Source organism: Alkalispirochaeta alkalica DSM 8900, assembly GCF_000373545.1.
GTDB classification, from domain to species: Bacteria; Spirochaetota; Spirochaetia; order DSM-27196; family Alkalispirochaetaceae; genus Alkalispirochaeta; species Alkalispirochaeta alkalica.
This window is the reverse complement of sequence record NZ_KB891699.1, coordinates 1-57,671: the sequence shown is the minus strand read 5'-3', so window position 1 is coordinate 57,671 and position 57,671 is coordinate 1. Positions and strand designations below refer to the sequence as shown.

At 62.8% G+C, this 57,671-nt stretch carries 50 protein-coding genes (1 of these 50 running past the window's edge); 24 read left to right on the top strand and 26 right to left on the bottom strand.

From position 1 onward, the window contains the following. Positions 1-771, bottom strand: the 5' portion of a protein-coding gene (locus B071_RS16100) for an OmpA family protein (RefSeq protein ID WP_094354939.1). The gene continues 483 nt to the left of window position 1, outside the view; 771 of the gene's 1,254 nt are visible here — the first part of the coding sequence; it begins with the start codon at positions 769-771; its stop codon lies off the left edge, out of view. A gap of 153 nt (positions 772-924) precedes the next feature. Between B071_RS16100 and B071_RS18295 the strand changes: the two genes are divergently transcribed. Beyond that, positions 925-2,007 (top strand): DbpA RNA binding domain-containing protein, encoded by a 1,083-nt coding sequence (locus B071_RS18295; protein ID WP_157703040.1) that lies wholly within the window; start codon positions 925-927, stop codon positions 2,005-2,007. 105 nt (positions 2,008-2,112) lie between these two features. Here B071_RS18295 and B071_RS0105520 read toward each other — a convergent pair whose 3' ends face one another. After that, complete coding sequence (locus B071_RS0105520) at positions 2,113-3,006, bottom strand: hypothetical protein (protein ID WP_018526110.1); 894 nt, start codon at positions 3,004-3,006, stop codon at positions 2,113-2,115. 39 nt (positions 3,007-3,045) lie between these two features. Between B071_RS0105520 and B071_RS0105515 the strand changes: the two genes are divergently transcribed. Continuing rightward, positions 3,046-3,732 carry an MBL fold metallo-hydrolase gene (locus B071_RS0105515; protein ID WP_018526109.1) on the top strand — a complete coding sequence of 229 codons (687 nt, stop codon included), beginning with the start codon at positions 3,046-3,048 and terminating at the stop codon, positions 3,730-3,732. A gap of 18 nt (positions 3,733-3,750) precedes the next feature. On the opposite strand, the gene B071_RS0105510 is transcribed toward B071_RS0105515, so the two are convergent. Together B071_RS0105510 and B071_RS0105505 are read right to left on the bottom strand one after the other, a co-directional pair. After that, a complete protein-coding gene (locus tag B071_RS0105510) occupies positions 3,751-4,155 on the bottom strand; it encodes a hypothetical protein (RefSeq protein ID WP_018526108.1) in 405 nt (134 codons plus the stop codon). A gap of 96 nt (positions 4,156-4,251) precedes the next feature. Continuing rightward, on the bottom strand, positions 4,252-4,608 hold the full coding sequence (locus B071_RS0105505) for a TraR/DksA family transcriptional regulator (RefSeq protein WP_026245010.1): 357 nt from the start codon (positions 4,606-4,608) through the stop codon (positions 4,252-4,254). Between the two features lie 210 nt (positions 4,609-4,818). On the opposite strand from B071_RS0105505, the gene infA reads away from it, so the two are divergent. Further along, the gene (gene infA, locus B071_RS0105500; protein WP_018526106.1) at positions 4,819-5,037 is read left to right on the top strand and encodes a translation initiation factor IF-1; all 219 of its coding nucleotides are present in this window, start codon (positions 4,819-4,821) and stop codon (positions 5,035-5,037) included. On the opposite strand, the gene B071_RS16090 is transcribed toward infA, so the two are convergent. The 8 genes from B071_RS16090 to B071_RS16070 form a co-directional block, all read right to left on the bottom strand. Next, positions 5,022-5,399 carry a Smr/MutS family protein gene (locus B071_RS16090; protein ID WP_018526105.1) on the bottom strand — a complete coding sequence of 126 codons (378 nt, stop codon included), beginning with the start codon at positions 5,397-5,399 and terminating at the stop codon, positions 5,022-5,024. The genes infA and B071_RS16090 overlap by 16 nt on opposite strands. A 2,738-nt stretch (positions 5,400-8,137) precedes the next feature. Beyond that, positions 8,138-8,932 carry a vWA domain-containing protein gene (locus B071_RS0105480; RefSeq protein WP_438829594.1) on the bottom strand — a complete coding sequence of 265 codons (795 nt, stop codon included), beginning with the start codon at positions 8,930-8,932 and terminating at the stop codon, positions 8,138-8,140. Positions 8,933-9,123: 191 nt separating this feature from the next. Next, complete coding sequence (locus B071_RS0105475) at positions 9,124-9,846, bottom strand: VWA domain-containing protein (protein WP_438829593.1); 723 nt, start codon at positions 9,844-9,846, stop codon at positions 9,124-9,126. 265 nt (positions 9,847-10,111) lie between these two features. Next, on the bottom strand, positions 10,112-11,311 hold the full coding sequence (locus B071_RS0105470; RefSeq protein ID WP_018526100.1) for a sulfur globule family protein: 1,200 nt from the start codon (positions 11,309-11,311) through the stop codon (positions 10,112-10,114). Then, positions 11,308-12,207, bottom strand: coding sequence for a DUF58 domain-containing protein (locus B071_RS0105465; protein WP_018526099.1), 900 nt, complete (start codon positions 12,205-12,207; stop codon positions 11,308-11,310). The genes B071_RS0105470 and B071_RS0105465 overlap by 4 nt, the downstream gene beginning before the upstream one ends. An 8-nt stretch (positions 12,208-12,215) precedes the next feature. After that, positions 12,216-13,244, bottom strand: a complete 1,029-nt coding sequence (locus B071_RS0105460) for an AAA family ATPase (RefSeq protein ID WP_018526098.1) — start codon at positions 13,242-13,244, stop codon at positions 12,216-12,218. 63 nt (positions 13,245-13,307) lie between these two features. Next, positions 13,308-14,834, bottom strand: a complete 1,527-nt coding sequence (locus tag B071_RS18285) for a bifunctional ornithine acetyltransferase/N-acetylglutamate synthase (protein WP_157703038.1) — start codon at positions 14,832-14,834, stop codon at positions 13,308-13,310. Further along, positions 14,827-15,483: a bifunctional 4-hydroxy-2-oxoglutarate aldolase/2-dehydro-3-deoxy-phosphogluconate aldolase gene (locus B071_RS16070; protein WP_018526096.1), complete on the bottom strand. Its 657-nt coding sequence runs from the start codon at positions 15,481-15,483 to the stop codon at positions 14,827-14,829. Before B071_RS16070 ends, B071_RS18285 begins: the two co-directional genes overlap by 8 nt. 111 nt (positions 15,484-15,594) lie before the next feature. On the opposite strand from B071_RS16070, the gene B071_RS0105445 reads away from it, so the two are divergent. After that, positions 15,595-16,401: a uracil-DNA glycosylase family protein gene (locus B071_RS0105445; protein ID WP_157703037.1), complete on the top strand. Its 807-nt coding sequence runs from the start codon at positions 15,595-15,597 to the stop codon at positions 16,399-16,401. A gap of 56 nt (positions 16,402-16,457) precedes the next feature. Here B071_RS0105445 and B071_RS0105440 read toward each other — a convergent pair whose 3' ends face one another. Both B071_RS0105440 and B071_RS0105435 read right to left on the bottom strand, forming a co-directional pair. Further along, positions 16,458-17,609: an endonuclease/exonuclease/phosphatase family protein gene (locus B071_RS0105440; RefSeq protein ID WP_018526094.1), complete on the bottom strand. Its 1,152-nt coding sequence runs from the start codon at positions 17,607-17,609 to the stop codon at positions 16,458-16,460. Between the two features lie 187 nt (positions 17,610-17,796). Continuing rightward, positions 17,797-18,411, bottom strand: a complete 615-nt coding sequence (locus B071_RS0105435; RefSeq protein WP_018526093.1) for an ATP-dependent Clp protease proteolytic subunit — start codon at positions 18,409-18,411, stop codon at positions 17,797-17,799. A 72-nt stretch (positions 18,412-18,483) separates the two neighbouring features. Between B071_RS0105435 and era the strand changes: the two genes are divergently transcribed. Then, positions 18,484-19,473: a GTPase Era gene (gene era / locus B071_RS0105430; RefSeq protein WP_438829589.1), complete on the top strand. Its 990-nt coding sequence runs from the start codon at positions 18,484-18,486 to the stop codon at positions 19,471-19,473. A gap of 91 nt (positions 19,474-19,564) precedes the next feature. Here the strand turns inward: era and B071_RS0105425 are convergent, their stop codons facing one another. The 4 genes from B071_RS0105425 to B071_RS16065 all read right to left on the bottom strand — a co-directional run bounded on the left by B071_RS0105425 (position 19,565) and on the right by B071_RS16065 (position 25,141). Then, on the bottom strand, positions 19,565-21,433 hold the full coding sequence (locus B071_RS0105425) for a methyl-accepting chemotaxis protein (RefSeq protein ID WP_438829592.1): 1,869 nt from the start codon (positions 21,431-21,433) through the stop codon (positions 19,565-19,567). 325 nt (positions 21,434-21,758) lie between these two features. After that, positions 21,759-21,953, bottom strand: coding sequence for a YwbE family protein (locus B071_RS0105420; protein WP_018526090.1), 195 nt, complete (start codon positions 21,951-21,953; stop codon positions 21,759-21,761). A 123-nt stretch (positions 21,954-22,076) separates the two neighbouring features. Then, positions 22,077-24,533 carry a heavy metal translocating P-type ATPase gene (locus B071_RS0105415; RefSeq protein ID WP_018526089.1) on the bottom strand — a complete coding sequence of 819 codons (2,457 nt, stop codon included), beginning with the start codon at positions 24,531-24,533 and terminating at the stop codon, positions 22,077-22,079. Further along, positions 24,530-25,141 carry a Fur family transcriptional regulator gene (locus B071_RS16065; protein ID WP_018526088.1) on the bottom strand — a complete coding sequence of 204 codons (612 nt, stop codon included), beginning with the start codon at positions 25,139-25,141 and terminating at the stop codon, positions 24,530-24,532. Before B071_RS16065 ends, B071_RS0105415 begins: the two co-directional genes overlap by 4 nt. Positions 25,142-25,353: 212 nt before the next feature. Here B071_RS16065 and B071_RS0105405 point away from each other — a divergent pair, with 212 nt between their 5' ends. From B071_RS0105405 to putP, 4 genes are all read left to right on the top strand, one after another. Beyond that, a complete protein-coding gene (locus tag B071_RS0105405) occupies positions 25,354-26,385 on the top strand; it encodes an iron ABC transporter substrate-binding protein (RefSeq protein WP_018526087.1) in 1,032 nt (343 codons plus the stop codon). A gap of 26 nt (positions 26,386-26,411) precedes the next feature. Then, the gene (locus B071_RS0105400) at positions 26,412-28,085 is read left to right on the top strand and encodes an ABC transporter permease (RefSeq protein WP_018526086.1); all 1,674 of its coding nucleotides are present in this window, start codon (positions 26,412-26,414) and stop codon (positions 28,083-28,085) included. Beyond that, the gene (locus B071_RS0105395) at positions 28,082-29,152 is read left to right on the top strand and encodes an ABC transporter ATP-binding protein (RefSeq protein ID WP_018526085.1); all 1,071 of its coding nucleotides are present in this window, start codon (positions 28,082-28,084) and stop codon (positions 29,150-29,152) included. Before B071_RS0105400 ends, B071_RS0105395 begins: the two co-directional genes overlap by 4 nt. Positions 29,153-29,451: 299 nt before the next feature. Further along, the gene (putP, locus tag B071_RS0105390) at positions 29,452-30,930 is read left to right on the top strand and encodes a sodium/proline symporter PutP (RefSeq protein WP_018526084.1); all 1,479 of its coding nucleotides are present in this window, start codon (positions 29,452-29,454) and stop codon (positions 30,928-30,930) included. A 156-nt stretch (positions 30,931-31,086) separates the two neighbouring features. On the opposite strand, the gene ilvD is transcribed toward putP, so the two are convergent. Both ilvD and B071_RS0105380 read right to left on the bottom strand, forming a co-directional pair. Next, positions 31,087-32,925, bottom strand: a complete 1,839-nt coding sequence (gene ilvD / locus B071_RS0105385; protein ID WP_026245005.1) for a dihydroxy-acid dehydratase — start codon at positions 32,923-32,925, stop codon at positions 31,087-31,089. A gap of 97 nt (positions 32,926-33,022) precedes the next feature. Continuing rightward, positions 33,023-33,490: a DUF4168 domain-containing protein gene (locus B071_RS0105380; RefSeq protein WP_157703036.1), complete on the bottom strand. Its 468-nt coding sequence runs from the start codon at positions 33,488-33,490 to the stop codon at positions 33,023-33,025. Between the two features lie 344 nt (positions 33,491-33,834). Here B071_RS0105380 and B071_RS19550 point away from each other — a divergent pair, with 344 nt between their 5' ends. The 4 genes from B071_RS19550 (at position 33,835) to B071_RS0105360 (ending at position 39,254) form a co-directional block, all read left to right on the top strand. Next, the gene (locus tag B071_RS19550) at positions 33,835-34,779 is read left to right on the top strand and encodes a hypothetical protein (protein WP_018526081.1); all 945 of its coding nucleotides are present in this window, start codon (positions 33,835-33,837) and stop codon (positions 34,777-34,779) included. A gap of 4 nt (positions 34,780-34,783) precedes the next feature. Continuing rightward, the gene (locus B071_RS0105370) at positions 34,784-35,473 is read left to right on the top strand and encodes a response regulator transcription factor (protein WP_018526080.1); all 690 of its coding nucleotides are present in this window, start codon (positions 34,784-34,786) and stop codon (positions 35,471-35,473) included. Between the two features lie 44 nt (positions 35,474-35,517). Then, on the top strand, positions 35,518-36,939 hold the full coding sequence (locus B071_RS0105365) for a sensor histidine kinase (protein ID WP_438829591.1): 1,422 nt from the start codon (positions 35,518-35,520) through the stop codon (positions 36,937-36,939). Between the two features lie 65 nt (positions 36,940-37,004). Then, positions 37,005-39,254: a methyl-accepting chemotaxis protein gene (locus tag B071_RS0105360; RefSeq protein WP_083914526.1), complete on the top strand. Its 2,250-nt coding sequence runs from the start codon at positions 37,005-37,007 to the stop codon at positions 39,252-39,254. 145 nt (positions 39,255-39,399) lie between these two features. Here B071_RS0105360 and B071_RS0105355 read toward each other — a convergent pair whose 3' ends face one another. Further along, complete coding sequence (locus B071_RS0105355) at positions 39,400-40,707, bottom strand: hypothetical protein (protein ID WP_018526077.1); 1,308 nt, start codon at positions 40,705-40,707, stop codon at positions 39,400-39,402. A 148-nt stretch (positions 40,708-40,855) separates the two neighbouring features. Between B071_RS0105355 and B071_RS20175 the strand changes: the two genes are divergently transcribed. From B071_RS20175 to nfo, 7 genes are all read left to right on the top strand, one after another. Next, the gene (locus B071_RS20175) at positions 40,856-42,364 is read left to right on the top strand and encodes a sensor domain-containing diguanylate cyclase (RefSeq protein WP_157703035.1); all 1,509 of its coding nucleotides are present in this window, start codon (positions 40,856-40,858) and stop codon (positions 42,362-42,364) included. Positions 42,365-42,430: 66 nt separating this feature from the next. Then, positions 42,431-43,699 carry a sensor histidine kinase gene (locus B071_RS0105345; protein ID WP_018526075.1) on the top strand — a complete coding sequence of 423 codons (1,269 nt, stop codon included), beginning with the start codon at positions 42,431-42,433 and terminating at the stop codon, positions 43,697-43,699. After that, a complete protein-coding gene (locus B071_RS0105340; RefSeq protein WP_026245004.1) occupies positions 43,696-44,331 on the top strand; it encodes a response regulator transcription factor in 636 nt (211 codons plus the stop codon). The genes B071_RS0105345 and B071_RS0105340 overlap by 4 nt, the downstream gene beginning before the upstream one ends. A gap of 108 nt (positions 44,332-44,439) precedes the next feature. Next, a complete protein-coding gene (locus B071_RS0105335) occupies positions 44,440-45,702 on the top strand; it encodes an ABC transporter substrate-binding protein (protein ID WP_018526073.1) in 1,263 nt (420 codons plus the stop codon). Between the two features lie 75 nt (positions 45,703-45,777). Next, entirely contained in the window at positions 45,778-46,704 is a 927-nt protein-coding gene (locus B071_RS0105330) for a carbohydrate ABC transporter permease (RefSeq protein ID WP_018526072.1), read from the top strand. A gap of 2 nt (positions 46,705-46,706) precedes the next feature. Beyond that, complete coding sequence (locus tag B071_RS0105325; protein ID WP_018526071.1) at positions 46,707-47,540, top strand: carbohydrate ABC transporter permease; 834 nt, start codon at positions 46,707-46,709, stop codon at positions 47,538-47,540. 91 nt (positions 47,541-47,631) lie between these two features. Continuing rightward, positions 47,632-48,504 carry a deoxyribonuclease IV gene (gene nfo / locus B071_RS0105320; protein WP_018526070.1) on the top strand — a complete coding sequence of 291 codons (873 nt, stop codon included), beginning with the start codon at positions 47,632-47,634 and terminating at the stop codon, positions 48,502-48,504. 156 nt (positions 48,505-48,660) lie between these two features. Here the strand turns inward: nfo and B071_RS18280 are convergent, their stop codons facing one another. Then, a complete protein-coding gene (locus B071_RS18280; protein ID WP_018526069.1) occupies positions 48,661-49,935 on the bottom strand; it encodes a THUMP domain-containing class I SAM-dependent RNA methyltransferase in 1,275 nt (424 codons plus the stop codon). 260 nt (positions 49,936-50,195) lie between these two features. Here B071_RS18280 and B071_RS0105305 point away from each other — a divergent pair, with 260 nt between their 5' ends. After that, on the top strand, positions 50,196-51,179 hold the full coding sequence (locus tag B071_RS0105305) for a M15 family metallopeptidase (protein WP_438829588.1): 984 nt from the start codon (positions 50,196-50,198) through the stop codon (positions 51,177-51,179). A 55-nt stretch (positions 51,180-51,234) separates the two neighbouring features. On the opposite strand, the gene B071_RS0105300 is transcribed toward B071_RS0105305, so the two are convergent. From B071_RS0105300 to B071_RS0105285, 4 genes are all read right to left on the bottom strand, one after another. After that, positions 51,235-52,677 carry a tripartite tricarboxylate transporter permease gene (locus B071_RS0105300; protein WP_438829590.1) on the bottom strand — a complete coding sequence of 481 codons (1,443 nt, stop codon included), beginning with the start codon at positions 52,675-52,677 and terminating at the stop codon, positions 51,235-51,237. A gap of 69 nt (positions 52,678-52,746) precedes the next feature. Beyond that, positions 52,747-53,322 (bottom strand): tripartite tricarboxylate transporter TctB family protein, encoded by a 576-nt coding sequence (locus B071_RS0105295; RefSeq protein ID WP_018526065.1) that lies wholly within the window; start codon positions 53,320-53,322, stop codon positions 52,747-52,749. A gap of 121 nt (positions 53,323-53,443) precedes the next feature. Beyond that, positions 53,444-54,457: a tripartite tricarboxylate transporter substrate binding protein gene (locus tag B071_RS0105290; RefSeq protein ID WP_083914524.1), complete on the bottom strand. Its 1,014-nt coding sequence runs from the start codon at positions 54,455-54,457 to the stop codon at positions 53,444-53,446. Between the two features lie 298 nt (positions 54,458-54,755). Further along, complete coding sequence (locus B071_RS0105285) at positions 54,756-55,871, bottom strand: DHH family phosphoesterase (RefSeq protein ID WP_018526063.1); 1,116 nt, start codon at positions 55,869-55,871, stop codon at positions 54,756-54,758. A gap of 206 nt (positions 55,872-56,077) precedes the next feature. Between B071_RS0105285 and B071_RS0105280 the strand changes: the two genes are divergently transcribed. The 3 genes from B071_RS0105280 to B071_RS16055 all read left to right on the top strand — a co-directional run. After that, a complete protein-coding gene (locus B071_RS0105280; protein WP_018526062.1) occupies positions 56,078-56,716 on the top strand; it encodes a hypothetical protein in 639 nt (212 codons plus the stop codon). Continuing rightward, a complete protein-coding gene (locus tag B071_RS0105275) occupies positions 56,713-57,393 on the top strand; it encodes a DUF47 domain-containing protein (protein ID WP_018526061.1) in 681 nt (226 codons plus the stop codon). Before B071_RS0105280 ends, B071_RS0105275 begins: the two co-directional genes overlap by 4 nt. Positions 57,394-57,405: 12 nt before the next feature. Then, a partial coding sequence (locus B071_RS16055; protein ID WP_040587455.1) for an inorganic phosphate transporter occupies positions 57,406-57,671 on the top strand: 266 nt, incomplete at its 3' end.

Sequence of the window (57,671 nt, the reverse complement as noted above, 5' to 3'; positions counted from 1 at the left end):
CCTGGTGCCGTCGTGAAACTGAATAAAGTGGCTGTAGGTTTCCTCGTAGTAATGGGGCCGACCGGCCTCCTCGTCCCAGAGAAGGGTCTGGCTGAACTGCCCCGTCATGAGGCGCAGCTCCCCCGACTCGGGAGTCCCCCTGGAGGGACGGAAAAAGACACTGTACCGGATGAGGATCTCCGGAAATGACCGGCCCTCAAACTCCCTCCGGCCCCGGTAGGTATACGAAACCCGGACGGGCACGACCAGGGGATCGGAGCGACCGAAGCCCTCGCGGAAGTCGTAGACCTCCCGACCCGGCTTTTCCCAGCTCTCCCCGGGCGAGACAGCCCTCTCGGGAAAGGACGGGACGTCCCGGACCTGGGGCATGAAGGATGAGGCCGCTACCTCCTGGGGTCCCAGGGGATGCTGAACAAAGGAAACCTGCTCTTCCCGGTCCATGGCAAAGATCGACGCCCCCAGATCGACCTCCCCCGAGATCTGGTAGTGGCCGTGGACGCGCCGGTCCTCATCGAGGCGAACCCGCAGGCGAGTCAGGATTTCTGTCATACCCAGGGATTCATCGTCGAGAAAAATCTCCTGACGGTTCACCCCCACAATACGATACTGTTCGCCGGGGCGATGCCCGTAGCGAAAGACCAGCCCCTCTTCGACTGCCTCCCGAGGGGGCTCCCGGGAGGTCTCCCGGGCAGAGAGGGTCAGCCCCCCTGAAATTCCGAGAACCAGAACCACCCACAGAACCCGAACCGGGAAGGTGCGCACGCACGTCATGCTCTAACGGTCGGCCTGTTGCCCCTTATTCTTGACATATCTGCCCCGAAGGCGCCCCTGCACGCCCGAAGCTGCCCCGGAAAGGGCTGACGGGGCCCCGGGAGCGGGGGTAATTCTTGACAAAGCCGGGGCTCGCCACATACCATGCCAGCGGTGAACGTTGCAGAGGCGCACACACTACCACGAATCGGCGGTCGGGCCACGGTACTCACCGCTCCAAAGGGAGAATCAGCCAGGGCGCTTCCGGCGCTCATCCCCCTGGGGGCCAGCCGGAGCCTCCAGAAAAGGCAGGTTCTTGTTCTCTCCCGGAGCACGGAGTGGCTGGAAACGGCCAGAACGCTGGTGGAAGCAACCGCCGGCACGCTCCGGAAGAGGCCCGAAGGACCCCTTCTGTCACCGTCGGGCGTCTCCTTTGCCACGCCCGGGACGGTAATCGACGGAGTTCGCCGCCAGGAAGTTGATCTTTCCGGGATCACCCATCTGGTGGCTTGTGTGCCTCCCGACGACGAGATTTCATTTTCTGCCGATGTGGGGTTTATTATCTCCCGCATCCGCCGTCGGCCCCGGACGATTCTGCTCGCCGAGGGTGCTGTGGCAGAGGACGTGCGGCGACGGCTGCCGTACCACCGGTGGAACGACCTCGACCTTCACCGACTACAACGGCCCCAGAAAGGAAGTGCCCCTATGGCAAGATACAAGAACATCAGAAACCCCGAAGAACTCCAGCAGACCGTTGCGTCGATCATCCAGGACATCCGCGACGAGGCCGATCCTCTGGAAATGAACGAGTACCGGCGCTTTATCAAGAAGCACGTTTCCATTTTCAACCGGGGCTATTTCACGGCCTGGCTTCTGAAGCAGCTTGTCGAGTCGGGCCGGGGCGGCTACCAGCCCCGAACCAGACCGACCCAGCCCCGGCGCACCAAGGGTGCCGAGAAGGCCCCGTCCCGCTTCAGCGGTGACCAGGACGGGGGCGATCCCGTTGACGGCGATACCCAGACCCTCTTTGTGAGCATCGGCAAGAACCGGCGGGTTTTTCCCAAGGATTTCATCACCCTCATCACAGAGATCGACGGAATAACGGGCGAGCAGATCGGCCAGATCAAGATCCTCGACAGCTACTCCTTTGTGGAGGTCAGGACCGATGTGGCCGAACGGGTCATCGCGCGGTGCAACGGCCTTGAGTACCGGGGCCGGAAACTGACGGTAAATTACGCCCGAAGCAAGAAGTCCTGATCAGCCGCCCCGGTGCCGGCCCGGACAGGACGGGCGGGTACCAGGGCCAGCCTCCCGTGGGGGATACCTCAGGGAGTAAAAGGGCTCCCTGAAAGCACCAGGCCCTCAGGGAGCAAAGAGCGTCATGGCCAGAACCAGGGCGATCACGGCGCTGTTTATTCCCATACCCAAAGCCAGGATACCCAGGGCAGTCAGCTCCCGGAGCCATACCCGGGCACCCACCCGGGCCGACACCCGGTGGAACCCGCAGAAGCGGGAAGCATCGCGGATAGCCCGACGGCGACGTGCCTCCCCCCAGATTTTCCGGTACAGGTAATAGCCCCCCGCACCGGGGGGCAGCAGGGGAGTCACGGGAAGCAGCGCCAGGACGATGGCAAAAAGAGCAGCCCCGGGAGCTGTGGCGAGAGCCGCCAGCGCTATCAGAAGCTGGGCCAGAAATCCCCCGGTGAGAGCACCCGGAGTAAGGGCGTTCCAGTATTCGTTGCGCTGCCGGCCTGCCCAGATCACCCGCTTGAGCAGCCCCTGGGGAGGGCCCTCGTGGATGATGATCAGGGGAAACACCCCCCGACGCTGGCGAAAAACCATTTGCCCCGATTCCTGCCGGGCCATGCCGGCCACATAAAAGCGGGTTCCCTCGGCCAGGGCGAGCATCTCGTGCCAGAAGACCGGACGCGGTGGCTCCGTGGGGCGGCGGGCGCTGCGCCCCCGGCCGGGAAAGAGGAAAAGCGGAACGTCCTCTACGCAGACCCCCACGGAACCGGCTCCGGAATCGAGCCACAGCAGGTCTTCCCCCTGAAGCGATTCGAGGCGCCCGAAGAGCTGATACCACCCCTCCCGGGAGGTATCGCTGAGCAGCAGGGGGAAGGACGCTCCCCGGAAGAGGGCCTGGCGAAAGCGTCTCCATCGTCGCCGGACCCAGAGCGCACCCGCACCGGGAAGAATCAAATAGAAGAAAAGCGCCGTCAGAGTGGCAAGAATCGCATATTGGAGGACCGTCACCGTTGAATCCTCCCGGCTATTTTGCTACCTTGAATCATCATGCTCACACATCGCGTTATCGTGGGGTCCATGTTCACCAACACCTACATCGTTGCCACGGGAAAGAAGGAATGTCTCCTGATCGATCCCGGAGCCGAGGGAGCAACGATCATCAAGCGTCTGGAGGTGCTGAACCTGGCTCCCAAGGCAATTGTATTTACCCACGGCCACATTGACCATACCTCGGCAACGGCGACGATCCTCCATCACTACGCCCAGCGGGGACACGAAATTCCTCTGGGGATTCATCAGGAGGATCAGCCCTTCCTGGGGAGCGACGCCGGACACCGCAATCGGGAACTCTTCTCGCACCTGGGCGATGCAGCGCTGGAAGCCTTCGAAACCTTTGATCAGGAAGTTCCCGAGGCGGCCTTCTCCTTTACCGAGGGGGATCATATCCTGGAAACCGACCTGATTGTACTGCATACGCCCGGCCATAGCCCGGGCAGCAGCTGCTTCTACAGCGAACCCCGGGGGGTCATTTTCACGGGGGACACCCTCTTCTTCAACACCATCGGACGTACCGACCTTCCCGGAGGGGACCAGGATCAGGTGCTTCACGCTGTGACGGAGCGGCTCTTCGAGCTTCCCCCGGACACCCGGGTCTTCCCCGGCCACGGTCCTCTCACAACGATAGAGCGGGAAGCCCAAAACAACCCCCTGGAAAGCAAGGGAGCTACCATCTGACCCGGCCTCACCGGGGCACTAGGCGCTGAGATCAACCAGGAACCCCCGCAAGAGATCCGGGAAGAGGGAGGGGCTCTCCAGATCACGCATCAACTCCTCGGTCATCTCAGCGAGCAGCTCCTCCTGCCGCTCCAGAGGGTCGGTGATGGTCATATCCTGGGCAAGAACCGCTTCCTGGGAGCCCCGGATCCGGGCGATTAGGGCGTCCAGAGCCTTGAGCCGCGAGAGGGGGTGCCCCTGGTGACCCTGGAGCGGGGGGACGCCACGGACGTGTTCCAGACGGGTATAGAGTGACCCCGTGACGGGAATCGAGACGGGATGCGAACGAACGCTCGCCCTGACCAGGTCCGTCAGGGGAACCGTGCCGTTACGAACCTGTGCCGTTTGCGAGGTGGTCTGTGCAAGAGCCTGAGAAGTATCCATANCGCGCCTCCCTGATCTATATATCGGAAGGAGCGGGACTCCGGTTTAGCCCCCTGCCGGGGGCTTTGGGGCCGACACGGGGCCGGGACCCCGGGGCTAGCGGTTTCTGCGCTCGATCTCGCTCTGGTATTCCACGCGATAGAGGGCATAGGGGATCGCTTCGAGCCGTTCCCGGGGGATGGGCTTTCCGCTCTTGAGACAGATCCCGTATTTCCCGCTGTCGATCCGGGCCAGGGCGGATTCGATCAGCCTCAGTTTCTTCAGTTCCTGGTCACCCAGGGCGCTGAGAATCTTCTTGTCAATATCGTTACTTGCAACATCAACCAGATCCTTGGTATCGCTTGAACCGGCCATCGCCCGGAACTCTTCATCTTCCGTAACCAGCTGGTGCAGAATCTCGGACTTCATTGTCTCGAGCCGTTTTTTCATTGTTGCGACGAACGCTTGGTCCATGGGAGCCTCCTGCAATCTAATCGACAAAGTCCGATGAAATATAAGTATGGGGCAAAAAAAGTCAAGGCCTGGTGCCACAATAGCGCTTCTCTCCGGCCCCGATCGGGGCCTTCACATTGACACTGCCCCGAAAAGAGCCTACCATAGCTCCGGTTCGCATCTCGCTCGCGAGGGCACATCATAAATACAGATCAGACACAAGGAGTTGCTGTGGCAAAAGAAGAAGCCATTGAGGTAGAAGGAGTTGTCAAGGAATCGCTCCCCAACACCATGTTTCGTGTGGAGCTCAAGAACGGTCACGTCATTCTGACCCATCTCTCGGGGAAGATGCGCAAGCACTACATCCGCATCGTACCGGGAGACCGCGTGAAAGTTGCCCTCTCCCCCTACGACCTCACCCGAGGCCGGATCATTTACCGGGAACGCTGACGAAGCACCGCCCAGGTTGCACCCGTGCCACCATCCTGAGCAGAGGGTGTACCCGTGGCACCCACCGACCGGTCAGCTTCCAGATAGTCCTGAACACAACGGCGGAGTACCCCGCCCGATTCTCCGTGAGTTCCCTTTCCGTGGATTATCAGCACTTTCCTCACCCCATCGGCCTGGGCACCCGCAAGAAATCTCCCCAGCTCGAGCCGGGCCTCTTCCCGGGTCAGACCGTGGAGATCNAGGCTTCGCTCCACGGGAAGCCGCCGGGGGGCCAGGGGTTGTTGTCTGCCGTGATCGCCTTCGGACTCCCGCGTCCGGGCCGCCGAAAGAGGGGGTGGATACCGATCCAGGTACAGCTCCATCGGATTAGGATTCATCGTCTGCTCCCAGCCGCCATATTTCCAGTTTCGGAACCCATCCGGATATGCCCGAACCGGTTCGTATAAGGTAAAACCTGTCGTAGGATAGTTCAATTCGCACCGGCTGTGCCGGCTGAATTTCCACCCAGGGATCGGCCGATTCGTCGGGAATCCGGCGGACCGCAGCCGTGGTGGTGGCCACTCCCTCGGGGGTCTGTTCCATCCTCAGGGACCAGAAGAGCCCGGCCAGAACGAGAACACCGGCCATGACCAGACTCACCAGACCGATCGACCTCCCCAGGGAAGACCGTTTCAGCAGGAGAACCCAGAAGATCGTCCAGAGCCCGAAGAAAAGAAGCAGGAAGAGGTCAGACCGCACCGCTCCGGGGAGTTCCAGCTGATCGGGAATACCAAAATAGTCGCTGGCCTCGTACAGGGCCGTCCGGAAGGGGCGCTTCTCCGGGGCCAGACGGGCAGCACGACGAAGATGATAGACCGCGGCGAGGGCGTTATCGGCCCGGAGCGCCAGAACGCCCCTGTTGAAATGAAGGCCCCCGTGGTTCGGGTGATCCTGCAGCTCCANATCGTAGAGAACCCCCGCCACATCGGGCCGCCCCTCGGCGAGGAGTTCCCCGGCCCGGATCAGCCGGGGTTGATTGAGCAAGGGCAGGATCGCTCCGGCCGAGAGGAAGAGCGCCCCCCCCGCAACCAGCGAGATCACCCCCGTCCGGGAGAGGGCCGGCCCCTTCCGCGCCCCCGAACGGACCGAGAGGAGGATCGAAAGCGCAAAGATCAGGGGCCCCACCAGAAAAAAGAAGACGGGCCAGCCCAGATCTGCCAACCGGTACCAGGAGGGACTCTGGAGCTCCGCCAGCGAGAGCAGCTCCAGCGCAGGGGGCTCCCGGTCTCCGTCCCGCGCGTCGGTTCCCGAGAGCAGATCCAGGAAGAAGGTCCTGGCCGCAACGGTCCGGACCTGGGCGGTCTCGGGGTGGAGATAGGAAAAGGCCCCCACCGTGATGGACCCGCGCCCCTCCTCCTCCTGGGGCTGGAAGCGGAGCGTCCGGGTGCGGCTCCCCCGGTACCCCAGAAGCGACTCCGTGTCGGGAACAACTTCGCTCGCATCGTGTTCGTCCACCTCGGAGAGCCCGCTGAAGGAAACCTCGGGAAAGTCCAGGACCAGCAGATTCCCCTCCCCTTCGATGGTCATCACCAGCTCGCCCGTTTCCCCCTCCCCCAGGGTGTCCCGATCGAGATCGATGGAAAAATCGAAGCGTCCCACGGCGCCGGTGAGATCCACGGCCGGGGGCAGGGGCTCCACGGAAATTTCCAGGGCAGCTGTGTGTGCCGTCGTACCCAGGGCCTCCACAGAGGCCGAGGGAAGCAGGATCTGTCCCGACGAGGTGGGCGTAAAGAGGAAGACCGCCACGGGGATGGTGAAGAGTTCTACCCCCGCCACGGTACGGGTGACCACGCTCCCCACACCGCTGATCTCCTCGAAGAGCCCCGTCTGGGGGGGCCTCACGCCAATCGCCTCGGGGTAGGTGAAGGAATCGATCCCGGTCATCTCCAGCACCAGAGGGAGGCTCTGTCCCTGAAAGACCCGGTCCTGCAGAAGCCTCCACCGCGCGCCGAAGGGAACGGGTGCCCCCCGCGAGGGAGCAACCTCCACCAGAAGGGGCGGAACAAACCAGGGGCCCTGATCGGTGACGATCATGATGGAATCCACAACGAACCGCCCGGCCTGACGCGCCACCATCTCCAGCCGTACCTCCATGACACCATCGGCCCGGGAAATCAGAACGGGGGTCTCTCCTACTTCTATTCCCGGAGGAAGCTCGGGCAGGATCAGACTCACCTCCTCCGGATGGGCCTGATCGAGAAAGACCTGGGCCGAGAAACGCTCTCCCGGAACAACCTCGTAGCGTCGGGGACCGCTCACAACGAGAAGCCCTTCGTCCTGAAACCCCGGGAGCCCGGGAAGCAGTTCCTGGGCCGCCACGAGACCCGCTCCGCGAGACCCCGCTGTACCCTCAATCCCCTCGGGCCCGCCCGGGAGGAAAACTGCCCCGGGGAGGATGGCCAGAAGCGCCACGAGCCATACCAGGAGCGGCGATACCCGCCGATACCCTGCGGGGAGGNTCACCAATCCTGAACGTCCGGCGATACTCGCGTTTCCTGGTTTGCGCGCCATCGCTGCTCCTCCCTGCGTTTGATGTAATCCAGCATCCGGTTGGCNCCAGCCCCCCCCGGTGAGATCTCACGGACGGTGCCGGGCCGCTCGACAGCCCCCCCCGCACCGGTGAGGTCCGCCTCGGCGCTAAGCCGNTCCAGGGTAAGCTCCAGATTCTGCTTTGCCGCGACGCTCGAGGGGTTCACCTCCAGAGCAATGCGAAACTGNCGCCGGGCGTCACGATAACGCCCCTGTTCAAAGTAATAGACTCCGCTGTTGAAGCTCGCACCGAAGAGGATATCCCGGCTGTCAACTTCCCGGGAAGANTCCCAGCGTTCGAGAGCAGCCCCGGATTCCCCCAANTAGTGATAGACGTTCCCCAGGTTGTACGAGAGCCAGGGGCCGTATTCCCCCGCTTCCTGGGCCCGGAGGTANCTGACGATCGCCGCCTGGTACTCTCCGCGGCTCACGCTGTAGTTNCCCTCCAAAACAAGAAAATGAGGCCCGTAGGCGTTGCACCCCGGCAGGAAAAAGATCGCCGCCACAGCGAGCGNCAGAACTCCCGCATATTTCACAACAGATCCCTCCAGCGAAAACTNTGCACACCAATCATCACCGNGAGCAATCCCAGGGCTGCCAGAACNAAGAGGTGATAGCGGTCTACCGCGACCTGTCGGAAGAGGACCGATGCCCCCTGACCGCTCAGCTGCTCCAGNTCCTGGACAAGGCGGTTCACGATGGCCGTCTCGGAGAGATTGTAGGCCTTTCCTCCCGTAACCGAGGCGATCTCCTCCATTCGCCGGGACTTCACCCCCACAATCACGGGATCTCCCTGGGCGTCGCGGAGGACGCCACCGTCGGTGGTGGGAATCGTGCCGCCTGCGGGTGTTCCGGCGAGAATCGTGAANACNGGGATTCCCCGATCGCGCAGATCTTCCAGAACCTGTCGACTCACCCCCTGATCGTGNCCACCGTCGCTGAAGAGCAGAACCACCCGATGCCGGGGGGTCCCCCCCGGGAAGAGGTCCGCCGCCACGGGGAGTGCTTCGTCCAGATCCGTTCCGGGGCTCGTTACCAGGGCCGGCGAGAGGTAGCTGATCGCAAGATCGAAGGCAGCGGGATCACCCGTGAGAGGAACCAGCACCGAGGCCCCTCCCTTGAAGACAACGATTCCCCTGGAAGATTCGGGAAAGCGCGATGCCACCGACCGGGCGACCTCGCGGGTGCGAACCAGACGCGAGGGCAACACATCTTCCACGAGCATGCTGTTGGACACGTCCACGAGGAAGACCAGCTCCAGGCCGCGCCGCTCCTCCTCGACGGACCTGCTCCCCCATTGCGGCCCCGCCAGGGCAAGGATCAGCATCGCCANGGCCGTGAGGCAAAGGACGGCCGAAATAAAGCTCTTCAGAGCGAAGATGTTCAGGGCTTCTTCCAGGAGACGCCCCCCCAGATACGCCGTGAGCGCCCTGCGGGAACGCCACACAGCAAAGAGCAGGAGCGCCCCGACCAGGAGCACCCCCGGGAAAAGCCACAGGTACAGCGGATAAAGAAACGTCATGGGGCACTCCCTATCAGCAGGCGCCGCAGAACCAGATCGAGCACCAGCAGGATCAGGGCCAGCAGAAGCAACTGCTGATGCTGGGGATGGCGGTGGACCTGAACCCGCACGCGCCGTTCCGAGGTTTCAACCGTGCCGATCGCGTTAAATACCGCCTCCAGCGACCCCCCGCTGGCGGCAGAGAAGAAACGCCCTCCCGTGAGTTCGGCAATGCGTCGAAGTGACTCCGGATCGTAGCCCTCCCGCACCGTGCCCCGGTAGGTCCTGCCGTCTTCGGGATGACGAAACTCGATCTCGGCCTCGGCCTCGCTCCCCACACCGATGGTGTGAATGCGAATCCCCGAACGGCCGGCCACCTCGGCTGCCGCCTCGGGAGATATCTCACCGGCGTTGTTTACCCCGTCCGTGAGCAGGATGATCACCTGCTCCTGTCCGTCGGAGCCGTGGAGGTGGAGCGAAGCCAGAGCCAGGGCCATGCCGATCGCCGTCCCGTCGCCGTATTCCATGAGCGAGACCTCCTCCAGCGAGGAGATCACCAGATCGTGGTTCAGGGTGGGCGGTACCCGCAGGGCCGCCTCCAGGGAGAAGGCCACCAGGCCGATCTGATCGTTCTCGCGGTGCTCCACGAACCGACGGGCCACGGCCCGGGCCGCCTCGAGGCGGTTCACGGGTTGCACGTCCCGGGCCGCCATGGTGGGAGACACGTCCAGAACCAGCATGATGTCCAGCCCCCGGGTCAGGAAGATCCGCTCCCGCACCGTTCGGGTGGGCCCGGCCAGGGCGATCACCAGAAGAACCAGAGCGACCCAGAAACAGAGATGGGAAATCCTGAGGAGCACCACCCGGCCCGTCGGGGGAGCACGAAATCCCTCGCCCCCGCAAAAGGTGAAGGGAAAGATGATTCTGCTCCCCCGGCGGTACCAGAAATGGCGCACATACATCAGCACCGGAAGAATCAGGAGNAGGAGCAGATAGACCGGTCTGTCAAGAACCCACACGGGGCGCCTCCTCTCCCTGGCGACTCTCGGGGTTTCCCCCGGAGGGGGACTTCCGATCCCGGCCCCCAGGTCTCTCCGACGATCTTCCCTGATTCCGGCGCTCCCGGTAGACCCGCCCGGCGAGCTCCCGCAACCGTTCCAGATCGCGCTGGCGGTTTTCCATCGTCACGGGGTGCTCGGCAAACTTGACCAGGTCGCCAAAACGAAACATCTCCATGAGGGGCTCCCGGACCTCGGGGGGAACCCCCGCCTGATCCAGCCTGGCACCCATCTCGCCCGTGGTGGCCGCCCGGAGGGGGGCGGAATAATGGCTCGCGAAGAAGACCCGGGCCTCATCGAGAAGCCGGATGTAGTACTCTTTCCCGTCGATCTGGGTGAGATCGGTCTGGAGCGTGCGGAGGTTTCTGGAGATTCTCCGGTAGGGGCGGTTCTCGCGATACCGCTGAACCAGAAGACGCATCCACCGGCGCACCCCCTTGCCGGTGAAGAGCAGGAGCAGCGGAAGGAACACCACCGCCGCGATTCCCAGGGCTATCAGAAGATGCGTACCGGGCAGCAGGAGCTGATCCCGGATCGGGGCAAGTTCGCCCGCCCCGTCCCGGAGAATGGAGGAGACCAGGACGCTGATTCCCGAGAGTTCCATCGCGCCCAGCCCGAGGGGCGGGAGCTGACGCGTACCCGTAAAAAAGGGCTGAAAGACCACACGCGCCTCGAACCCGTCAGCGCGGTGTACGATCGCTACGGAGTGAATCGTAACCAACTCCGTCGAGGGGAGCGGGTCCGGCACGGTGAGGTTCAGCGTCTCCGTGGTCCGCACCACCACCCGGGCCTCCACCATGTCCCCCACGTAGAAGGTCTGGGGCAGAAAGACCACCTCGGTGATCGCCTGGGCTGCGCCGGTCTGGGGGGACTGGGTCTGGGAGAGAACCCGTGCCGGGGAGAGCGCCAGGAGGATCAGAGCGATCAGGACGACCGTGAGATGGCCCGGGGCGCGGGCACCTTCCTTCCCCGCCGGGTGTCCCTTCCCCGCCGGGTGTCCCTTCCCCGCCGGGTGTCCCTTCCCCGCCGGGTGTCCCTTCCCCGCCGGGTGTCCCTTCCCCGCCGGGTGTCCCTTCCCTGCCGGGTGTCCCTTCCCTGCCGGGTGTCCCGGCGCGTGATCTGGGGTCATCGTTCTGCTTTTTTTCATCGGCCCGTGCTCCGGCGCCGAAAGAACGAGATGAGCCGGTCAGCCACGTTATCCACGGAACTTACCTCGATCGCCGAGATTCCCCGGCGGTGACACTCTCGAAGCCACTGCTGGCGATGCTGCTTCCAGAACTGTTCGAAGGCGAACCTGAACCGCCTGGAACGACCGTTCAGGAAGAGGGTTCGCCCCGTCTCTGCATCGGCAGCGGTCACCATGGGGAAGGAGGGCAGATCCTCCATGACGGGATCGCCGATCTTCAGGGCGATCACGTCGTGGCGTTTGGCGGCCAGGGCCAGCTCCCGCTGATACCCTGCGGTCTGAAAATCCGATATGATCACCAGGATCCCCCTCCGCTTCAGCGATTCGCTCACCGTCTGGAGCGCATCGGCCAGGTTTGACCCCTTCCCCGAGGGCTTGGTGGTGATGATCTCCTGGAGCAGGCGCAGGGCGTGGGTTCGTCCCTTGGCGGGAGCGATCCACCCGTCGATTTTTTCCGAGAAGAGAGCGCCCCCCACCTTGTCGTTGTTCTGGACCGCTGCCAGGGTGAGCAGGGACGAGGCGATCAGGGCGACTTCCCGCATGGACCGTTCGACCGAGCCGTAGCTGAGGGATTCCGAGATATCGACCACCAGAAAGAGGGTCATCTCCCGCTCTTCCCGAAAGGTCTTGGTATAGACCTGACCGAACCGGGAACTCACGTTCCAGTCGATCAGACGGGTATCGTCACCCTCGACGTACTCCCGGACCTCGTCAAACTCGATCCCCGTTCCCTTGAAGACGGAACGGTAGTTTCCCGCCAGGAGACTCTCCACAAGGCGCTGGGCGACGATCTGAAGCTGACGGAGCCTGGCCTCGCTGGGGAGGTGCTCCAGGGGGTTAAACCGCTTCCGGGGCATAGGATCTGTCAGGGAACCGGGACGGTGGAGAGGAGCATGTCCACCACGTCGTCGCTGCTGAGGTCCTCGCTGTCCGCCTCGTAGGAGAGGACCAGACGGTGACGCAGCACATCGTGGGCCACGGCCTTCACGTCTTCGGGAATCACGTAACGTCGCCCCTCCATGACGGCCCGCACCTTGGCACAGCGGTAGAGGTAGAGCGTCGCCCGGGGGGAGGCCCCGAACTCGATGTACCGCAGGATGCCCATGCCGCGCCGGTTCCCCTCGTCCCGCGTGGCCGTAACGAGCTGGACGATATAATCCTCGATGCGGTCGTCCACCGTCACGGCGCTGATCGTCCCCCGCAGCTTTGCGATATCACCACGAAAGAGGGTCTTCTGGAGTTCGATCGTTCGCGGCACGCCCACGCGCTTGAGGATCTTCCGCTCCTCCTCCTTCGTGGGATAATCCACGTGAAGCTTCAGCATGAACCGGTCCAGTTGCGCTTCAGGCAGGGGGTAGGTTCCCTCCTGCTCGATGGGGTTCTGCGTGGCCAGGACAAAGAAGGGCTCGGCCAGCTCGTAACTGGTGTCGCCGATCGTGACCTGGTGTTCCTCCATCGCCTCGAGGAGCGCGCTCTGAACCTTTGCCGGAGCCCGGTTGATTTCGTCGGCCAGGACGATGTTCGAAAAGATCGGGCCCTTGCGGGGAACAAACTCCCCCGTCTGCTGGCGATACACCATGGTTCCGATCAGGTCTGCCGGGAGGAGGTCCGGGGTGAACTGGATACGCCGAAAGCTGGCGTCCAGCACCTGGGCGATCGACTTGACGGTAAGGGTCTTGGCGAGACCCGGGACGCCCTCCAGAAGAACGTGCCCACCGGCCAGCATTCCCACGAGCAGACCGTCGATCATGGAGGTCTGTCCGACGATCCGCCTCTGCAGTTCCCGTCGGACGTTGTCGATCAGCTCCCGGGCGCGTTCCACCTGACTGTCGATCTGCTCCTGCCGGTAATCCCGCTGTTTCTCATCGATATTCTTTTCATCAGTACGCGACATAGTACACTCTCTCGGGAAAGATCCCTTCAATAATTATTGCGTCTCGATTGCGTTTCGACGCTGTCAGGTCCGGTAGTCGGCGTTGACCCGCAGATATTCGTCGGTCAGATCGCTCCCGATCACCCGGACATCCTCCCGGTCATTTCCGGGAAAGTCAAGAACAATCGGGACGGTCCCCCGGTCCTGGGGGACTCCCGCGAGCAGGGGATCCATCGCTGCAGCCCGAAGGGACGCGCAGAGCAGATCCTCTGTCTCCTGATCCAGGAGAAAGGCCCCCTCACGGTAGACCTCCCGGCCCGCGATGGTCATGACCAGCCCCGAGGGATCGATCACTCCCCGATGATCGTACCGGGAGAGGCCGTCCCCCAGAGCCATGAGGATCCGTCCCACGTTGGGGTCGTTTCCGAAGATCGCCGTCTTCACCAGGGGAGAGTTTACCACGTGCCGACCCACGTCGCGGGCCAGGGTCGCGCAGGGAAACCCCCTGAGCACCACCTCTATGACGTGGGAGGTTCCCTCGCCGTTCCGCACGATCTCCAGCGCCAGCCGGTCAGCCAGGGGTTGCCAGGCCGCCTCGAGTTCCGCTTCATCGACGGAGCGGCCCGAGGCGCCGTTCGCCAGGGCCACCACCATGTCGCTGGTACTTTGATCGCTGTCCACGGAGAGGCGGTTGAAACTTTTCTCCGTGACCCGGCGGAGGACCCGGCCCAGGGTCTCCGGGGGAACCGATGCGTCGGTGACAAAAAAGGCGAGCATCGTGGCCAGGTGGGGCTCTACCATTCCTGCTCCCTTGGCCACGCCCAGAATGACCGGGGCCGTACCGTTTTCCGACGCTGTGCTGCCTCTCGATGCCGTAGCGACTCTCGATGCCCTACCAACTCTCGATGCCGTAGCGACTCTCGATGCCCTACCAACTCTCGATGCCGCACCGCCTCGCCCCTCGCCGGTTCCCTCCCCGCAGGGATCGCCCTGGGTGCCAGCGCCACCGCCGGTCCTGATATCAGCTCCGGGATCAGCTCCGGTGTCAGCCACGCCGTGGCCGCCCTCTCCCAGGGACACCCAGCCCGCCTTGGGGTAGCGGTCGGTGGTCATGATCGCCTCGGCAAAACCGCCGACACCGCAGCCCCCCTGGGGGAGGGCCGGTATCTCCCGGAGCATCTCTTCCAGGGGGAGGCTCCACCCGATAACACCCGTGGAGACCGAGAGGACCTCCTCGGGGGGCAGGGAAAAGAGCCGGGCCCCTGCGGCAGCCACCTGACGCGCTGCCTCGAGCCCTCCGGGAGCAGCCACATTGGCCACTTTGGTATTCACCAGAATCGCCTGGAGCCGCCCCCGGGAGAGGCGCTCCCGGGCCAGTATCACCGGCGCCCCGGGGAAACGGTTGGTCGTGGTCACTGCAGCAGCCGAGAACTCCGGACCCTGGTTATGGAGACAGGAGATCGTCATCGAAGAAGGCGGGGAGCCGGGCCGCTCGGCGGGTATAAAGGTGAGGCTTCGGCGGAAAAAGCGGAACCCCCGGGGGACGAGAGCCCTCCGGTCCAGGACCTCGCGCCAGGACTCGCCCGGCCGCGCTGCCGAGGGATCAACCATGGCCACTCCCCCCCGAAGCATCTCCATCGAGGCAGGCCAGAATATCCCTCACACGGGAAGCGGCCTCCCGCAGGGCAGCCTCGTCCCGCTCGCGCAGGGCCCGGGAGGGCACCAGAAAACTTCCCCCGCAGGCGACCACCGAGGGAAGGCGCAGGTACGCCCCAAGATTGCCGATCCCCACCCCGCCGGTGGGGATAAAGGAGACCCCGGGATACACGGGAGCCAGGGCCTGGATAAACCCGGGCCCGCCCCCCGCCTCGGCGGGAAAGAACTTGAGCGTTCGCCATCTCCGTTCAAGGGCCACCTGGATCTCCGACGGGGTAAAAACCCCGGGGATGTAGGGAATCCCCTCCTGATCCGCTACGAGCCCGACCTCGGGAGCCAGACCGGGCGAGACGAGAAACCGGGCCCCGGCAGCGCAGGCCTCCAGAGCCTGCTCCCGGGTGAGCACCGTCCCGGCCCCCACAACGGCTCCCGGCACATCCTGCACCAGGGCCGCGATGTTATCCCGGGCAGCTTCGTTGCGGAAGGTTATCTCCACCAGGGGAAACCCCTCCTCCACCAGGACCGCCGCAGCCCACACCGCATCGTCAGGCGCGGGCGGCGCAAAAACGGCCACGACCCGCGACGTTACCAGAAAATCCTGCATCGGCAAACTGTACTCGCCCCGATGAGGTTGTGCAAGAACCTGCTCTCGCCCTAGATTAGCCGAACCATGGCAGAAACCTCGGAACCAAACAGAGAACCAGGGGCTGCAAGAGTGGCTCCGGAAGGCCCGCCGGGCGCAGAGCCGCCGGGACTGGCCGTGTACAGGCGCTACCGTCTGCTGTCGGAGGAGCTCACCCGACTCTCCCGGGGAATCCTGGAGGAGCTGCCCGATGTGGCGGCCCTCTACAACCCCCTGGAGTACGCCCGCGCCCCCTGGAAGGAATACCTCACGCGCTTCGGCGACGCGCCGAAACGGGCGGTCTTCCTGGGAATGAACCCCGGGCCCTGGGGGATGGCCCAAACGGGGGTACCCTTCGGCGAGATCGCCGCCGTGCGGGACTGGATGGGGATCACCGCACCCGTAGAAGAACCCCGGAATCCTCACCCCAAGCGGCCGATCCAGGGATTCGCCTGCACCCGGAGCGAGGTGAGCGGACGCAGGCTCTGGGGGCTCATGAAGGATACCTACGGGACGGCCCGGGAGTGTTTTCGGCACGTGCTGGTGCTGAACTTTTGCCCCCTGGTCTTTATGGCAGAGAGCGGCCGGAACATCACCCCCGACAAGCTGCCCCGGGAATACCGCCTGGCCCTGGAAGAGGCTTGCCTCGGGGCCCTGGCAGACAGTCTGGCCCTGCTGAAACCCCGATACCTCGTTGGCGTGGGCGCCTTCGCGGCGGCCCGCCTGAGAGCGATCCCTCCGCGTCCGGAACTGCGCGATTCGCCCCCGGAGATTGTCCAGATCCTGCACCCCAGTCCGGCCTCGCCTGCGGCGAACCGGGGGTGGGCCGAAGCGGTCTCGGCCCGGCTCGTCGATGCGGGGCTCTGGACCCCCGGGGGAGGGACCCCGGCCGCGTCCTGACCGGAGCGAACTCCGGGAGACCGGATTCGGGGAGCCCGGATTCGGGGAGCCCGGGGTCAGGGAGATCGCACAAGGGTGAGCAGCAGGGGCAGGTGGTCCGAGACTCCCCGGGGATCGTCTTCCCAACTCAGGGGGCGGCCCCGGGAGTCACAACCATCCCGGGGGCAGGGCACGGCGAAGGCAGAGAAACGAAGATCGCTGCCGGGCAAGAAGAGCGACGGTGAGAGAAACATGCTGTCGATCCGCTCCCAGCGGTTAATGAAGTAAAAGGAGCCCGGCGCGTCGGTATCGTCCCAGAGGTTCACCAGAACGGGCCGTTCCAGACGGGAACTCCCCAGAATCGCCTCCCCGGCCGAGGACTCCCAGATCAGGTGATCACCCTCGCGAAGCCACTCCGGGGTAACCCAGGAGGGAAGGTCCTCCGCTCCGGCGGCGAGAGCTCCAGCCAGAGCGATCAGCTCCCGGGCGGGCATCAGGGCGGTGGGGTAGGATCGCCCCGTGAGCTCGAACTCCAGGGGGCGTTCGTTGAAATCCCCCGCCACCAGAAGGGGCAGATCCGGTTCTGCCCGGTGGAGCTCCTCCATCCGCGCCGCCAGAAGCTGCGCCGAGGCCCGTCGCAGAGGCTCCGTGGCGGGAGCCCCTCCCCGCTTGCTCTTCCAGTGGTTGCTGAACACAACCAGGTCTCTCCCCGCCAGATCGAACCTGGTCTCCACCACGGGACGCAGGGGAGGGAAATCCCCGGCCCTGGCAAGATGCGTCCGGGCATCCCGAATCGGGTACCGCGAAGCGACCCCGATCCCGATAGCCGCCCCGGGACCGCTGGCAAACACGCGGTAGGGAGCGTGGATATCCACCAGATGCCGGTCCATGAGCGCATCCAGGACCTCCCTGTTCTCGATCTCCAGAAAGATGAAGATGTCCGGTCTGGGCCGGAGCGCCAGGATCGCCTGGGCTATCCGCTCTTTCCGGCGGTGGTAATCCCCCTCGGTCCACCCTCCGGCAGAGGTAAACTGGTGATATTCCGTGCCCTGATCCACGGCGTCGAAGAGATTTTCGATGTTCCAGGAGAGAATCGTGATGGTGTCATCGTCGGGGAGGATCAGCAGACACCCCAAGGCCGTTGCAAGAAGCGGGAGGAGAAGGAACACACCCCGGGGAATCCCCCGGACAAGCCCGGTGGGGCGTCGCAGTTGGCTGAAGAACTTCATGCCCGGCAAGACCGTCCCGGGGAAATCGGCGCTTCAGCGCGCCGGGAAATTCCCCGATCGCGCTACGCCTCGGCTGCTCTGGAGGTTCTTCCGGGGGTCAGCAGACGACTTGGGAAGGAGCGGGAGGCCGCCCTGCGGCCCGGGAGTGCACCGGGGAGACGGCACGGAAGCCCCCCAGGGGGGCGTGCTACATCTCCGAGCGGTGTGTAACCACCCTCGAGACCAGCCCGTACTCTACGGCGTCCTCGGCACTCATCCAGTAGTCGCGATCCGTATCCCGTTCCACCTGCTCCAGGGGCTTGCCCGTTTCCCGGGAGATCAGCAGGTTGATCCGGGCCCGCATCTTCTCGATCTCCCGGGCGTGGATCTCGATATCCGTGGCCACACCGCGGATCCCCGAGAGAGGCTGATGAATAAGATAGTGGGAGTTGGGGAAAGCCAGCCGCCGTTCTTTCTCGGCCGCCAGGAGGATCAGAGCCCCCGCGCTTGCCACCAGACCGATTCCCACGGTCCAGACCTGGGGGGTAACGAAGCGAATGGTATCAAAGATGCCGTACCCCGCATCGGCGTCGCCACCGGGCGAATCGATAAAGACCCGGATGGGATCGTCGCCCTCCTGTTCGAGAATGAGAAGTTGCCGGACCACCCGCTCGGCCAGGTCCTTGTTGATCTCGCCGGAAATGAGGATGGTTCGGGTTTTCAGCATCCGGTCCAGCAGGGGCGGCTGATCCCGGTTGTTGTCCCGGGAGTCCTTATCGTCCCCCTCCTGGTCGCAATACTGGTTGATGTTGGCAATCGGCATGAATATCTCCGTGTAATATGGTATGTCTGCAATTGTACTTTCCCCGTGAATATACTATTAAATGAGGGATAGATGCAAAGAGCAAAAGAACATGATTGCACAGAGCAGCAGAAAATGGGCGGCAAAATGACAAGTGAACACGGAAAAAGCGGCTTCGTGGTGGTTCTGGGACGTCCCTCCACGGGGAAATCGACCCTGATCAACAGGATCTGTGGCGAGAAGGTCTCCATTGTCTCGCCCGTGCCCCAGACAACACGCAATACCATCCGGGGAATCTACACGGAGGAACGGGGGCAGATCGTCTTTCTGGACACACCGGGCCTTCACCAGGCCGACAAGAAGATCAACCTCCGCATGCGCGATGTGGTGACTGAATCGCTGGAGGATTGCGACGCCCTGATCTATACGGTGGACACCACGCGCCCCCCCGGCGAAGANGAAGAGGCCGTAGCCACCCTGGCATCGTCCCTGGAGGTGCCCAGGATCGTGGTGCTCACCAAAACGGACCACCCCGAGAGCGCCCCCGCCCTGATCGAGGAGTTCCTGGCGCGCCACGGTCTGGATGATCTGCCCCGATTCCAGACGGGAGGGCTCCAGGAGGACCCCCGGGAGCAGAAGAGTTCCCACGAGGAAGCGGAACCCCGACCCCGGGGAATCGAGGACCTTCTGGCAGCGCTCTTTCCCCTCCTGCCCCAGGGACCGCCCTGGTATCCGGAGGATCACTATACGGACCAGCCGCCCCAGTTCCGCATCGCCGAGATCGTACGCGAACAGGCGATCCTGCGAACCCGCCAGGAGGTGCCCCACGCGATCTACGTAGANGTGGCCGACCTGGAACAGCGCCCGAAATATCTCTGGGCACGGGTGTTCATCTTCGTGGAGCGGCCGACCCAGCAGGGAATTCTGGTAGGCAAGGGAGCGGCCACGATCACGGAGATCCGCAAGGAATCCCAGAAAATTCTGGGGCGAATCTTCCCCCTCCCCGTCCGGCTTGCCCTGCAGGTCAAGGTCAAGCCCCGCTGGAGGCGAGACGACAACCTCCTGAACTCCCTGATCCAGTAGCCTGAACCGCCAGTCGCATAAACCGGGAGACCCCGCCCGGGGGAACAGAGATCCCCCGGGAAAGATCCGGGCGGGTTCGGGAACCGCAGGGTCACCCCTGCACCTGCCCCCCTTCGGGAGTGAACTCCAGCTCTGCCACCGGCTGGTGTGCCTCGGCAGCAATCTTGAAGAAGGCAACGATTTCCTCCAGCTGGTCTGCCTGGGCCGACAGTTCCTCTGCGGTGGTGGCCATCTCCTGCACCTGCGAAGATTGCTCTTCACTGGTACTGGCCAGCTCTTCAGCCGAAGCGGAATTNCGCTGAACAACCTGGTCCAGCTGGTTAATCGCATCGCTCACCTGCCGGGCCCCCGCNCTCATCTCCCGATTGGACGAGGAGATCTCCTGCACCAGCTCTGCCGTTTTCCGGATATTCGGAACAAGCTGGTCGAGCATGGCCACCGCGCTCTCGGCCACCTGGACGGAGGTCAGGGAGAGGGTACTGATCTCCTTGGCGGCAATACTGGAGTTCTCGGCCAGTTTGCGGACCTGAGCGGCAACAACGGCGAACCCCTTACCATGCTCCCCGGCCCGGGCGGCCTCAATCGCAGCATTCAGGGAAAGCATATTGGTCTCGCGGGCGATATCCTCGATGATCACAATCTTCTCGGCTATCTGCTTCATGGCTGCCAGCGTCCCTGCCACCGATGTCCCGGCGTCCCCGGCCTCAGTAGCAGCCTGGAGAGCGATCTGCTCAGTGGCCTGGGCGTTCTCCGCACTCTGCTGGATGTTGGAGGCCATCTCCTCCATGGACGCCGATATTTCCTCAACCGATGCGGCCTGCTGGCTCGTATCCTGACTTAACTGCTGAGCGGTAATGGCCAGCTGCTCCGAACCATCAGCCAGATTTTTTGAAGCATCCCGGAGCCCGAAGCTGCCCGAGTTAACGCCCGAAGCGGATTTTTTGATACCCTGAACGATTTCCAGCAATCTCTGCTTCATGGTGTTCAGGGCACCCACAAGATTGCCGATTTCATCCCGACGTCGGGAGAAATCGTGTGACAGATCGCTGACAAGATCGCCATCGGAAACAAAACCAGCCAGCGAAACCGCCGACTGCAGCGGGGACGACACGTGCTTCGCAATGACCAGTGAAATGACAATCATGATGGTCACAGCCACCAGCAGAAGCCCCACAAATATACGGGTAATATTCATAAAAGCGGCATTCATGTCAGAATCGGGGATGGCAAAGGCCACGGACCAGCCCGGTGTATCGGCCACAGGGGAGAAAACTGCATGGTACCGGGTCCCCTCGGGGGTCCGGTAGTCCATCACTCCCCCCAGACCCCGCTGCATTTTCTCCCCGATCCGGTCGAGGCCGGCGTACCGGGGGGCATCGAGCACATTCAGTTGCATCCGAAGATCAGCATCGGGATGCCCGACTACCAGCCCTGATCCATCAACAACAAAACCGTACCCGCCCTCACCGAATTGTATCCCTGACACGACCTGGGATATTATGTCCAGGGTTATCACTCCCCCCATAATTCCTGCCAGCTCCCCATCGTGATCGCGCACTTCGTGTGCAATCGCCACAATGGCAGAACCATCGGCCAGGCTGATGATTGCGTTGCTTACCGCCAGGGGCTGGCCTCTATGGACGATCTCCCGGAAATAATCCCGCTCGCTGACGTTAGCTACGACACCGTGGCTGGTCGGGGCGTTCCCCTCAAGATCACTGAAAAACACAAAATCGTGCTCCGGGTTGATTGATTCGTGCCGTCCCCGCAGATACTCCCCGACGAGATCACGATCTGCCCCGCGGACGATGTCGAGATTACTGTACCCGCGAATCTCGTTCACGTGCCCCTGCACCCAGCGACTGATTTCGGCGGATCGCGCAGTAACTACATCGCTGGTAAGGCTATCGATGGTGCGCCTTTGAACAAGCTGCACCTGACTGAGCAACACTACCGCCATCATCAGGAGCAGAACTGCCGCTGCCCCGCCAAACAGTACGGCCATACGCGCCCGCAAGCTTCGAAATCCCTTCATAACCGCCTCCTCGTTCAACGCCAGAGCATCCGGGCATCAGAGCTACCTGGAGACAGGACGAAAGCCTTCCAACACCCTCCTGCTGAAATTGTAGTACATCAGAGATGGGTTTGTGTGGAGCGTCTCGTACTTTTTCCGATAGCACCCCTTCGGCGTTATGACCCTGGCCAGGGAGATGAGGCAGCATGAACTGCTTTCGGGGGGCTTGAGGTGAACCGCACACTCAGCCCCCGGGATTACCCAGAACCACTCAGTCCAGACACTGCTTTACCCGCCCCACTTCGCCGGAACTGAGCTTCACCTTGATTCCGTGGGGGTGCGCAGGCGACTTGGTAAGAATTCGCTCCACAATTCCCTCGGTGAGTTCCCCCGTGGCCTGGTGGTGCTTCTGGACCACCGCTACGTGCTGGCCTGTCCTGATCGAATCCCGTCGTGTTCCGTCCATGGTTCCTCTCCCTATTCTGCTTCTGTTTTTCTCTCTTTTTGCCGCCATCGGCGCCGAGTCGGCCACCGCCCCTCGCCGCATCGCCCCGGGCGATCACGAGCGATCACGGGCGGGGCCCGAAAATCACCCACGGTGCCTGAAGAAGAGAAGCCGCAGTCCGTTCAGCGAAACCAGCACCGTCCCCCCCTCGTGACCCACCACCGCCAGGGGAAGGGGCAAGTCAATTGTATACACCGCAGCAGCCATCATGAGAATCAGGGCCATGGCCAGCGAGAGATTCGTCACCAGGGTCCGGCGCGTTGCCCGGCTCAGGGCGATAAGGTAGGGGATATTTTCGAGCTTGTCCGAAAGCAGCACCACATCGGCCGTATCGAGCGCCACATCCGTACCGGCTGCACCCATGGCGATCCCCAGACGGGCCCCGGCCAGGGCCGGCGCGTCGTTGACACCATCCCCCACCATGGCAACCGGCCCCAGCTCCTGCTGTATCCGGTGAATCACCGAGAGCTTGTCCTCGGGCATCAACTCCGAATAGACCTGGTCGACTCCGGCCTCGGCGGCGATCGCCGCAGCGGTGCGGGCGTTATCCCCCGTGAGCATCACCACACGCTTCACACCGGCCCGATGGAGATCCTGGACAACCGAAGGAGCCTCGGCCCGAAGCCGGTCCTGCACAGCCAGAACTCCCAGGACCCGGGGAGCGTCCCCCAGGGTCCGCAGAACGATCGCTGTCTTGGCCTGATCCTCCAGGGCCTGCACCGTCTCCCGGAGCCGGCGCCGCGCATCGGGCGGGATCGTCCCCTCATCGAAGGAACCGGGACTTCCCAGCTGGACGGCCCTTCCCTCTACCGTACCCCGAACCCCGATCCCCGCCTCGTTGCGAAACCCCTCCACGGGGGGGATCTCCATCTCCTCCTCGCGGGCTGCCTCTACCACGGCTCTGGCGATCACGTGCTCGCTCCGGGCTTCCAGGGCTGCCGCGATTCGCAGCACTTCCTCTCGCGGGAGGTCGCTCACGGAGTGGACATCGCTCAGGCGGGGGCGCCCCTCGGTGAGGGTCCCCGTCTTGTCGAAGGCCACCACCGCTACAGTTCCCGCCTGTTCCACATGAACGCCCCCCTTGAAGAGGATGCCCCGCCGGGCCCCGTTTCCGATGGCCGAGAGGATCGATGCGGGGGTACTGATGATAAGCGCGCAGGGGCTCGCCGCGACCATGAAGGTGATCGCCTTGTAGACACTCTCCTGCCAGGCCATACCCCCCAGGAGAATCGGCGCAGCGGCGGCCATGAGGGTGACCAGAATTACCCCCAGCGCGTAGAACTGCTCGAACCGGTCCAGGAAACGCTCGGTCCTGGCCTGATTCACCCTGGCCTCCTCCACCAGGGTGATCACCCTGGCGATGGTGGACTCGGAGCTGGTCTTGCGAACCTCCAGGAAGAGAGCCCCGTCCTGGTTGATCGTCCCCGCCAGAACCTCCTGACCGGGCCCCTTCTCCACGGGGATCGATTCGCCGGTCACGCTGGACTGGTCGACGGCGCTCTCTCCCCTCAGAACCACCCCATCCAGGGGAATCCGCTCGCCCGGGCGAACCTGGATGCAGGCCCCTATCCTGACCGTTTCCACGGGAACGGGCCCGCCCCGGGGATCGTCGGGGCTTTCCACCACAAAAGCGCAGTCGGGGCGCAGCCGGGCCAGACTCCGGATCGCGCTTTTGGTCCGGTCCAGGGCGTAATCCTGAAGCACGTTGGAAAGGGAAAAGAGAAAGAGCAGCAGCCCCCCCTCGAAGGGAGCCCCTATCGCGGCAGCTCCCAGGGCAGCCAGAACCATGAGAAGGTCCACATCGATCCTGCGCTGGCGCAGGGTCTCCAGCCCTGCCCGGAGACCGAAATATCCTCCCGCCCCGTAGGACACCCCGTAGGCAAGGAGGGTCGGCACCGCGCCCGGGGAGAGGAGTCTCTCCAGAACCGCCCCCGCCACGAGCGAAACCAGACTGATCACTACAAAGAGGGGCTCCCGCCAGGGGAGCCCGGCCTGGTCATGGTCGTCATCTTCCAGCGCCCCTTCTCCCCGCCAGGGCGAGAGATCCACCTGAAACACCTGTTCCTCCCCGGGCCAGGCCTCCTTCCCCGGTCCGTCGGGGGAATCACCCTCCTCCCGGGAGGGCGAGATCGTCATGATTCCACCCCGGTAGCTCACCGCCTCGTCGCTCAGGAGGGAAAGGGCAGGACAGGTGGCGGAGTCGCACCGCTCCTTCAGGCGCGCTTCGCGCTGGCTCGCCAGCAACTGCTGCACGCAATAGCCGCAACCGCGCCGGACGGGATGCTTCTCCCTGTCCCGGCAGAGGGCACGCCGCTCCTTCAGGGTATGAGCCACCTCATCCCAGAGCTGTTTTTCCCGGAACGGGTCAAAACGGGCCGGATCGTACCGGACCTCGAGCTCCGGCCCGGCCGTGTCGTAGCGAAGAGAGAGAATCCCCTGGTGCTCCCCGGCCAGGCGATGCAGAACAAGACAGCAGCAGCGTTCTTCCAGCGGGACGGGGCACCGCGAGACCCCGGCAGTAGGTTCGATCGTCGTTTTCACAGGTTACACTCCTTTCCCGTATCTCCGGCCCGGGTATCTCCGGCCCCGGTATTTTCAGCCCTGCCATCTCTGGCGGCGCCATCTCCAGCCCTGCCATCTCCAGCCCTGCCATCTCCAGTGGCGGCACCATCGCGGGCAGAACCGTTGTAGGGACAATCCCCGGGGTTATCACACTCCAGACACTCGCTGTAATAGACAACCCGGCCGCTCAGAACCCTGGACCCCACCGAGGCCTGGACCTCCTCTTCCAGCTTGTGCACCACCCGACTCTCGAGATCGCAGATGCGATGACAGGTGAGACACGCCAGATTGATGTGGGGAGCGGTGTTCACCTCGAAATGAATCGCGTCGTCCCCGGCGGAACCCAGACTGGTGATCGCCCCCGTTTTCACCAGGGCATCCAGAGTCTGGTAGACCGTGGTGAGGCTCAGGGAGGTGAAGTCCGGTTTCAGTTCCTCGAAGATCGCCTGCGCCGTGGGATGATCGTCGCGCCTGGCCAGAACGCCGCATACGGCGGTGCGTTGGGGGGTCAGGCGATATCCGGCGGTCCGGAGCCCCTGGAGCAGGTCCCGGGAGATCCTCCGGGAGGACTCATCGTTTCTGGCCATAGAACACTCCATAATGAGATCAATATTGTAACAACAACTAAATTGTAATCATTACAGATTAATCAGTCAAGAGGATCTTTAAGGAATCCTGAATTTGAACGTCGGGATATCTCCGATCCGTTATCGTTGACTTTTTAGGTAATATTCAGTAGCCTTGCCTAACTTTACCGGACCCTGCATAAGGAGACCTGATCGTGACCGAAAGAATATATATGTCGAGGCGAATGCCACGCCTGGCCCTGGCGCTGGTTTCTGCCGGATTTCTTGCCCTCTCCACCCTGCCCCTGCTCGCCCGGGGTGCATCGGAGCAGCCCCCGAGCATAACGCTCTATTCCGGACGCGGAGAGAGCCTGGTGGCCCCCCTGATCGAGGAGTTCACCAGAGAGACGGGGATCGTCGTGCGCACCCGTTTTGGAGGAACCTCGGAACTGGCCGTGCTCATCCAGGAAGAGGGCACCCGCTCTCCGGCGGACCTCTTCTGGGCCCAGGACGCCGGTGCCCTGGGAGCGCTCTCCCGGAGGGGCCTCTTCCAGACCCTGCCCGAAGATATTCTGGAGGGTCTCCCCGGGATGTACCGAAACAGCTCCGGCGACTGGGTAGCCACCAGTGGCAGGGCACGGGTGATCGCCTATAACCCCCAGGTCCTGGGCGACACCCCCCTCCCCGAGAGCATCTTCGACCTGACCCGTGCCGAGTACGCCGGCCGGGTGGCCTGGGCCCCCACAAACGGCTCCTTCCAGTCCTTCCTCTCGGGAATGAGAGCCCTCCACGGCGACGAGGCCACAGCCCGATGGATCTCGGAGATGATTTCCCGGGATGTCCAGTCCTATCGGAACAACACGGCGATCCTGGAGGCCCTGGGTGCAGGTGAAGTGGCTCTGGGGATCACCAACCACTACTATCTTCTCCGTTTTCTCGCGGAAGACCCCGATTTCCCCGTGAGACAGGCCTTCTTTACCGACGGCGATATCGGGAATCTGGTAAACGTGGCCGGAGTGGGGATCCTCGCTTCAGCCCGAAACGATTCCGGTGCCGAAGCGTTTCTGCGGTTCCTTCTCGAGAAGGGCTCCCAGGAATACTTCACGTCCCACATCTACGAATACCCCGTGATCGACGGAATTGGCAGGAACCCCCGGCTGGAGCCCTTCCAGCGGTTGCTCCAGGCNAGCCCCAACCTGAATCTTGATGTTCTGGAAGATCTGGAGGGAACACTCTCGATCATGCGCCGGGCCGGAGCTCTCTGAGCGTTCCCCCGGAAAGGAGAAGGACCATGAGATCCCGGGGGAGCGCCGCAGCTCCGTTGCTCCTCTATCTGCCACCCGGCCTGATAGCTTTGGCCATGCTGGTCCCCCTGGGATACCTCGTGCTCCGTACCCTCGAAGCAGACCCGACGCACCTGGCAGAACTGATCTTGCGGGGCCGCTCCCGGGTGCTTCTGGGAAATACCCTGCAGCTCACGGGAGCCGTCGTGGCCGGCACCACGGCGATCGCGCTTCCCCTGGCCTGGCTGGTGACACGAACGGACCTTCCCGGAACCAGGATGATCACCACGGCAGCGGTGCTTCCCCTGGCTGTCCCCGGCTATGTCATGGCCTACGCCTTGCTCGGTCTGGGGGGACAAAACGGCCTCGCTGCGTCCCTGGGGGTTCCCCTGCAGCGTCTCTCCGGCCTTGGGGGGGCCGCTGCGGCCCTGACTCTCTACGCCTTTCCCTACACCTTCCTCAACCTGCGCTCGGCCTTTCTCTCGCTGGACCCGGGGCTGGAGGAGGCGGCCCGGAGCCTGGGCTACAGCCCCTGGCAGGTTTTTCTCCGGGTTACGCTCCCCCTGATCACGCCCGGGCTCATCGCGGGGGCGCTGATCGTCTCGATCTACACCCTGGGTGATTTCGGAGCGGTGGCCCTCATGCGGTTCGAGGTCTTCAGTTTCGCGATCTATACCCAGTACACCAGCGCCTTCGACCGCTCCTATGCGGCGGCCCTGGCCCTGATGCTCATGGCACTCACGGCGCTGCCCCTGGCCCTGGAGGCCAGGGTCCTGAAGAACAGTCACCTCGCCAGGGTGGGTTCCGGTGTCTCCCGTCGACCCCGACAGATACCCCTGGGATGGAAGATGCCCCTGGCCCTGCTCTTTGTAGCCGCCGTTCTGGTCTCATCGGTGGGGCTGCCCGCTCTCATTCTGCTTCACTGGATGAGGCTTCAACCTCCCTGGGCAGAACTTCCCCGGGTAGCCGCCGCCTTCGGGAACAGCCTCTCGGCGGCGGTTCCCTCGGCCCTCGTGGCTGTCGCAGCGGCGTTGCCCCTGGCGTACCTGCGGGTCCGCTACCCCTCGCGGGGTTCCCGGGCAGCGGAACGGATCGCCTTCACGGGCTACGCCGTCCCCCCCCTCGCCCTGGGCCTGGCCATGGTGTTTTTCTCGCTCCGGGCGGTGCCGGCCCTCTACCAGACCAGAACGCTCCTGATCCTCACCTACGGCCTCAATTTTCTGGCCCTGGCCATGGGGCCCATCAGAAACTCCCTCATGGCGGCCCCCCGCAACCTGGAGGAGGCAGCCCGGAGTCTGGGAAGGTCCCGGGTGGCGGCCTTCTGTCTGGCCCTCTTCCCCCTTCTGCGCAAGGGTATCTTCGCCGCCCTGACCCTGGTCTTTGTCATGGTCATGAAAGAACTCCCCCTGGCGGTTCTCCTGGCCCCCACAGGATTCACCACCCTCAGCACGGCCGTCTTCTCCAGGACCTCCGAGGCCCTTCTGGCCGAGGCGGCACCCTACGCCGCAGCGATCGTGCTCTTCTCGAGCCTCTTTGTGGGACTCCTGGTCCGGTCGGAATCTCCCCACAACCAGGAACCCTCAGACGCTTCAGGCAAGACCACCCCCCGGGAGGATCTATCCCGGGCGCCCCTGTCCCGGAAAACGCTACCCGGGAACCCCTTACAAGGAGGAGCCCCGTGAACCATCGGGAACGCCCCATACATCACCTGGACATACAGGGCCTCACCAAGCGCTTCGACCCTTCGTCACCTCCGGCGGTACAGGATGTCTCGTTTCACCTCAGGACGGGGGAAATTCTGGGGCTCCTGGGACCGAGCGGGTGTGGCAAAACGACAACCCTCCGGATGATCGCCGGATTCACCCGCCCCGATGGGGGGGAGATCTTTCTGGAGGGAACCTCCGTGGCATCCCTTCCCCCGGAACGGCGACGTATCGGCTTTGTTTTCCAGGATTACGCTCTCTTTCCCAACCGCACCGTCCTGGACAACCTGGTCTTCGCCCTGCACCGGAAGAAACGGGCCATCCGGAAAGGCAAGGCCCGGGATCTGCTCGCCCTGGTGGGGCTCTCCCGGGAAGAAGGACGGTTCCCCCACGAACTCTCGGGAGGGCAGCAGCAGCGGGTCGCCCTGGCCCGGACCCTGGCAGCCGAGCCGGAGCTGATTCTCCTGGACGAACCCTTCTCCAACCTCGACGCAGCCCTCCGGGAGAGCACCCGAGCCGAGGTGCGCTCCCTCCTGAAGTGCGCCGAGATGAGCGCTATCCTGGTGACCCACGACCAGGAGGAGGCCCTCTCCTTCTGCGATACCCTGGGAGTGATGAACGCCGGAACCCTCGAGCAGCGGGGCACGCCCGAGGAGGTGTACCTCACCCCCCGGACGCCCTTTGTGGCGCAGTTTCTGGGCAGGGCAAACCTGCTGCGAGGCACCGCCCGGGGAACAACAGCCAGAACCGACCTGGGCGACATCGCCATCCATCCCGCTGCGGAGGGGTCGGTTCTCCTCTCGCTCAGACCGGAACACCTCACGCTCCAGCCCCTCGCGGCGGCCCGTTCCCGGAACGATTCCCCCCGGATCACCTCCCGGGAGTTCCGGGGCCACGACCTGACCTACCGCGTGGCCTTCATGAACCAGGAATTCCTCGTTCACACCGATTACACCTGCGATCTCCCTCCCGGAAGCGCCGTAGCGCTGGTTCCCCGCCGACCGGGGGTGGTCCTGCAGGAGCCGGGCCTCTGCCGCCGAGGTTGAATCGAATCACGCCTGTGAGACCCTGTGTGTAAGATCCTGTGTGTAAGATCCTGTAGGTGAGCCCCTGTATCCAGGACGGCTCCCTGCAGGAACCGGACCTCCAGCCCCCAGGTCGCCCNGGGACTCTCTCCACCCCCTTTCCGGGATCGTGCGGGTTGAAACGGACCTTTCCTCCCGATATTATTCGCTTTTCTGCATACCTATGCATTCGACTGGGTTGCACCGGGAGGAACCCGCGCGGTCACCGAGCCCGGCACGAAGAAAAACAGACCTGACACGACACACCAGAGGGGGTATTCATGGCAGAGGCCAATCCGTCGATCGTGGTAACCTTTGTATTGTATCTTGTACTCATGATGGCCGTGGGGGCCATCTTCTACCGGCGCACCACCGATCTCTCCGACTACATCCTGGGAGGGCGAAAACTCAACTACTGGGTCACCTCTCTCAGCGCCCAGGCCTCGGACATGAGCGGCTGGCTCCTCATGGGGCTACCCGGCTACGCCTACCTGGCGGGGCTGGAAGCCTTCTGGATCGCCTTCGGCCTGGCCCTGGGAACCTACCTGAACTGGCGCTTTATCGCCCGACGGCTCCGCACCTACACCGAGATCTCCGGTGACTCCATCACCCTGCCCGACTATTTCGAGAGTCGCTTCCGGGACACCTCCCGGGTGTTGCGCATCGTCTCGTCGATCTTTATTCTCGTCTTCTTCCTGATCTACACCTCCTCGGGCTTTGTGGCCGGAGCGATCCTCTTCAGCGCGATCTTTAATCTGCCCTACACCACGGGGCTGCTGATCGGTGCGGTGGTGATCATCGGATATACCTTCCTGGGAGGGTTCACCGCCGTCTCCTGGACGGACTTCATCCAGGGAATCCTCATGTTCTTCGCCATCACCATCGTGCCCCTGGTCGGATTCGGCTTCGCCGGGGGCCCCGCCGGGACCTTCGAGGCCGTCCGCCTGGCAAACCCGGAGTTCCTGAACATCTTCACCGCCACCGACGGGTCTCCCCTGGGAATCATCGCGATCGTCTCCCTCCTGGCCTGGGGGCTGGGGTACTTCGGACAGCCCCACATTCTGGCCCGGTTTATGGCGATCCGCAGCGCCGACGAGGTTGCCCCGGCCCGCAGGATCGCCTCGACCTGGGTAGTGATCAGCCTCACCGGAGCGGTTCTGGTGGGTCTGATCGGAATCGCCTCGGGGGGGAGCTTCATGCCTCCCGAGGCAAACTCCGAACAGGTCTTCATTCACCTCATCGACGGGGTGATTCCGCCCCTCCTGGCCGGAATTTTCCTCTCGGCCATCCTTGCGGCGATCATGAGCACCGCCGACAGCCAGCTCCTGGTCACCTCCAGCGCCCTCACGGAAGACCTCTACGCGGTACTTCTGCGGAACCGGGCGAGTCAGAGCGAACTGGTCTGGATCAGCCGCTTTTCCGTCATCGCCGTGGCGATCGTCGCCTCGCTCATCGCGGTGGACCCCGAAAGTACCGTCCTGGGGCTGGTGAGCTACGCCTGGGGTGGGTTTGGAGCCACCTTTGGCCCCATCGTGCTCCTCTCGCTCTTCTGGCGACGCATGACCCGCAACGGAGCCCTGGCGGGGCTGATCGCGGGAGGCGTGACGGTGATCGTCTGGTATAACCTCTCGGGAGGAATCTTCGATCTCTACGAAATTGTGCCGGGCTTTCTCTTCTCCCTGGCGGCCATCGTGGGGGTCAGTCTTCTGGGGAATCCCCCGGCGGCGGAGATCACCGCCGAGTTCGATCAGGTCACCTGAGGGTCATGCAGGGCGCGGGGGCCTGAAACGCAGGGTCCCTGAAACGCAGCGTCAGGGCCGGACTCATCCGGCCCCCGGGTACGCGCCCGGTCCTCCGGAGCCCCGCGGGGGCGCGCCACCGGGGTGCCGCCCTGCGGATCAGGACCCCGCTCCGGATCAGGAGCCGGGAACGATCCTCACCGCCCCCGTGTGGGCGCTCTGGGCAAAGCAGGCGTAGCTGCGGAGCGCCACCGATACAGGCCGGTCCCGGTCACGCGGCGTATACGCCCCGGTNCCGCGCCCCTCTTCCCCGGCCCGGCGCTCCGCCAGGTCGTCGTCGCTCACGGCCAGATGAATCCGCCGCGCTTCGATATCGATCTCGATCCGGTCCCCGTCGCGGACCAGGGCGATCGCCCCCCCCGCAGCCGCTTCGGGCGAAACGTGACCAATCGAAAGACCGCTGGTCCCCCCGGAAAACCGCCCATCCGTGATCAGCGCGCAGACCTTGTCGAGTTTCATGCTCTTGATATAGCTCGTGGGATAGAGCATCTCCTGCATTCCCGGGCCTCCCCGGGGCCCCTCGTAGCGAATAATCACCACGTCGCCTGCCTGAACGACTCCCTTCAGAATCGCCTCCACAGCCGTATCCTGGGATTCAAAGACCNGGGCCGTCCCGGCGAAGGAAAAGACCGAGGGGTCCACCCCGGCGGTTTTAATGATACACCCCTCGGGAGCGAGGTTCCCGAAAAGCACCGCCAGCCCCCCCTGGGTGCTATAGGCGTGGTCGGCATCCCGGATGCACCCCTCCTGACGATCCAGATCGAGGGCCGGATAGGCGGTGGTATGGCTCCCCATGACGAGGTCCCCCCGTTTTCCTCCGGGAGCAGCTGCGTAGAGATCCCGCGCCTCGGCAGAAGCGCCGGGGCGCATCACATCGTAGCGATCGAGCGCTTCGGCCAGGGTGAGACCGTCGGCCCGGTTTACCGAGGTATCGAGGAGCCCCAGCCGGTCCAGCTCACCCATGATGCCCATGATCCCCCCTGCCCGGTTCACATCCTCGATGTGCCAGGCACTGGAGGGGGAGACCTTGCAGAGGTTCGGCGTCCTGCGGCTCAGGCGATCGATATCCTTCATGGTAAAATCCACACCCGCCTCGTGGGCGATGGCAAGAATGTGGAGCACCGTATTTGTGCTTCCGCCCATGGCGATATCCAGCGTCATGGCGTTCTCGAAGGTGGCCTTCCCCGCGATCGATCTGGGGAGCACCGAGGCATCTCCCCGGCCGTACCAGGCCTCGCAGAGCTCCACAATCCTCCCGGCGGCCCGGTCAAAAAGCTCTTTCCGCTTCCGGTGCGTGGCAACCACCGTGCCGTTCCCCGGCAAGGCGAGCCCCAGGGCCTCGTTGAGACAGTTCATGGAGTTAGCCGTGAACATCCCCGAACAGGACCCGCAGGTGGGGCAGGCGTTCTCCTCCACCTCCTGAAGAAGCTCCTCGTCCACGGAATCGTCGGCGGCCATAACCATGGCATCCACCAGATCGTACCCCCGGCCGTGGGCCCGCCCCGCTTCCATGGGCCCTCCCGAGACAAAGATCGCGGGAATATTGAGCCGCATGGCAGCCATGAGCATCCCCGGCGTTATCTTGTCGCAGTTGCTGATGCACACAAGAGCATCGGCCTGGTGAGCATTCACCATATACTCCACGCTGTCGGCGATCAGGTCCCGGCTTGGAAGAGAATAGAGCATTCCTCCGTGGCCCATGGCGATACCGTCGTCGATGGCGATGGTATTGAACTCCGCTGCAAAACACCCTGCAGCCTCGATCTTGCGCTTTACCTCCTGACCGATCTCGTGAAGATGGACATGGCCCGGCACAAACTGGGTAAAGGAGTTGGCGATCGCGATGATCGGCTTGCCGAACTGGCTCTGATCCATACCGTTCGCCCGCCAGAGGCTGCGGGCTCCCGCCATCAGACGGCCGAAGGTGGTTGTATTGCTGCGTAAGGGCTGTTTCATGGGAACGAATTATGGGCGGGAAGAGGGATCAAAGGTCAAGGGGATGAATCGGGAGGGAGGAGGTTCGCCTCCTCCCTCGGACTTCCCCTTCGGGAACTCAGTTCATCGAGGCCTGAACCCGCTCCCAGAGCTGCTCGTCCTGCTGGATCGCCATAACGATCGCGTTGAACCGTTCCACATCCAGCCCATGGTCTTCCACGATCGAGGCCATCTGCATCTGCAAGTCCTGCTGGATCGCCGAGAGCTCCTGGACGATGGCACTGTAGCTCTCGACCTCGCCCTCCGAGGCATCGCCGGGGACATCACCGGTGGTATTCACCGCGTCGTGGATCTCTCCGAACCGCTCCTCTCCCAGGGAAGAACCGCCCACAATNCGCTCCATGTCCTGCTGGACCTCTTCCTGGGCGCCCTGGATGCCCTGCAGGGCCTGGGCGAACTGTTCTACCTCGGCACCACTCACCTCAGACGCCGGAGCAGGCTGTTCCGCCTGGGCNCTCACACCCCCGACAAAAACCAGGGCGAGAAGCACCGCCAGGAGGGCGACCGTGTTTTTTCCGGTCACCATCGATGCCGCCCCGTCTCTTTTCGTACTCTTCCTCGTTGTTTTCGCGATCCTCATAATCTGAACTCCTTTCTGAACTGGCCTATCCGCCATCATTTCTCCCTTCGGAGATTTCTCCTCTCGGATTTCCCTTCGGAGATTTCTCCGCCGGGACTCCGGTTCGAAGGTCCCATCCGGCAACTTTCCCGGGAATCGTCCTTCCCGTTCTCCCGAATCTTGTGAGACCTAACCTACCAGAGCGGGTTCAAGGTCCCCGCCACGACGTGTTAAGATTGCGTCAAGATACCCGGCCGGAATAGCCCAACCGCGTGATACCCGGGGGCCACTCCTGCTAGGATGTACCACCTATGAAGCTGACGATCATCGCCATCCTTCTGCCCTTCCTGACCCCCGCACTTCTTCAGGGGGGAACCCCGGCGCCCCGGGATCCCCGCTGGGAGCCCCGGGGACCGGTGGTGGAGGTCCGGGAATACCTTCTCGGGGAGGAGGAGGACCAGGAAGAGCTGGTCCATCGCTACCGGTTTGACCACCAGGGGAAGCTGACAGAACTCGTGCGGCACATTCCCGACCCCGACGCGCCGGTGACACAGCACTTTTCCTACAACGACCAGGGAATGCTCGAGCACTGGCTGGCCCGGGACCCCTCGGGACAGATCATCTGGGGCTACCGGTATCGCTACGATCAGGAGGGAACCCTCCTCCAGGAAACGGAATACGGCCCGGGAGAAACCATAACGGGCCAGCGGGCCTTTACCTCCCGGCAGGAGGGGGATACGGTCCGGGTGGAGGAATCGGCCTACGACTCCTCGGGAGAGGTCCTCTGGTGGATGCAACGGCTCCGCACCAGCGAGACCCCCGGGGAAGACTGGTCCCTCTACTACCCCGACGGGCGGATCATAACCGAGGGATCGCGCCTCTACGACAGCCAGGGACGGATCATCCGCGAAGAAGAGCGGGATACCGCAGCCCGGACGACCACGATCACCACCTACCGGTACAACCAGGGGGAGAACCCCCTTCGTATCGAGGAGACCGACAGCGATGGAACCCTCCTGCGGCGGGAGGAATTTCAGTACGACCAGTTCGGAAATCCCCTCCTCCACAGAACGGACATCCCCGCCGACACAGTTCACACCGCCCGATACTACCAGTACGAATACGACGATCACGGAAACTGGACAACCAGGACGATCTGGAACGTGAGAACCAGGGGGGACCAACTCACGGCGGTGACCCGGGAGCGCCGGTTCCGCCACTTCACCTATCATAAAACGCATCAGGGAGAGGAGTAACGCCATGGCCCGGATCATCATCGTTGAAGATAACCGGAACATTCGGGAAGCTGTCTCGCAGTACCTGCAGCTCGAGGGTCATCAGGTCCTGGAGTTCCCCGGGGTAACGGGAGTTCTGGAAGCCCTCTCGTCGCGGCAGCCGGACCTGATTATCCTGGACATCATGCTCCCCGACGGCGACGGCTTTCTTCTGGCAAAACGACTGCGCGCACACTCGGCGGTCCCCCTGCTCTTTCTCTCTGCCCGGGACGCAGAATCGGACCGCATCACGGGGTTCGAGCTCGGAGCCGACGACTACGTGGTGAAACCCTTTTCCAACAAGGAGCTGGTCCTTCGCGTCCAGGCCCTCCTCCGCCGGGGAGGATCGCTTCCGCAGGAAGAGTCCGAACGGGGACGATGGAGCCACAAGGGCATGACCCTGGAACTGAACCGGGCCACCAGGATCGCCCTCCTCCAGGGCGAGACGCTCTCTCTCACCACCGGGGAGTGGGAGATTCTCTGGTACTGCGCCACCCGGGCCCCCCGCGTGGTCTCGCGAGAGTCGATACTCTCGAACTGTCTGGGCCATCTTCACAACGGTTCCGAACGAACCGTGGACACCCATCTCTCGAACCTTCGGGGGAAACTGGCGGACCCCGACTGGTTCGAAACGGTTCGCGGCTACGGCTATCGCTTTGCGGGGGAAGGCTCTTGAACAGAGGCTCCGCGCGAACCCTCTTTGGCCGGACCTTTCTGGGAATGGCCGGGGCCCTGCTGCTCCTGAGCATCGTCCTGGGGGTGATTTTCCTGATGGGCCTGCGCCGGTCGGTGACCCTCTGGAACGTGAACCGGACCCGCCATCTCCAGAGCACCTTCTCCCGGGAAATACTCCGGGTGGTCCGCGTAGAGGGAGAGNTCCAGGAGGAGGGGCTCTCGTCGTCCCTGGCCCGGTTCCTCACCCCCGGCGTCTCCCTGGTGGTTCTGGACCCCCAACGGGAGCCTCTCTTTATCTACCACCAGGGCACCAGAATCGATCCCGAGGACACCGAAGCCACGGCCCCCCTTCTTTCTGCCCTGGGCAAAACCAGGAACCCCGCCCTGGCCGTGTTCGACCAGGAACACCTGGTGGCCTATCTCTCGGTGGATACCCTGGGGTTTTACAACGACCTCTCGAACCGCCAGTTCATCAACTCCCTGATTCTCACAGCGGCCGTGGCGCTCATCCTCTCTCTCGCCCTCGCCCTGGCGGGGGCGGGGTTGATCTCGCAGCACCTCACCTCCCAGGCGAGCAAGCTCGCCACCGGTCTGGGCGATCTGGCATCGGGGAGCCGCCACGTTTCCTTTCCCCGCGAGGGGGCCCAGGAGCTCCGGGCCATAGCCGATGCAGCCCGGGAACTCCAGAGTCAGCTGACCCGGGCAGAACAGCTGCGGCGGCAGTGGATGCAGGACATCTCCCACGACCTGAGAACGCCCATCGCCGCCCTGGCCTCGCAGATCGAGGGAATGATCGAGGGCGTCCTGGCGCCCGAACCGGAACGGTTGCGGTCCCTCTTCTGCGAGGTCCGACGGGTAGAAGAACTGGTGCGAGCCCTGCGGGAGTTGAGCTGGGTGGAATCACCGGAACTCTCTCTGGAGGAGGCCCCCCTCCGCCTGGACCAGCTGATCACCGCCGCTGCCGAAGGGATCTCGCGCCGGAGTGAGAGAGATATGCTGGCCGATCCATCGGGAGAGGCCACGCCCGGCAAGGCCCCGGGCGAGCACGACCTCTGGACGATCGAGGCCGAACCGGCCTGGTGTCGGGGCGACAGAAATCTCCTGCTCCGGGCCCTGACAAACCTTCTGGAAAACGCCCTGATCCACGGTGATTCCTCCGAAGCCGTGGCGATACAACTCTCTGCAAGGGCCCGGGACCTGCACCTGACCATACAAAACAGGGGGTGGATACCCGAAAAGGACCGGGATCACCTCTTTGACCGTCTCTACCGGGGCGACCGAAGCCGATCGTCTCCCGGGTCCGGGCTGGGCCTGGCCATCACCAGGGCGATCGTGGAGCGCCACAGGGGAACGATCACCATCGGGCAGGAAGGGGAACAGGTGGTGGTCCATCTTCTGCTGCCCCGGGGTGCCGAGGCCCGGCCAGGATCCTCGCCGGAGTCTGAAAAAGATCATGGAAGCGAATAAACTCTCCAGGGGACTATAACTTTAATTTGCACATTCGTCACATCGGTGGTAACATATTTTCTCGTATGGCTACGGTAGTATTGTTCGGGGGTGTGGCCCTTCTCCTGGCGGGGGGGGGCCTTTGGGTGCAGGGAGGAATGGCGGAACCGCTTCTGGCAGCGGCGGCGATGCTCTTTCTGGGATACGCCCTGGTAAGGCAACGCCTCCTGAGGCGTGAACAGGCAGAACTGGTAACGCACATCAGGGAGGCCATCACCGAATCGGCTCGACCGATCTCGCGGCTCCTCTGGGACGTGGCAAAAGGGCGGCTCAACACCTCGCCACCGCAGAAGCCCCGTCGCTGGGAGACAGACTCGCAGTCCTGGGGCAGTTGCGCCGTAGCCCGGGAAGCCTACAATGAACTGGCAGAACAGCTCTCGGCGACCACCGACGCGGCCACGTCGCTCACGGCGGTACCCATCAGGCGCCTGATCTACACGGGCATCGACGACTTTGCCCACGGCCAGCGGGCAGCCCGCCTGATCGGGGAACTCTGTGGCGGCAAGGGCCGAGTGGCCATCGTCGCCGTGGATCACTCCACCAACTACTCGGTTCTGCGCGAGCGGGGGTTCACCAGCACCCTGAACACGGAGTTTGCCGGGGTCGACCTGGGGCAGGTAATTTACAGTGGCCGCAACGCCGAACGCGCGATCACGGGAATCTGCGAGGTCCTGCGCAACGACCCCTCCATCACCGCCGTGTACCAGCTCGAGGAAGCCTCCACCGAGGCCGTCCTCAAGGCGATCCAGGAGCAGTTTTCACCAAGCCGGGCAGTCCTGGTGGCCCACGGTCGCCGGAAGGATTTTCTCTCCTTCTTCGAGTCGGGCCACCTGGACGCAACCCTCACCCAGGACCCGTACCTCCAGGGCTTTAACCCCATGATCCACATCTACAACCACCTGGTGAGTGGCTGGAAACCGGAAACACCCCGGCAGTTCATCCTTCCCAAGACCCTGAACCAGGAGAACTACCGGGCCATGCTGGCAAACCCCATCGACAGGGAGGACCGGGCGCAACTCTCCACCAAACGGCCCGACCGGCTCCTGAAGATCACCTATCTCCTTCCAAAGAACTACGACTTCTGGAACACCGTGGAACTGGGAGCCCAGGAGGCGCAGCAGGAACTCAAGAATCTGGGCGTCCAGGTCACGGTGGCCCTCCCCGACGACCCCTCAAAACCCTACGACCTCGAGCAGTGGCACCGGATGATCCGCCGGGCAGCAAAAAACGGGGTCCACGGCCTGGTGGTCCCCGTCTTTTCGGACCAGCTGATCCCCACGATCAACGAGGCCGCCGACGCGGGGGTCGTGGTGGCCACCTGTAACCAGGAACCGGCGTCGCTGCGGGAAATGATCTTCTCGATCCGCTCCCAGGCGCGCATCGTGGGCTCCGCCGCCGATGATCTCTCGGCGGGAGCCGACCGGTCGGGTCAGGTACTGAAACGGGTCGAGGCTGCCGCCACCAGCCTGAAGGAGCAATCCCTGACCCAGGAGAAAGCGAGCCGCCGTATTACCGAGGCGAGTTCGGAGCTCCGCTCTGCCCTGGAGGGAATGGCCCAGACGCTCCCCGAGATGGTGGCCCGGGCAGAACAGATCCGGGTCGCCTCGGAGGAGGGCGGTTCCACGATCAACCAGGGAATCGCCGAAACCGACAAGACCGTCTCGGCGATCAGCAATACCGCCAGCGTTGTGGAAAAACTCGCCGGCCGGTCCCAGGACGTACTGCAACTGATCCAGGCGATCAAGGACATCGGCGACCGAACCCACATGCTCGCCATGAACGCCGCGATCGAATCTGCCCGGGCGGGCGAGGCCGGCCGGGGGTTCGCCGTGGTGGCCGACGAGATCCGTGCCCTCTCGGCCCAGTCAACCCAGACGAGCGACCGGATCGAGACCCACCTGGGAGAAGTGGTAGAGAATATCCGGGAGGTCTCCTCCACGGTGGATACCAGCGTCCAGTCGATCCAGCGGAACCGGGAGACCTCCAAGCGGATGGAGGAGGTCTTTCAGTCGATCCTCTCCCAGATGGAGCACAACACCTCCACCATCAACTCCGTTCGGCACCACCTGGAGACGGTGCGGGAGCAACTCCAGAAGGTAGACCTCTCCACGGAGGAGTTCGAATCGGGACTGAACCACCTGGTCAGCGACATCCGGGAGGTGGAAGAAGCCCAGGAGGAGATCTCCCGGGCCATGGACGCCGTCTTTGCCTGCAGCCAGTCCCTGGCGGCATCCTCGGCGGCCCAGCAGACCATGCTGAGGAGCTTCGAGGTCTAGCCCCGTTGTCCAGGGCACCCTTGCCGATCGCTACCCGGTTGCGGGGTAGCGGTCCGGCGGTGTCCCACGCCACGGTCACCTGCGCGGCCCGGCCCGCAACAGGGGCCGCAGCCAGGGCCGACAGAAACACAAAAGCAATCAGCCATCAGTAAGAAAAGGTGATCCCCCCCCGCAGATAGGAAAGGTTCTCCGATTCCAGGAAGATCCGTATCGCCTCGGCCGGCCGAAAGGCCAGCCCCGCCCCCCAGTGGGCGTCGTCGTCGTCCACATCGTAGGTAGCGGCCAGGTGAACCCCTACAGCTTCCTGGATGGCCCACCAGAAGGGATACCACCCCACCCGCGCCTGGGCGTAATCGGTCCCCGCGTAGAGGCTGTACCGCGTGTGGAGCAGTGCCGGAATGAGGATATCGACCACCACAAAGGGCCCGGCGAGCCACGATCCCTCCTCATCCCACTCACGATCCTTGGCGCCTCCCAGGGAGGCTCTTCCAAACCCTCCCAAACCGATGGTAGTGCTGGTAACAAGCCCCGCCCGGGAGAGCACCTGAACCATGGCCCGCCCCGTGAGCTCCACGGCCAGATCGGATTCGTCGGTATCGTAGACCCCCTGACCGTCCAGACCGACCAGAAACAACCTCAGCACCGTCTTGTCCACCGAGAAATCCGCCGCCCGCTCGTCCTCTGACCCCGTATAGGCCAGGTTGATCTCGATCGCCTCGGGAAGATAGCCCGTGGGAAGCCGCCGTTCGCGACTCATCAGGGAGTGGTCCAGAAACTCCCGGTGCCGCTCGGCCCGCATGCGCCGGTCTGCCAGCCGGACCTGCTCCCGCATCTTGTCCAGTTCGATCTCCTTCTGGCGCTGCACAACCCGGGCCTCCTCGTCACGCAGGGCCTGGAGTTGCCGTTCCCGCTCGGCCTCGCCCATCTCTGCCATGGTACGCGCCCACTCGGCCAGCTTTGCCCGATACTCCTCGTGGGTTGTGCGTATCTTTGCGTACCAGATCCCGCTGGCAGGATGGCGCCAGGCCTCGGGGCGGATACCGGAGATCACCGCCTGGCTGCGAACCTCGGACTCCACCTTCTGAAGAAAATCGGTTCCCTCGGGGGTGGCAACCTCGCGGTCAACCACGGAGGCACTCACTTCGGTGGAAAGGTTTCCTGCAAAATCCACGGCAGCAGCGGCCTCGGCCTGCGAGCGATTCTGGCCCTGCCCTACCCCGACGATAGAACCGGGATACTGGTCCTGGAGCTCCCGGAGCTTCCCCTCCTGCAGGAGTTGCACCCAAAGCGGAGCATCCTGAACCTCCCCTTCCCCATCAACCTCCCCGGGAGGATCCTTGGCCTCCACCGGAGTCTCGTCCCTGCGAGATGAGGAGCGCTCGAAGGTGCCCCTCGGGAAGACAACCCCTCCAGCCAGCAGAAAAATCACCCCCACCCATATATACCGTTTCATCAGCCCCTCCTTGCATTCCTCGAACACCCCGGGGGAACCGCACCGCCGGAAAGGGCGGACCCCGCACGATTCCTCTTGTCTGTACCACACTCTTGCCTGTAATGAACTATTATTTGTGGTACACCCTTATTTGTTGTACATTATCACGATGGAGTCAAACAACCTGGGACCGGAGAACCCCAAAACAGAAAAATCACAGTCCGGGAGCGATAAAAAAGCACGTTCTGCCCCTGCCTCCCCGGCTCGAGACGGGGCAAAAACACCGGCATCGCTGCTTCAGCAGGCCATAAACGCCGCTGACCACGGCATCTACATCACCGACTCCGCAGGAGTCCTGGAACTGGTAAACCCCGGCTTCTGCCGGATCACGGGCTATCCCCGGGAAGAGCTGCTGGGGAACAACGTATCGATCCTCAAGTCGGGGGAAATGTCCGCCGATTACTACCGCCGACTCTGGGATACCCTCCTGAAGGGTGAATCCTGGCAGGAGGAGATCACGAACCGCCGCAGAGATGGCTCCCTCTACCAGGCCTTTCAGATCATCAACCCCGTTACCGACGACCGGGGAACCATAACCCACTACGTGGGGGTACAAAACGATATCACCGAGACCCTGCGACTCCGGGCAGAGCGTGACACGGCCCTGAGCGAACTCGATGCCATCTTCTCCAACACCCAGGACGCGATCTTTCTTGTGGAAGTGGACAACCTTCCATCACAGAAAGAAACCCATCGGAAGGAAGAGTTCCGGGAACCCGATTCCCCGCCCCAGCCGATCTTCCGGTACCGCAAGCTCAACCCGGCCCACGAGGAGCTGACGGGCTTTACCACGGCCCAGGTGCGGGGAAAGTCACCGGAAGAGCTTCTGTCCCCGGAAACGGCCTGCATGGTCTCGCGCTACTACCGGATCTGCCTCGAAACAGGGGCTCCCCTCACCTACGAGGAGACTCTCAACCTCCCCTCGAGCACCCGGACCTGGCAGACCAAACTGGCCCCCATTATCCGGGGAGGGAAAATCGTCCAGCTTGTAGGAGCTTCCCGAGACATCACGACAGAAAAACGACTCCAGGAACGACTCCGGACCCTCTCGGAGCAGGACGCCCTGACGGGCATCGCCAACCGGCGGAAGATCCAGGATGAGCTCTCCCGGGAGACCACCCGGGCGCTCCGCTACGAGAGCCCCTTCTCGGTTATCATGGCCGATCTGGACCACTTCAAGGCGGTGAACGATACCCTGGGTCACGATGCGGGTGACGCTGTCCTGAAGGAGACGGCATCGATCATGGCAGCAGCCCTGCGGCCCAACGATCACCTGGGACGGTGGGGCGGCGAGGAGTTTCTTATTCTCCTTCCCGAGACCGATCTCTCCGGCGCAGCCGCCCTGGCCGAGAGAATCCGCACTGCCATAACCGGGCACCCGATCATCCCGGATCATCCCGTAACGGTGAGTCTGGGGGTCGCCTCCCTGGGAGAACTTCTTCCCAGCCCCGGGACAGACCAGCATCCCCGGGAGACCCGGCATCCCCGGGAGAACCACCCCCGGGAACCGGCGACACCGGCAAAGCACCTGGAAGAGCTACTCCGGCTCGCCGACGCGCGCCTCTACCGCGCCAAGGAAGCGGGCCGGAACCGCGTCCAGGCCTGCGGTCCCCTGTAGCGCTGAAGAGGGCCCGTCCCACAGTTTTCGTTGACAGATCGGGAGCGGTAGCTCTAGGCTACGGCTGTGCAGACCCAGCGGGTTCTTCTCACCTGTACTATCCTCGTTCTCTACGCCGCCGCCCTCACCCTGGCGCGGGGGGTGGGGCAGGAACTCCCTCCCCAGTGGATCGGCTATACCCTCCCCTCGATCCTCCTCTGTTGCGTCCTGGTGATCCCCCAACTGAACCAGGAGCTGGCCGAGGTCATCCGGCTGATCCTTCTGGGAATCCAGATCGCCCTCACCTATGTGATCCTCCAGCCTCTTGGCGAGGAGTTGCTCCTGGAGGTCCTCCTGCTCATGGCCGCCGCCATCTCGATCGCGCTCTACGGATCCGTCCCCTCGGCTCTCACCCTGGGAATCTTTCTCTTCGCAGCCCTCCTCTTCCGGACCCGCCCGGCCAAGGTCTGGGACATCAGGGTGGAGCAGGCCCCTCCCCGCGACGTGGCCATGACCGCCGTGATCGTGGCGAGCAGTTTTTTCATTACCTTTGTCGCTGCCCGGGGCGACACCCGGCGACGACGGGTCCTGGCCAGCTCCCGCCACCAGGAGCAGACAATCCGCAAACTCGTGGAGGCCAACATGGAGTATCAGCGCTACGCCCTGGACATAGAGCAGAGCGCACGCCAGAAAGAGCGTGAACGTATCACCCGGGAGATCCACGACGCCGTGGGCTACGCCTTCACCAACCAGCGCATGGTCCTGGAGGCAGCCACGGTCCTTATGGAGCGGAACCGCGAGCAGGACCGGGAACGCCTGGCCTCGCTGGTACGCGATGCGGCCCAATCCCTCGGCGAGGGATATCAGGAGGTCCGCTCGGCCCTGCACCGCCTCCGTCGGGTCGAACGGAGACACCAGACCCTGGAAACACGCCTTCTTCACCTGATCCGGCATTTTTCTGCCGTCTCGGGCGTCACCATCACCCCCCGGATTCTTCTGGGCCAGGGCCAGATGCCCCCTCCCCTGGAGGAGATCTTTTTCCGCTGCGCCCAGGAGGGAATCACCAACGCCTTCTGCCACGGCCAGGCCAGTCAGGTGACCCTCATCCTTCGGGCCGACCGGGAAGGGTTCTATCTCACCGTTCTGGACGACGGCAGGGGCAGCAGCGGCTCCATTCAGGAGGGCATCGGCCTGGGAGGAATGCGGGAGCGGCTCGAACCCTACGGGGGAACCCTTCGGGCCAGCACGATGGAGCGGGGCTTCTCCCTCCACGTGCACCTCCCCAGGAACATCCCGTACCGGCACAGCCCCCCGCCGGATACCCCCCTTCCCCCGCCGGAGGAGACACAACCGTGAAAGTACTACTCGTGGACGACCAGAAACTCTTCGTAGACAGCATGAAAGCCATTCTGGAAACACTCGACGAGGAGCTGGAAATCGTCGGCACCGCCGCCAACGGCCAGGAGGCGCTCGCCCAGGCGGACCTCCTGCGCCCCGAGCTGGTCCTGATGGACGTGCGCATGCCCGTTCTGGACGGGGTGGAGGCAACACGGCGTATCCTCCTGCGCCATCCCACAACCCGCATTATCATGCTCACCACCTTCGAGGACGACCAGTACGTCCAGACGGCGATCGCTCACGGCGCCCGGGGCTACCTGCTGAAATCGATCTCCTCGACGGAACTGATCACGGCCCTCCGGGCCGTGGCCGGTGGCATGGTAGCGATCGACCCCCACGTGATCGCGGGAATGGTCAAGACCCCGGCGGGGCTCCGCCCCTCTCCGCCCCCCTGGGTGGACACCCTGAGTCGCCGGGAGAAGCAGATCCTGGGGCTGATCCTCCAGGGCTATCACAACCGGGAGATCGCCGAGACGATCCACGCAGCTGAACAGACCGTACGAAACTACGCGAGCCGAATCTACGACAAGATCGGGGCCTCCGACAGAACCGAAGCCGCCCGNATAGCCCGGGAATCGGGGGTATTCTAGCCCCGGCAGGTACAAATCGAGTACGGATCGGGTACCCCCATACCCTTGCGGGGGAGCAGAGATGGCCCTACCATACAAGGCGACCTAACATCCTAAAGGAGGATCCTTATGAAGAAAATCGCCATGGTCGGTCTGGCACTCCTGGTTGCCACAACCCTCTTTGCCGGAGGGGGCCGGGAAGCCCGAACCGCCGAAGGGAGCGTGGGGCTTACCCTGGGCTCGTGGAGGACCGATGACGTTCAGCAGATCAACCGCCTGATCGCGGCCTTCAACGAAGAGCACCCCAACATCGCCATCCGTTTTGATCCCACCAATCCCCCCGACTACAACGCCACCCTTCGGCTCCAGCTCGAGTCCGGAACGGGACCGGACATCTTCTACGCCCGCAGCTACGCCACGGGTCAGGATCTCTTCGCCGACGGGTACATGCTGGACCTGAGCGACCAGGCCTTTATCGCCTCGGCCTACGACGAGGGAGCCCGGGACCCCTGGCAGACACCGGAGGGCACGCAGTTTGCCATGCCCCTTATGGCCGTCTCCCACGGCGTGTACTACAACGTGGACCTCTTCAACGAACTGGGAATCACCCCTCCCGCAACCTGGGATGAACTCCTGCAGACGGCCCAAAAGATCGCCGATGCCGGATATACTCCCATCGCCAACGGCCTGGCCGACGAATGGGACATCACCGAGGTCCTCTGGATGAACATCGCACCGGCCTTTCTGGGTGGCCGGGAGGCCCGCCTTGCCTACGAAGCGGGAACACGGCCCTTCAACGACCCCGCCATGGAGAGTGTCTTTGCCGCCGTGGCCTCGCTGGAGCCCTTCCTCCCCCGGGGATACGAGGCGATCAGTTACAACGACAGCAAGGCCCTCTTTCTGCTGGGTGAGGCCGCCATGTGGTTCGACGGATCCTGGACGGTGAGCGAGTTCGAGGCATCGAACCCCGACTTTACCTGGAGCGTCTTCGCCCCGCCCCCGCCGGCAGGCGCCACGCCCCACATCACCTTCCATCCCGATGCGGGAATCGCGATCAACCCCGCCAGCCCCAACATCGAGGCAGCCCTGACCTTCCTGGAATGGCTCTCGGAACCCCGGGCATCGGCGGTACTGGGGAACGAACTGGCCGGCTTTTTCCCCATGGTCTCCAACCCGCCCGCCCTGGAGAACGAGAAGGCCAACGCCTTCCTCCAGCTGAACGAGGGCCGGGAGCTGGATGTCCGCTTTCCCTGGCCTCGGCTGATGTCGGGCGATCCCAGCGCCTATTCCCTGATACAACAGGGATCGATCGGCGTGATCACGGGCCGCATGACTCCCCGCGAGGCAGCCCGGGCACTGCACCAGGGTGTCACCAGCTGGTATACCCCCTAACGTCCACACTGGTATCTGCCCGGCGGGCCCGCACGAGAGCGGGCCCGCCACTCAACCCGCGAGGAGAAACAGCTCATGAGACACACCCGCAGCGCTCTTCATCCCTACTGGTCCTGGATGTGGTACCTGGTGCCGGCGCTCTTTTTCTACTCCCTCTTCATGGCCTGGCCCATGTTTAAATCACTGGAACTCAGCCTGTACACGGGGAGCGGTTTCAACCTGGATACCTTTATCGGCTTCGACAACTACCGGCGACTCTTTGGCCAGGGTGTGGTTGCAGAGCGCTTCTGGGGAGCCTTCAGGAACACCTGGATCTTCTTTGCCGTTCACATGGTGGTGCAAAACTCCCTGGGGCTCCTCTTTGCCACCATCCTGAGTTCCTCCAGCCTTCGCGGAGCCCAGATATACCGGACCATCATATTTATCCCCGCCACCCTGGCGATCGTCGTCACGGGATTCCTCTGGCGGCTCCTCCTGAACCCCCAATGGGGTTCGGTGAACATCATCCTGACCGCCCTGGGCCTGGACGCCCTCGCCCTGCCCTGGCTGGGCCTGGAAGCGACCGCCCTGATCACTATTTCGCTCGTATCGAGCTGGCAGTGGGTGGGTATCCCCACCATGATCTTCCTCAGCGCGCTTCAGAACATCTCCGAAGACCTCTTCGAGGCTGCAGAAATAGACGGTGCCGGGAACTGGACAACCTTCTGGCGGATCAAGATGCCCCTGATCTGGCCCATCATGGGAGTTGTCTCGATTCTCACCTTCACAGCGAACTTCAACGCCTTCGACGTGGTCTTTGCCATGGCCGGGGCAAACGGCCCGCCCAATTTCTCCACGGACATCCTGGGAACCTATTTCTACCGCGTAGGAATCGCCGGCCAGCACCCCGTGGGGATCCCCGATATGGGGCTGGGGGCTGCCGTGGCATCCTTCATCTTTCTGGTGCTCTTCGTGGGAGTACTGGTCATCCGCAGCGTCTTTCGGGACAAGGAGGAACTCTAGCCATGGGAAAAGTACACGTCCGGGGCCGAAACGTCTGGTCCCACCTGATCCTGATCACCTGGTCCGCCCTGGTCATGGTTCCCCTCTGGATCATGGTGGTGAACTCCTTCAAGACCAGACTCGCCATCTATCGCAGCCCCTTCGGCCTGCCCAACCCCTGGACCGTTCAGGGATACCTGGCGGTCTTCACGGGGTCCAGTTTCCCCCGCTATTTTCTGAATAGCATCATGATCACCTCCGCTTCGATCGGCGTGATCCTGCTCTGCGCTTCTCTCGCCGCCTACGCGATCGCCCGGTGGAACAGCCCCCTCTCCAAGGGAGTCTTTCTCTTTTTCCTGGCGGGACTGATGGTGCCCATCAGGATCGGCAGCATCAACCTGCTGATCCTCATCAGGGATCTGGGGCTTATGGACCAGCTGATCGGTCTGCTCCCCATCTACGTGGCCATGGGAATGCCCGTGGGAGTCTTTGTCCTCACCGAGTTCATCCGTACCGTCCCGGCCGAACTTACCCAGGCAGCCCACATCGACGGTGCCAGCCGGCTTCGCATCTTCCTGCAGATCATCCTGCCCCTCACGCGCCCTGCCATGGCCACGGTGGCGATCTTTAACCTGGTGGTGCTCTGGAACGACCTCTGGTTCCCCCTGATCTTTATTCGNTCCGAGACCCGGCGAACCCTGATGCTGGGGGTGACCAGGCTCTTCGGCCAGTACCAGACGGACTGGACCAGGATACTCTCAACCCTGACCATCGCCACGGTTCCCATCATTCTGCTCTACATCCTGATGGCCCGGCAGTTCATCCGGGGTCTCACGGCGGGAGCGGTGAAAGGATAGCCCGATGCCAGGGATCATTGCTCCCCGATGATCCCTGGCGGGAGGCCCCCGGACGGGTGATTTTTCCCCTCTCCTGTGCGATCATGGGAGCATGACAGAACGAATAATTACCCTGGGGGCCCACGTAAGCGCCGCCGGGGGCGTCCAGAACGCTCCCGGGAACGCCCGGGCCATTGGCGCGGGAGCGTTTGCGCTCTTTACCCGGAACCAGCGGCGCTGGCATTCCCCTGGCTATACCACGGAGACAATTACCCTCTTCCGGCAGGCCCTGTCGGACCAGGGCTTTGCACCGGCACGAGTCCTCCCCCACGCGGGATATCTCATCAACCTCGGCTCACCCGATGAGGAGGTCCGGGAAAAATCGATCCGGGGTCTCGCCGACGAGCTGGAACGGACGATCCAGCTGGGGCTGGAACTCCTGAACTTTCACCCGGGGACATCCAAGGGCCAGCTGGACGAGGCCGCCACGTGCAGACGAATCGCCGACGGGATCGATCAGGTCCTGCGCAGCGTGGAAGACACCAGAACGGCCCCGGCGCGGCTCGTTCTGGAAAACACTGCAGGCCAGGGAAACAATATGGGAGCCACCTTCAGTCAGCTGGCCCGGATCATAGCGGCCAGCGCCTTTCCCGACCGCCTTGCTGTCTGTGTGGATACCTGTCACGCCTTCGCTGCGGGGTTTGACATCCGCACCGCCACCGGGTGGGACGCCCTCATGGCAGACCTGGAGAATACACTGGGGCTGGAACGGCTGGCGGGGCTCCACCTGAACGACTCCCTGGGCGCCCTGGGCAGCAAAAAGGACCGTCACCAACCCATCGGCGAGGGGGAGATAGGACTGGAGGGGTTTCGGGCGATCATGAAGGACCAGCGCCTGGACGGGCTGCCCCTGATCCTGGAGACCCCCGACCCCGAGGGCTGGCCCCGGGAGATAGAACTGCTCCTGGAGATGAGCCGGAGCTGACCCGCAGCAGTGGCTGATCCGTAGCAGCGGACAGACCCGCAACAGGAACAGACCCGCACCGGTGCGAAACCGGAGCGGGCTCACCAGCCCTGGACCAACCCGCACTGGAGTTGCCTCCCGCCGGGGCCAGGCTACAGCGAAGGCCGCCCCCCTGCGTCAGGAGCGGGGCGGTCTCCCCCGGCTGTGTTTCCCGGGCCGCCCCTCCCCTGGCCGAATCCTGAAACGGTAGAGCTCGCAGGCGATCCCCCCGTTATACAGGGGCGTGCGCCCCAGAATGTTCAAACCCGTTCGCCGGATCAGCTTCGGCTCCGAGCACAGAATCCAGACGGAACACCCCTGGAGATGTTGCCGGAGCAGCTTCCCCATATCGCTGTAGAGCAGCGCCAGATCAGCCGGATTGAGCCGCTCCCCGTAGGGAGGATTTGTCACCACGGCGATCTCCGCCTCCTGGCGGGAACGTTCCCGGGGAAGCCCCCGGAGAACATCCCTGGCCCGGGAGATCATCTCCGGCAGGGTCTGGCGCACATCACCGGAGGAGAAGGAAATACGCGGCTCCATCCCCGCCCGGCGGGCGTTGCGGCGGGCTGTCTCCACCAGGGAATCATCCAGATCGGCCGCGAATATCCGGGGAGGCCCAACAACGGCCGACGACCGGAGAGATGGTGCGGGGGGAACAACCCCCGGCCATCGCTCCATGGCAAAACTCCGGGAGGGCCCCTGGGGAGGAAGCTCCGCCGAAAGCAGCGCCGCCTCGATCGCGATCGTGCCGGAACCGCAGAAGGGGTCGATCACCACGGCGGGATCACCCGCCTCGAGGAGCATCGCGGCAGCCACAGTCTCCCGCAGGGGTGCCTCCCCCGCCTCCCTGCGGTAGCCCCGTTCGTGGAGGGGAGAGCCCGCTGCATCGAGGGAGACCGCACCGTGACCCCGGGAATCGACAAAAATGACAACGGGAACGTCGGGATTCTTCCGGTCCACCGAAGACCGCGTGCCCTGGAATACCTCGCGCTGACGGTCCAGAATCGCGTCCTTCAGCCGCATCGCCAGATACCGGTGATCTCCCAGCACCTCGGACCTGGTAGAGGCGGTGATGGCGAAAGTTGCTGAGGGAGGAAGAACACGCTCCCAGGGAACGGAGCGCATCCGCCGGTAGAGATCGTCGTAACTCCCCACCTGAAAGCTCTCCAGGGGCACAAGAAGACGCGAAGCGGTCCTGAGGGAGCGGCAGAGCAGATGGGCATCCCCCAGAGATCCCCCGATCTCCACCGCGCCGGCCCCCTGAACCCGGCCGGAGAACCCCAGGGATTCGACCTCCCTGACCAGAAGCTGCTCCATCCCGCCGGCGCAGGTCGCCACCAGAACCGACGTCTCGGGCAACCCCTGCCCCGGATCGGGGCGGGATTTTTTCTTGAGGATTACCTTGCGCTGCATCAGGGGGAATCCCTTCCGGAGAGGTCGGTCTCCGACTGGCCCCTGTGGCCTGAGGGATTTTTTCGCTGTGGTGACCCCGATCCGTCCCGTTTCTTCCGGGAACTCCTGGTGAGAAGCGTCATGAAGATGATCCCAACTCCGATAAACATTAACAGTCCTGGCATATCCCCAGTCTAGCACCAGAAGGACCGGGGAGGCGATATCCCTGAAAAAGATTATCTTCTTTGATAGACTGGGTTCCGATAAAGGAAAGACTGTCTATGCACCATTGGTTGAATCAACACACACATCTTCCACTATCCGGGGTGTGGCTCATTATTTTTCTGTCGGTCTCNCCGGGCCATCCTGCCCCGGCCTCCCCCGGCCTGGCTCCGGTGGACAAATCCTTCCTGAACTACCAGGACCCGGAGCCCCTGTCGCGTCCGCTGGAAGGGGTCGCGCAACTGGCCGCCCTGAAAGCAGCCTACCCCGACAGGATAGACCGCAAGGAATACCGGAACGGCGACTGGGCGATCCGGGTACAGGGGGAATGGATCTACTGGGCCAACGGCAGACTCCTCCCCGAAAAGGCCCGCTTTTCCTGGGAACGCTTCAACCGCTATCCCTTCTATCTCTACGAAACGGGCCCCCTGGTGATTCCCCAGGTCGACGAAGATCAGGAGGCTCGCCTCAGGGTGCTCCTGGCAGAACAGGAAGAGAACCCGCCCCTGCGCCACCTGGCCTTCCCGGGGGCTCTCTACGGATTCCGCACANCCCGGGAGGCCCGGGCCGCCATGGTGCGCACCGTTTTTCTGGGCCACCCCATCCGGATTCACCCTATGATCCTCGAACCGCTGCAGCGCGTCCAGGAGGAGATCGAAACAGCCCGGGAAAGGGAGCGGGAGGTCAGGGATTTTCTGGACGAACTGATCCGGATCGAGGCCTTTTTCTGGCGCCCCATAGCAGGCACCCAAACGGTCAGCTACCACGGCTTCGGGGTTGCCCTGGACCTGATCCCCCGCTCCTACTACCGTCGCAGCGCNTACTGGCGCTGGTCGGCCCAGGCGGGCATAGAAGAGTGGTGGAACATCCCCGAGGAGCGTCGCTGGACCATTCCCCGAACAATCGTGGATATCTTCGAGCGGCAGGGCTTTGTCTGGGGCGGNCGATGGCTCTTCTTCGACGCCATCCATTTTGAATACCGGCCCGAACTGTTCCTGCTGGCAGAAAAACAGGGGCGATCCTCCGAAGAGAACCGCCCCTGAAGGGGGAAACAGAATCAGAAGCAGATCCCGGAACCGGGATCTGCACCCTGGAGGTTCAGTCCTGAACCTTCTCCANTTTTTTCTCGTCCTTGCGTTTCTTCACAATCGGAGCGGCCACCGCAGCGATTGCAATAGCCAGCATGATCAGCGTAAGCGGACGCTTGTAGAAGCTCTCTATGCCCCCGATGATCAGGGCCTGGCGAAAACTCAACTCGGCCAGGCTTCCCAGGACGATCCCCAGCACCACGGGCGCACAGGGGAAATCGTAGCGCCGGAAGATCCAGCCGATCACGCCAAACACGACGCACACCACCACGGGGTACATGGAGGAACTCACGGCGTAACTCCCCACGATGGCGAAGGTGAAAATGAGGGGATAAAGTATGGTCTTTTTCAGGTCCGTAACCCGAACAAAAAGTCCGGCACCCAGAAGTCCAACCAGGAGGATGAAAGCGTTGGCCATAAACATGGAGGCGAACATTCCGTAGACCAGTTCCGGCTCATCAATGAACATTTCCGGACCGGGGTTCAGGCCGTGAACCAGGAGCGAACCTAACAGTACAGCGGCTGTGGCGCTCCCGGGTATTCCCAGGGCCAACAACGGCACCAGTGCACCACCGGCAGAGGCACTGTTTGACGATTCGGCCGCAGCGACGCCCTCGGGAGATCCCTTCCCGAACTCTTCCGGGTTCTTGCTGAACCGTTTTTCAACATCGTAGGAAATAAATGCAGCAATAGTGCCGCCGGCACCGGGGAAAATTCCGATGAGGGTACCCAGCACACCAGCACGTGTGATGTTTTTCCATACCTTCAGATAGGATCGCAACTTGGGAAGCTTATAGGCNAGCTTGTCAAATTTTTCGCCTTTGGCATAATGCTCAATGTTATGGAAGAGCTCACCCAGGGCAAAAAGCCCGATGATAGCGGGTATCAGGGATAAACCATCAAGAAGACGTATATCTCCAAAGGTGAACCGCTGTGTACCTGCTATGGGATCCATGCCGATGGTGTTCAGAAGAAGCCCGAAGACCACCGCCACCAGAGCCTTTTGCCAGTTCTTTCCACCCATGGTAGCCACCGTGGTGAGGCCCAGTATGGTGAGTGCAAAATACTCCGAGGGCCAGAACTCCAGGGCAACCACAGCCAGGGGCTGGGCAAACAGTATAAGCACAACCGTACCAATAATGCCGCCAAAGACGGAGGCAAAGAGCGAAATACCCATGGCCTCGCCGACGCGTCCCGTTTTGGTCATGGGATAGCCGTCGAAGGCGGTCACCGCCGCCGAGGGGGTACCCGGCGTATTGATCAGAACTGCCGAGACGGAACCACCGTAGTTGGCACCCTTATACGCCCCCAGCAACAGGACCATTCCCAGAATGGGATCCAGCCGGAAGGTCATGGGCAGGAGCAAGGCCACCGCCATGGAGGGCGATATGCCGGGAATCGCCCCGAAGGTGATGCCGGCAAAAACCCCCAGAAGGCACAAGACGACAGCCATGGGGGTGAACATGATTCCAAACCCGCCAGCCAGGTTTCCAAGTATATCAATCATAAGGAGAACCCCTTTCTAGCCTAACAACCCGGCGAAGAGCGCACCCACGGGCAGGCGGACGTAGAGCAACCGGGCAAAAAAGAAGTAGGAAAAGATCATCCACCCCAGAGGAATGGCAATTAATTCTATCTTGCTGCGCGATTCCAGAACCCACATAACTGCCACAAGGAATAGTGCCGAGCTGATGTAATAACCTATAAAACGAAATGAAACGAGGCTGAGTAACAGAATACCGAACACTACGCCCACTCGCCACACGTTGCCTGATTTTTGATCAGGCACCTCGTGACCCTTCCACATGGGAATGAAGGCGAGAAGTATAATCGGAAGAAGCACATAAAACCAAAACCGGGGAACGGTTGCACCGGTAGTTGCCACCGAGGTAAACCGGGGAACACGAAACGAAAAGGTAACAAAGTAGAACAATATCCCAATCCAGAGAATACCAACGAGCACCAGAACCTGCCCCGTATAGGGGTGCAGTTTTTTGAACGGTCTCAGAACCACCCAACCTGATGCGAGTACGATTCCCAGGAACAGTAATTGCATAAGCAAATTCTGCCCTGCAAAAAACCTGCCGATTTCTGCCAATTACGAACCCTCCTTCACATAACGAGGGACAGTAGCCAGATCTGACCCGGCTGCCTGTCCCTTCGTCCTTCAGTAGATGCAGATTCTTCGTGCTGCGCAGTGGCAACACGAAGGAAAAGAATTACATATCAAGCCGATTGAGCCAGTATTCGGTGACCTCGACCGTCCTATCAACGATTCTTCTGAAGTCATCACCAAACACCGCTCTGGGAGCTATCGCGTTTTTGGCGTTGAACTCAATCCAGCGAGGGTGCTCAGCGACCTTGCTTACCAGGTCTTCCATCCAATCAATCATGGCTTGCGGGGTGCCCTGGCGTACTGCCAGACCGCGCCAGATATGCTCGTCGTTCAACTCGGGGTAACCCAGTTCGGCGAAAGTGGGGGAATCCTCAAAGCCGGCCAGGCGCTCGGGAGAAGCTACTGCCGCTACCCACAAGTCACGACCAACCGCGTTGAAGGGGTTACCCATCTGCACATCGGCGGAGCCACTCAGTACTGCTGCGGCACCCAGGGGGCCCGATACAAACGGAACTGCTGCCGCCTCTATCCCCGTGGCATCCCAGATCATGAGCGCTTCAAAGTGCTTGTTTGCTCCCAGTACCGGCACTGCCCAGATCTGCTGCCCCGGCCGGTTTCGGGCATCCTCGATGATTCCCTCAAAGTCCATACCGGCGTCACGATCGCTCTTTCGGATAATGACTGCCGACGGGTCTTTCTGGATCTTGGCAAGCCAGTGATATCCATCGATGTACACGCTCTGATCAAAGTCGTTGGAAATCACATTATTCACGTTCGACATGGCCATAGCGAAGACGGTGTAGCCATCGGCAGGCCGCGCCAGCACCGCATTGGAGGCGTTCATGGTAGCACCACCGGTGACGTTTTCCACTGCGAAGGTCGCATCGGTAAATTCACGAGCGATCTCTGTGAACAACCGCACGGCCACGTCAGTGCCCCCACCGGCACCCACGTGGGTAATAATCGTGATCGGACGGGAGGGCTTCCACTCCGAAGCCTCTTCGGTGGCCGCTGCAGCCCCCGCCTCTTCCCGGGCACACGCCCCCAACATGGTCAGCACAGCCGCCATGGCAAGCGTCGCCAGAACTACTCTCGTCCGGTTCATTCCTTGTTTCATCCTGATATCCTCCTACAGGTATCTCTGCATTCTCTCTGCGACGATCCCCGGGGCTCTCCCGGTGCGACCGTCTCCGTCGCACACCTTCCCCCGTTCATCGGCTAGGGCCGTTCCGCCACCACCGGGAACTCGGGAANGTCCCGGCGCGAACGCACCTCCGATGGATCCTTGCGCCCCGCACTCCACTTCATCTCTGTAAATCTGCGGTTAAACTCTATGGCAAAACCCGGGCGGTGTCCAATAAAACATCTCGATAGGGGAGAATCGATATTTTTATACCTCTTCCCCCCTCCCGGACTCAGCCAAACCGCTCCTGAAGCAGGGGCTGGAGTTTTTTCCGGGAAATACCCAGATTACCCTGACTGAAACACCGCAGACCCGGAGCCAGGGGACTGGCCTTGAGCTCTTCCGGGGTAATATCGGCCAGATCGAGGCCCTTTTCGTTCAGAAGCTCCTCCAGCTCTTGCAACGCAGCCTCCCGGGGAACCAGCAACAGGAGCTCGCGGGTAAAGTCCGGGGCGGTGTAGGCGATCATCACCAGAAGCATATCCAGCCCCCGGGCGCTCCGATAGGCCTCGAGCCCCTGCACCAGATCGCTGTCCCGGGACGCCCAGTCTTTCAGGGGCAACAGGACCGAGGAGATTCCGATCCGCTCCTTCCCGATCTGCCACTCCTTGTAATCCTTCCGCAGGAGGTCCCGGGTCTCCAGATCGGAGACGTTGAACTTCTCCCGCTGCAAGACCTGGAAGAGCTCGTCCTGCCCCTCCCCTGCCCGGGGGATGAGCAGATCCACCATGGCCTGGTCGTCGGGGGTGGTGCGTTGCGCTGCGGGATCAAGATTGACGGTATCGAGCAAGATCGTTCCCGCCAGCAGCCTGGCCACATCCTGCTCCAGAAGTTCCGGCGCAGCCCCCACGATCTCACGGGCAACCAGGGTAGAAGCAGACCCTGTGGGCTCGATCAGCCGGACCGGAGCGTCCTGGAAGAGCCCCTCGTCGGCGTGATGATCCACCACTCCCCGTACAGCCTCGGCCAGCTCGCTCTGGTGCCCCGCCAGCCGGTTGTGATCCACCAGGGTGAGTTCGAGTCGCCCCGCCCGATGCAGGCCCGCCAGATCGATCTCGTCGATAAAAGAGAGAAGCCCGGGATCTACCCCCGCCTGACGCATCAGAAAAACCGCCTCGGTCCGCAGCTTGTAATCTCCCCGGGGGATGTTGATCACCGGCACGCAGAGGTCCTTCTCTTCGGGACCGGAGCGGAAAAAGGCGTAGACCAGGGCCGAGACCATGGAATCCAGGTCGGCAGCTTCGTTTCCCAGCACACAGTGCAGGGGGTCTCTCCCCGAGGAGACCCTCTCCCGGGTATTGGCCAGACCCTGCAAAAAGCTGGTCCAGGAACGTCTTGGTTCGGACATATCGATTCCTCCTGTCAGATCATTTCAGTCTGTGATATATGCTGTCATGGTCCGTCAGGGCCCGAGTTCCTGTCAATCGAATGCTCCCCGAAGCTGTGAAAAGTTGTTTATCTCAATAAGCAATGATTTTAATTGGCCCTTCCTGCGGGGACTGTGCTAGGGTTTCACCCAATTCAGTATATTTTCANACGAAGGAGAAATAAGCCATGGCAGACGTATTTGCACAAAATAAAGCCACCAGCGCAGCCGAAGCGGAAAAGATTGTACCCCGGGCGGAGTTCAGGGTCTTTGAGCAGGGAATCATCGAGCACGTGAAGAGCAAGATGTGGAACGGCAGAACCGTTCTTTTCAAGGCGCGGCGCATGCCCCTGGAGACGTACTTCCTCTCGGTTCACACCAACGAAGCCAACGTGAAGGTCCGCGACGGCCTGCTGGATATCAAGACCAAGGTAGGCGAGACACCCGAGGGGTACGAGATCTTCCAGCCCCGGGGCAAGTTCCAGTTTCCCGTTCCCCAGGCGGACGTGGCGACGATCCTCTCCCACCTCAAGGCAGAGATCACCCTCACCCAGGACAATTACACCATCGAGGACTTTATCGCGCTCGTGAAAGAGAGCCGGGACCTCACGGCCGTCACGGTGGAGAAGATGCGTTACGGCTTCACCATCGACAACATTATCTGTGAATACGCCCAGGTCTGGCTCAACGGAGCTCTGGTAGAGACGGCCTGCTGCGAGAGCGAGGACTACCAGGGGATGAAGCGGGTTGTGGAAGAACTTGGTCTCTCGGAGAAACCCAACACCAACTACCTGAGAGCTGCAAAACAGGTCGTGGGGATGGCATGACAGCGATGGGAAAGAAAACGGTAGCCGGAGGCGTCTTCGCCTCCCGGGCAAAAACACTGGAGCTGGAGATCGAGCAGTTTCTGGGGCTGGTCGATCAGAGCGCGATGCTCCTGGAAGAGGCGGTGAAAAAATATATCCAGGGAGACCTGGAACTCTTTGAAAAGCAATGTGGCGAGATTGACCGGATCGAGCGCGATGCCGACGACCTGCGCCGCCAGATCAAGCACCGCCTCTACGCCGAGATGCTCATCCCCGATTCCCGGGGTGATGTCCTGGGTCTGCTGGAAAACACCGACAGCATCTGCGATGTGGCAAAGCGGGTGACAACTCATTTCAGCATCGAGAAGCCCGAGATCTANCCCTTCCTGAAGGATGATTTTCTGGAGCTCACCGAGATATGCCGGAAGGCCGTACAGGAGCTGACCCTGGCCGAGCGAGCCTTCTTCCGCGAGCTCTACCGCGTNACGGAGCANCTGGACAAGGTNCACTTCTGGGAGCACCAGGCCGACGAGGTGGAGGACCGGCTCAAGCGCAAGGCCTTCGAGTCTCCCGATATCAAGGAGTTCAGCAAGCGGGTTCACATGCGNNNNTTCGCCGAGCGNATNTCNCNCCTGGCCGATGANGCCGAGGCGGTNGNGGANCGNCTGGCGATCTCCNCNATCAAGCGGACCCTGTAAGGGGGCGCGGCGATGGGAGGACTAATCTTTCTGACCAGCGGCCTCTACATGGGCTGGTCTNTGGGCGCCAACGACGCGGCCAACATTTTTGGCACCGCCGTGGGAACNCGCATGGTGAAGTTCCGCACGGCGGCGATCATCTGTATCATCTTTATCACCGCCGGGGCGGTCTTCAGCGGGGCCGGTGCGGCCCACGGTCTGGGAGCTCTGGGGGCGGTGAACGCCCTGCCGGGGTCCTTTGTGGTCTCGCTCTGCGCGGCCTTCACGGTGATGTGGAT

What these genes read in the sequence shown, in the direction of transcription:
- B071_RS0105515 (WP_018526109.1), top strand. Translation starts at nt 3,046, where the DNA reads ATGCTCACACATCGCGTTATCGTGGGGTCCATGTTCACCAACACCTAC.
- B071_RS0105510 (WP_018526108.1), bottom strand. Translation starts at nt 4,155, where the DNA reads ATGGATACTTCTCAGGCTCTTGCACAGACCACCTCGCAAACGGCACAG.
- B071_RS0105505 (WP_026245010.1), bottom strand. Translation starts at nt 4,608, where the DNA reads ATGGACCAAGCGTTCGTCGCAACAATGAAAAAACGGCTCGAGACAATG.
- B071_RS0105475 (WP_438829593.1), bottom strand. Translation starts at nt 9,846, where the DNA reads ATGCTGGTTCTGGACGTGTCTCCCACCATGGCGGCCCGGGACGTGCAA.
- B071_RS0105470 (WP_018526100.1), bottom strand. Translation starts at nt 11,311, where the DNA reads ATGAAAAAAAGCAGAACGATGACCCCAGATCACGCGCCGGGACACCCG.
- B071_RS0105465 (WP_018526099.1), bottom strand. Translation starts at nt 12,207, where the DNA reads ATGCCCCGGAAGCGGTTTAACCCCCTGGAGCACCTCCCCAGCGAGGCC.
- B071_RS0105460 (WP_018526098.1), bottom strand. Translation starts at nt 13,244, where the DNA reads ATGTCGCGTACTGATGAAAAGAATATCGATGAGAAACAGCGGGATTAC.
- B071_RS18285 (WP_157703038.1), bottom strand. Translation starts at nt 14,834, where the DNA reads ATGGTTGATCCCTCGGCAGCGCGGCCGGGCGAGTCCTGGCGCGAGGTC.
- B071_RS16070 (WP_018526096.1), bottom strand. Translation starts at nt 15,483, where the DNA reads ATGCAGGATTTTCTGGTAACGTCGCGGGTCGTGGCCGTTTTTGCGCCG.
- B071_RS0105440 (WP_018526094.1), bottom strand. Translation starts at nt 17,609, where the DNA reads ATGAAGTTCTTCAGCCAACTGCGACGCCCCACCGGGCTTGTCCGGGGG.
- B071_RS0105435 (WP_018526093.1), bottom strand. Translation starts at nt 18,411, where the DNA reads ATGCCGATTGCCAACATCAACCAGTATTGCGACCAGGAGGGGGACGAT.
- B071_RS0105420 (WP_018526090.1), bottom strand. Translation starts at nt 21,953, where the DNA reads ATGGACGGAACACGACGGGATTCGATCAGGACAGGCCAGCACGTAGCG.
- B071_RS16065 (WP_018526088.1), bottom strand. Translation starts at nt 25,141, where the DNA reads ATGGCCAGAAACGATGAGTCCTCCCGGAGGATCTCCCGGGACCTGCTC.
- B071_RS0105400 (WP_018526086.1), top strand. Translation starts at nt 26,412, where the DNA reads ATGAGATCCCGGGGGAGCGCCGCAGCTCCGTTGCTCCTCTATCTGCCA.
- putP (WP_018526084.1), top strand. Translation starts at nt 29,452, where the DNA reads ATGGCAGAGGCCAATCCGTCGATCGTGGTAACCTTTGTATTGTATCTT.
- B071_RS19550 (WP_018526081.1), top strand. Translation starts at nt 33,835, where the DNA reads ATGAAGCTGACGATCATCGCCATCCTTCTGCCCTTCCTGACCCCCGCA.
- B071_RS0105370 (WP_018526080.1), top strand. Translation starts at nt 34,784, where the DNA reads ATGGCCCGGATCATCATCGTTGAAGATAACCGGAACATTCGGGAAGCT.
- B071_RS0105360 (WP_083914526.1), top strand. Translation starts at nt 37,005, where the DNA reads ATGGCTACGGTAGTATTGTTCGGGGGTGTGGCCCTTCTCCTGGCGGGG.
- B071_RS0105355 (WP_018526077.1), bottom strand. Translation starts at nt 40,707, where the DNA reads ATGAAACGGTATATATGGGTGGGGGTGATTTTTCTGCTGGCTGGAGGG.
- B071_RS20175 (WP_157703035.1), top strand. Translation starts at nt 40,856, where the DNA reads ATGGAGTCAAACAACCTGGGACCGGAGAACCCCAAAACAGAAAAATCA.
- B071_RS0105335 (WP_018526073.1), top strand. Translation starts at nt 44,440, where the DNA reads ATGAAGAAAATCGCCATGGTCGGTCTGGCACTCCTGGTTGCCACAACC.
- B071_RS0105330 (WP_018526072.1), top strand. Translation starts at nt 45,778, where the DNA reads ATGAGACACACCCGCAGCGCTCTTCATCCCTACTGGTCCTGGATGTGG.
- nfo (WP_018526070.1), top strand. Translation starts at nt 47,632, where the DNA reads ATGACAGAACGAATAATTACCCTGGGGGCCCACGTAAGCGCCGCCGGG.
- B071_RS18280 (WP_018526069.1), bottom strand. Translation starts at nt 49,935, where the DNA reads ATGCAGCGCAAGGTAATCCTCAAGAAAAAATCCCGCCCCGATCCGGGG.
- B071_RS0105290 (WP_083914524.1), bottom strand. Translation starts at nt 54,457, where the DNA reads ATGAAACAAGGAATGAACCGGACGAGAGTAGTTCTGGCGACGCTTGCC.
- B071_RS0105285 (WP_018526063.1), bottom strand. Translation starts at nt 55,871, where the DNA reads ATGTCCGAACCAAGACGTTCCTGGACCAGCTTTTTGCAGGGTCTGGCC.
- B071_RS0105280 (WP_018526062.1), top strand. Translation starts at nt 56,078, where the DNA reads ATGGCAGACGTATTTGCACAAAATAAAGCCACCAGCGCAGCCGAAGCG.